At 70.0% G+C, this 55,919-nt stretch carries 54 protein-coding genes (1 of these 54 running past the window's edge); 23 read left to right on the top strand and 31 right to left on the bottom strand.

What is annotated here, in order from left to right; all coding sequences use genetic code 11:
* Positions 1-810, top strand: the 3' portion of a protein-coding gene (locus VEA98_RS05845) for a hypothetical protein (protein WP_324811672.1). The gene continues 78 nt to the left of window position 1, outside the view; the window shows 810 of its 888 coding nt (coding positions 79-888); its start codon lies off the left edge, out of view; its stop codon occupies positions 808-810.
* A 50-nt stretch (positions 811-860) separates the two neighbouring features.
* Here VEA98_RS05845 and VEA98_RS05840 read toward each other — a convergent pair whose 3' ends face one another.
* The 6 genes from VEA98_RS05840 to VEA98_RS05815 are packed head-to-tail and all read right to left on the bottom strand — an operon-like array spanning position 861 to position 7,231.
* Positions 861-1,670 (bottom strand): hypothetical protein, encoded by an 810-nt coding sequence (locus VEA98_RS05840; RefSeq protein WP_324811670.1) that lies wholly within the window; start codon positions 1,668-1,670, stop codon positions 861-863.
* The gene (locus VEA98_RS05835; protein ID WP_324811668.1) at positions 1,667-2,989 is read right to left on the bottom strand and encodes a tyrosinase family protein; all 1,323 of its coding nucleotides are present in this window, start codon (positions 2,987-2,989) and stop codon (positions 1,667-1,669) included. Before VEA98_RS05835 ends, VEA98_RS05840 begins: the two co-directional genes overlap by 4 nt.
* A gap of 55 nt (positions 2,990-3,044) precedes the next feature.
* Positions 3,045-3,554, bottom strand: a complete 510-nt coding sequence (locus VEA98_RS05830; RefSeq protein ID WP_324811666.1) for a hypothetical protein — start codon at positions 3,552-3,554, stop codon at positions 3,045-3,047.
* Positions 3,555-3,569: 15 nt separating this feature from the next.
* The gene (locus VEA98_RS05825) at positions 3,570-5,018 is read right to left on the bottom strand and encodes an MBOAT family protein (RefSeq protein WP_324811664.1); all 1,449 of its coding nucleotides are present in this window, start codon (positions 5,016-5,018) and stop codon (positions 3,570-3,572) included.
* A complete protein-coding gene (locus VEA98_RS05820; protein ID WP_324811662.1) occupies positions 5,019-6,344 on the bottom strand; it encodes a GDSL-type esterase/lipase family protein in 1,326 nt (441 codons plus the stop codon).
* On the bottom strand, positions 6,341-7,231 hold the full coding sequence (locus tag VEA98_RS05815; protein ID WP_324811698.1) for a DUF459 domain-containing protein: 891 nt from the start codon (positions 7,229-7,231) through the stop codon (positions 6,341-6,343). The genes VEA98_RS05820 and VEA98_RS05815 overlap by 4 nt, the downstream gene beginning before the upstream one ends.
* 712 nt (positions 7,232-7,943) lie before the next feature.
* Here VEA98_RS05815 and VEA98_RS05810 point away from each other — a divergent pair.
* Genes VEA98_RS05810 through VEA98_RS05800 form a run of 3 tightly spaced genes read left to right on the top strand, consistent with a single transcriptional unit; the run spans position 7,944 to position 10,183 of the window.
* Complete coding sequence (locus VEA98_RS05810) at positions 7,944-8,648, top strand: CoA transferase subunit A (protein ID WP_324811660.1); 705 nt, start codon at positions 7,944-7,946, stop codon at positions 8,646-8,648.
* Positions 8,648-9,301, top strand: a complete 654-nt coding sequence (locus VEA98_RS05805) for a 3-oxoacid CoA-transferase subunit B (RefSeq protein WP_324811658.1) — start codon at positions 8,648-8,650, stop codon at positions 9,299-9,301. Before VEA98_RS05810 ends, VEA98_RS05805 begins: the two co-directional genes overlap by 1 nt.
* Positions 9,302-9,349: 48 nt before the next feature.
* A complete protein-coding gene (locus VEA98_RS05800; RefSeq protein ID WP_324811656.1) occupies positions 9,350-10,183 on the top strand; it encodes a toxic anion resistance protein in 834 nt (277 codons plus the stop codon).
* Here VEA98_RS05800 and VEA98_RS05795 read toward each other — a convergent pair whose 3' ends face one another.
* From VEA98_RS05795 to flgK, 8 genes are all read right to left on the bottom strand, one after another.
* The gene (locus VEA98_RS05795; protein ID WP_324811654.1) at positions 10,184-10,798 is read right to left on the bottom strand and encodes an ABC-type transport auxiliary lipoprotein family protein; all 615 of its coding nucleotides are present in this window, start codon (positions 10,796-10,798) and stop codon (positions 10,184-10,186) included.
* A complete protein-coding gene (locus tag VEA98_RS05790; RefSeq protein ID WP_324811652.1) occupies positions 10,795-11,733 on the bottom strand; it encodes an MlaD family protein in 939 nt (312 codons plus the stop codon). Before VEA98_RS05790 ends, VEA98_RS05795 begins: the two co-directional genes overlap by 4 nt.
* Positions 11,734-11,746: 13 nt before the next feature.
* Complete coding sequence (locus VEA98_RS05785) at positions 11,747-12,544, bottom strand: ABC transporter ATP-binding protein (RefSeq protein WP_324811650.1); 798 nt, start codon at positions 12,542-12,544, stop codon at positions 11,747-11,749.
* A complete protein-coding gene (locus VEA98_RS05780; protein WP_324811648.1) occupies positions 12,541-13,656 on the bottom strand; it encodes an ABC transporter permease in 1,116 nt (371 codons plus the stop codon). The genes VEA98_RS05785 and VEA98_RS05780 overlap by 4 nt, the downstream gene beginning before the upstream one ends.
* Before the next feature lie 113 nt (positions 13,657-13,769).
* Positions 13,770-15,203, bottom strand: coding sequence for a UdgX family uracil-DNA binding protein (locus VEA98_RS05775; RefSeq protein ID WP_324811646.1), 1,434 nt, complete (start codon positions 15,201-15,203; stop codon positions 13,770-13,772).
* The gene (locus VEA98_RS05770; protein WP_324811644.1) at positions 15,203-16,444 is read right to left on the bottom strand and encodes a putative DNA modification/repair radical SAM protein; all 1,242 of its coding nucleotides are present in this window, start codon (positions 16,442-16,444) and stop codon (positions 15,203-15,205) included. Before VEA98_RS05770 ends, VEA98_RS05775 begins: the two co-directional genes overlap by 1 nt.
* A gap of 64 nt (positions 16,445-16,508) precedes the next feature.
* Positions 16,509-17,435, bottom strand: a complete 927-nt coding sequence (locus VEA98_RS05765; protein WP_324811642.1) for a flagellin — start codon at positions 17,433-17,435, stop codon at positions 16,509-16,511.
* Positions 17,435-19,549, bottom strand: a complete 2,115-nt coding sequence (gene flgK / locus VEA98_RS05760) for a flagellar hook-associated protein FlgK (RefSeq protein WP_324811640.1) — start codon at positions 19,547-19,549, stop codon at positions 17,435-17,437. The genes VEA98_RS05765 and flgK overlap by 1 nt, the downstream gene beginning before the upstream one ends.
* A gap of 404 nt (positions 19,550-19,953) precedes the next feature.
* On the opposite strand from flgK, the gene VEA98_RS05755 reads away from it, so the two are divergent.
* The 6 genes from VEA98_RS05755 (at position 19,954) to VEA98_RS05730 (ending at position 25,891) form a co-directional block, all read left to right on the top strand.
* Complete coding sequence (locus VEA98_RS05755; protein ID WP_324811638.1) at positions 19,954-21,330, top strand: flagellar hook-length control protein FliK; 1,377 nt, start codon at positions 19,954-19,956, stop codon at positions 21,328-21,330.
* 2 nt (positions 21,331-21,332) lie between these two features.
* Positions 21,333-22,088 carry a flagellar hook assembly protein FlgD gene (locus VEA98_RS05750; protein WP_324811635.1) on the top strand — a complete coding sequence of 252 codons (756 nt, stop codon included), beginning with the start codon at positions 21,333-21,335 and terminating at the stop codon, positions 22,086-22,088.
* Between the two features lie 13 nt (positions 22,089-22,101).
* On the top strand, positions 22,102-23,556 hold the full coding sequence (flgE, locus tag VEA98_RS05745; protein ID WP_324811633.1) for a flagellar hook protein FlgE: 1,455 nt from the start codon (positions 22,102-22,104) through the stop codon (positions 23,554-23,556).
* Between the two features lie 164 nt (positions 23,557-23,720).
* On the top strand, positions 23,721-24,011 hold the full coding sequence (locus VEA98_RS05740) for a DUF1153 domain-containing protein (protein WP_168046867.1): 291 nt from the start codon (positions 23,721-23,723) through the stop codon (positions 24,009-24,011).
* Positions 24,012-24,117: 106 nt separating this feature from the next.
* Entirely contained in the window at positions 24,118-25,317 is a 1,200-nt protein-coding gene (mnmA, locus tag VEA98_RS05735) for a tRNA 2-thiouridine(34) synthase MnmA (protein WP_324811631.1), read from the top strand.
* Entirely contained in the window at positions 25,310-25,891 is a 582-nt protein-coding gene (locus tag VEA98_RS05730) for a hemerythrin domain-containing protein (RefSeq protein WP_324811629.1), read from the top strand. Before mnmA ends, VEA98_RS05730 begins: the two co-directional genes overlap by 8 nt.
* Here VEA98_RS05730 and VEA98_RS05725 read toward each other — a convergent pair.
* Positions 25,888-26,730, bottom strand: coding sequence for a thioesterase family protein (locus tag VEA98_RS05725; protein WP_324811627.1), 843 nt, complete (start codon positions 26,728-26,730; stop codon positions 25,888-25,890). The two genes, VEA98_RS05730 and VEA98_RS05725, sit on opposite strands and share 4 nt — an antisense overlap.
* 179 nt (positions 26,731-26,909) lie before the next feature.
* Between VEA98_RS05725 and VEA98_RS05720 the strand changes: the two genes are divergently transcribed.
* The 4 genes from VEA98_RS05720 to VEA98_RS05705 all read left to right on the top strand — a co-directional run bounded on the left by VEA98_RS05720 (position 26,910) and on the right by VEA98_RS05705 (position 32,044).
* Positions 26,910-27,413, top strand: a complete 504-nt coding sequence (locus VEA98_RS05720; RefSeq protein WP_324811625.1) for a helix-turn-helix domain-containing protein — start codon at positions 26,910-26,912, stop codon at positions 27,411-27,413.
* 69 nt (positions 27,414-27,482) lie between these two features.
* The gene (locus VEA98_RS05715; protein WP_324811623.1) at positions 27,483-28,664 is read left to right on the top strand and encodes an acetyl-CoA C-acyltransferase; all 1,182 of its coding nucleotides are present in this window, start codon (positions 27,483-27,485) and stop codon (positions 28,662-28,664) included.
* A 484-nt stretch (positions 28,665-29,148) separates the two neighbouring features.
* Entirely contained in the window at positions 29,149-31,545 is a 2,397-nt protein-coding gene (locus VEA98_RS05710; RefSeq protein ID WP_414642148.1) for a M1 family aminopeptidase, read from the top strand.
* A gap of 4 nt (positions 31,546-31,549) precedes the next feature.
* Positions 31,550-32,044 (top strand): DUF6702 family protein, encoded by a 495-nt coding sequence (locus VEA98_RS05705; protein WP_324811621.1) that lies wholly within the window; start codon positions 31,550-31,552, stop codon positions 32,042-32,044.
* On the opposite strand, the gene VEA98_RS05700 is transcribed toward VEA98_RS05705, so the two are convergent.
* Entirely contained in the window at positions 32,041-32,277 is a 237-nt protein-coding gene (locus tag VEA98_RS05700) for a helix-turn-helix transcriptional regulator (RefSeq protein WP_324811619.1), read from the bottom strand. The genes VEA98_RS05705 and VEA98_RS05700 overlap by 4 nt on opposite strands.
* Positions 32,277-32,777 carry a DUF2975 domain-containing protein gene (locus tag VEA98_RS05695; RefSeq protein ID WP_324811617.1) on the bottom strand — a complete coding sequence of 167 codons (501 nt, stop codon included), beginning with the start codon at positions 32,775-32,777 and terminating at the stop codon, positions 32,277-32,279. The genes VEA98_RS05700 and VEA98_RS05695 overlap by 1 nt, the downstream gene beginning before the upstream one ends.
* Positions 32,778-32,881: 104 nt before the next feature.
* Here VEA98_RS05695 and VEA98_RS05690 point away from each other — a divergent pair, with 104 nt between their 5' ends.
* The 3 genes from VEA98_RS05690 to VEA98_RS05680 all read left to right on the top strand — a co-directional run bounded on the left by VEA98_RS05690 (position 32,882) and on the right by VEA98_RS05680 (position 34,976).
* Positions 32,882-33,832 (top strand): ABC transporter ATP-binding protein, encoded by a 951-nt coding sequence (locus VEA98_RS05690; protein ID WP_324811615.1) that lies wholly within the window; start codon positions 32,882-32,884, stop codon positions 33,830-33,832.
* Positions 33,832-34,569 carry an ABC transporter permease gene (locus tag VEA98_RS05685; protein ID WP_324811613.1) on the top strand — a complete coding sequence of 246 codons (738 nt, stop codon included), beginning with the start codon at positions 33,832-33,834 and terminating at the stop codon, positions 34,567-34,569. Before VEA98_RS05690 ends, VEA98_RS05685 begins: the two co-directional genes overlap by 1 nt.
* Before the next feature lie 68 nt (positions 34,570-34,637).
* Entirely contained in the window at positions 34,638-34,976 is a 339-nt protein-coding gene (locus VEA98_RS05680) for a VOC family protein (protein ID WP_324811611.1), read from the top strand.
* Between the two features lie 134 nt (positions 34,977-35,110).
* Here VEA98_RS05680 and VEA98_RS05675 read toward each other — a convergent pair whose 3' ends face one another.
* The 6 genes from VEA98_RS05675 to VEA98_RS05650 form a co-directional block, all read right to left on the bottom strand.
* Positions 35,111-35,935 carry a hypothetical protein gene (locus tag VEA98_RS05675; RefSeq protein ID WP_324811609.1) on the bottom strand — a complete coding sequence of 275 codons (825 nt, stop codon included), beginning with the start codon at positions 35,933-35,935 and terminating at the stop codon, positions 35,111-35,113.
* Positions 35,936-36,095: 160 nt separating this feature from the next.
* Complete coding sequence (gene cydB / locus VEA98_RS05670) at positions 36,096-37,121, bottom strand: cytochrome d ubiquinol oxidase subunit II (RefSeq protein ID WP_324811607.1); 1,026 nt, start codon at positions 37,119-37,121, stop codon at positions 36,096-36,098.
* A complete protein-coding gene (locus VEA98_RS05665) occupies positions 37,118-38,512 on the bottom strand; it encodes a cytochrome ubiquinol oxidase subunit I (protein ID WP_324811605.1) in 1,395 nt (464 codons plus the stop codon). Before VEA98_RS05665 ends, cydB begins: the two co-directional genes overlap by 4 nt.
* A gap of 118 nt (positions 38,513-38,630) precedes the next feature.
* On the bottom strand, positions 38,631-40,322 hold the full coding sequence (locus tag VEA98_RS05660; protein ID WP_324811602.1) for an ATP-binding protein: 1,692 nt from the start codon (positions 40,320-40,322) through the stop codon (positions 38,631-38,633).
* A gap of 74 nt (positions 40,323-40,396) precedes the next feature.
* Complete coding sequence (gene thiE / locus VEA98_RS05655) at positions 40,397-41,056, bottom strand: thiamine phosphate synthase (RefSeq protein WP_324811600.1); 660 nt, start codon at positions 41,054-41,056, stop codon at positions 40,397-40,399.
* Positions 41,057-41,087: 31 nt separating this feature from the next.
* Positions 41,088-43,055 (bottom strand): beta-propeller domain-containing protein, encoded by a 1,968-nt coding sequence (locus VEA98_RS05650; RefSeq protein ID WP_324811598.1) that lies wholly within the window; start codon positions 43,053-43,055, stop codon positions 41,088-41,090.
* 178 nt (positions 43,056-43,233) lie between these two features.
* Here VEA98_RS05650 and VEA98_RS05645 point away from each other — a divergent pair, with 178 nt between their 5' ends.
* The 5 genes from VEA98_RS05645 to VEA98_RS05625 all read left to right on the top strand — a co-directional run bounded on the left by VEA98_RS05645 (position 43,234) and on the right by VEA98_RS05625 (position 46,336).
* Complete coding sequence (locus VEA98_RS05645; protein ID WP_324811596.1) at positions 43,234-43,419, top strand: (2Fe-2S)-binding protein; 186 nt, start codon at positions 43,234-43,236, stop codon at positions 43,417-43,419.
* 160 nt (positions 43,420-43,579) lie between these two features.
* Positions 43,580-44,080, top strand: a complete 501-nt coding sequence (gene bfr / locus VEA98_RS05640) for a bacterioferritin (RefSeq protein WP_324811594.1) — start codon at positions 43,580-43,582, stop codon at positions 44,078-44,080.
* 46 nt (positions 44,081-44,126) lie between these two features.
* Positions 44,127-44,657: a TspO protein gene (locus tag VEA98_RS05635; RefSeq protein WP_324811592.1), complete on the top strand. Its 531-nt coding sequence runs from the start codon at positions 44,127-44,129 to the stop codon at positions 44,655-44,657.
* Between the two features lie 140 nt (positions 44,658-44,797).
* On the top strand, positions 44,798-45,364 hold the full coding sequence (gene efp, locus VEA98_RS05630; RefSeq protein ID WP_324811590.1) for an elongation factor P: 567 nt from the start codon (positions 44,798-44,800) through the stop codon (positions 45,362-45,364).
* Between the two features lie 168 nt (positions 45,365-45,532).
* A complete protein-coding gene (locus tag VEA98_RS05625) occupies positions 45,533-46,336 on the top strand; it encodes an inositol monophosphatase family protein (RefSeq protein WP_324811588.1) in 804 nt (267 codons plus the stop codon).
* A 175-nt stretch (positions 46,337-46,511) separates the two neighbouring features.
* On the opposite strand, the gene glyS is transcribed toward VEA98_RS05625, so the two are convergent.
* Genes glyS through VEA98_RS05610 form a run of 3 tightly spaced genes read right to left on the bottom strand, consistent with a single transcriptional unit; the run spans position 46,512 to position 50,013 of the window.
* Complete coding sequence (gene glyS / locus VEA98_RS05620; RefSeq protein ID WP_324811586.1) at positions 46,512-48,716, bottom strand: glycine--tRNA ligase subunit beta; 2,205 nt, start codon at positions 48,714-48,716, stop codon at positions 46,512-46,514.
* A complete protein-coding gene (locus VEA98_RS05615) occupies positions 48,716-49,129 on the bottom strand; it encodes a hypothetical protein (protein WP_324811584.1) in 414 nt (137 codons plus the stop codon). The genes glyS and VEA98_RS05615 overlap by 1 nt, the downstream gene beginning before the upstream one ends.
* A complete protein-coding gene (locus tag VEA98_RS05610) occupies positions 49,126-50,013 on the bottom strand; it encodes a glycine--tRNA ligase subunit alpha (protein WP_324811582.1) in 888 nt (295 codons plus the stop codon). The genes VEA98_RS05615 and VEA98_RS05610 overlap by 4 nt, the downstream gene beginning before the upstream one ends.
* A gap of 269 nt (positions 50,014-50,282) precedes the next feature.
* On the opposite strand from VEA98_RS05610, the gene VEA98_RS05605 reads away from it, so the two are divergent.
* A complete protein-coding gene (locus VEA98_RS05605; RefSeq protein ID WP_324811580.1) occupies positions 50,283-51,020 on the top strand; it encodes a polysaccharide deacetylase family protein in 738 nt (245 codons plus the stop codon).
* On the opposite strand, the gene VEA98_RS05600 is transcribed toward VEA98_RS05605, so the two are convergent.
* From VEA98_RS05600 to VEA98_RS05580, 5 genes are all read right to left on the bottom strand, one after another.
* Positions 51,017-51,940 (bottom strand): hypothetical protein, encoded by a 924-nt coding sequence (locus tag VEA98_RS05600; protein WP_324811578.1) that lies wholly within the window; start codon positions 51,938-51,940, stop codon positions 51,017-51,019. The genes VEA98_RS05605 and VEA98_RS05600 overlap by 4 nt on opposite strands.
* Before the next feature lie 107 nt (positions 51,941-52,047).
* On the bottom strand, positions 52,048-52,611 hold the full coding sequence (locus tag VEA98_RS05595; protein WP_324811576.1) for a fasciclin domain-containing protein: 564 nt from the start codon (positions 52,609-52,611) through the stop codon (positions 52,048-52,050).
* A 215-nt stretch (positions 52,612-52,826) separates the two neighbouring features.
* Positions 52,827-53,693: a 4-(cytidine 5'-diphospho)-2-C-methyl-D-erythritol kinase gene (locus VEA98_RS05590; RefSeq protein ID WP_324811574.1), complete on the bottom strand. Its 867-nt coding sequence runs from the start codon at positions 53,691-53,693 to the stop codon at positions 52,827-52,829.
* 3 nt (positions 53,694-53,696) lie between these two features.
* Positions 53,697-55,508 (bottom strand): tetratricopeptide repeat protein, encoded by a 1,812-nt coding sequence (locus VEA98_RS05585; protein WP_324811572.1) that lies wholly within the window; start codon positions 55,506-55,508, stop codon positions 53,697-53,699.
* Between the two features lie 57 nt (positions 55,509-55,565).
* On the bottom strand, positions 55,566-55,919 hold a 354-nt coding region (locus tag VEA98_RS05580; protein ID WP_324811570.1), incomplete at its 5' end, for a 4Fe-4S dicluster domain-containing protein.

The following is a 55,919-nucleotide window of genomic DNA, read 5'->3' as shown; positions in this document are numbered from 1 at the left end:
AGCGGTCGGCAGCGCCCCGAGGAATACCGCACCTGGGGTGGCGGCGACGGCGGCCGCGTCGCCGAGGCCTTCCGCCACCAGGGTCACGACCAGAGCTACGGCCAGAACCGCGAACAGTCCGGCGCCTCCGGCTGGGGCTATGGCCAGAACCAGCAGAGCCAGTACGGACAGGGCATGTCGACGCCGTACAGCGGCGACCGCGGCTCAAGCGGCCCGTATGGCCCCGGCGGCCACCCGTCGGGATCGCAGGCCTGGGGCGGCCCTCAGTACGGCGGCCAGAGCTACGGCTCGCAGGGGTACGGCGGCCAGGGCTCGATGGGCTATGGCGGCATGGGCGCCCAGGCGTTCGACCAGCGCGGCCATGGCCAGTCGGGCGGCTCGGGCCCGCAGATGAGTCAGGGCTACGGCGGCGCCCAGGGCTACGGCTCCCCCAACACCGGCGGTCAGTTCGGCGGCCAGGCCTTCGGTCAGGGCGGCACGGGCCAGGGCTACGCTGACCACGGCTACGCCCCCGGCTCGCAGATCTGGGAAGGCTCCGGCCGCGGCATGGGCGGCCAGACGCACGAGCACCACGACTTCGAACCGGACTATCTGCACTGGCGCCAGCAACAGCTGTCGGCCTTCGACAAGGACTACAGCGACTGGCGCAACGAACGCCGTCAGAAATTCTCGTCGGACTTCGACACCTGGCGACAAAGCCGCCCGCGAAGCGAGGCCTCGGGTGAGACCCGCACCCCGGCCGAAAATCCCATCGTCGGCGACGTCTCCGACGGCGGCACAGGCAACGCCGCCGACGCGAAGAAGCGCTAGACGCGCCTCTCCTGCGTGACGAAGGGCCCGGCGGCGACGCCGGGCCCTTTTCACATCCGCTCGCGCGCGCCGGTCATCGCATAGCAGCTCGCCCGGGAGGGCCGCCGCCCGTCCCGGTCTCCATACGCCGCCCGGATCGAACAGATATCGGCCGGGCTCAGCCGCCCCTGCCAGCGCTCCGGGTTGCAATAGTTCATGATCGAGGCCGCGTCGTAATAGGTCTCGTCCGCGTCTTCCGGCTCCGGCGTGCTCATTCGCGCCACGCAGTCCGGCGCCCGCGGGCTGACGTGGTCGTGGCTGAAGCCCAGCGCGTGCCCCAGCTCATGCAGGGCGTCGGCGTAGAAACACCCCTCGCGCCCGACGCTGCCGCGCCGCCCGCAGATGCGGTTGGTCACCAGATACTCCGCGTTCAGCGTAATCGTCCCGCCGCGCACCAGATTGACCCCCAGATGGCTGGCCGAGGCGAACAGCTCCGGGTCGTGCACGATGCGGATCGGGATGCGCCGGTTCGGCCCGGAGACGGGGCTGCCGGCGCAGTCGGCGCGGATGTCGAAGTCCACCCTGGCCACCGCCTCCCAGGCTGCGGCCGCCTCCATCACCTTGTCGCGCGCCCAGCCGTCGGCCTCCGCCGGAGCCTGGAAGCACATCGGCGCCACCCCGTCCGGCCACATGTCGGCCTCGGCCGGCGGCGGGGCCATCGGCGGAGGCGGCGGAGGCGGCGGCGGAGGCGGCGGCGGCGGAGGAGGCGGCGGCGGCGCATAGGCCGGCTCCTGATCCGCCTGGAACAGCGCACACCCCGCCAGCGGCGCCACCGCAAACGCCGCCAGCACCAGCAGCAGAACGATCCTGAAACGGGTCATGTCCAGCGCGTCTCCGTCAGCGTCAGCGTCAGTTCCATCCACGCGGCCCGCGCATCCGGCCGGCCCAGCTCCGGCGCCAGGTCCTCGGCGAAGACGGTCACCGCCGCCGGTCCGTCGCCGGCCGCCAGCAGGTTCAGCACCTCCTCGCCGAACCGGAACGGCAGCACATACGGCCCGCCGTGGCCCCTGTGACCCTCCCCCGGATCGGGCAGGTGCACGAAGGTCGGCGACGAGCCCAGCGACCGCTCCCGCCCGCCCGCCGTCATCCGCACCTCCAGCGACCGGTCCTCCAGCCCCGCCTCGCTGGCGTAGGCCACGGCCCCCTCGCCCGCGATCACCAGCGTGTCGTCGGCGTCGCGCATCCGGGCCACCGCCTCGTCGGGCAGCGTCAGGCTCATCCGCCCGCCGCCGGCCGCCTCGGCCCGCATCGTCCAGCTCCGGCCGCCCGTGGGTATGCGCCGCGTCGCCCCCGGCGGTCCCGGCTGCGGCACGCTGAACACCGGGAACGGATACAGCCGGTCATAATCATACCCCAGCGGCCGCGTCTCCAGCGTCCCGCCCACCGGCAGCGCCCCGACCTCGCGTCCGTCAGGGTCGACGAAGCCGCTCACCGTCATCGCCGTCCATTCCGGCGGGTAAAGGTCCTTGCCCCGGGCGCCGTGCCAAGTCGCCCACACCCGGTCGACATTGCTGTGGTGCAGCCAGAACATCGGATCCTGGGCCGAGGTTCGCGGATGCTTCATGGCTCCGCCGATCAGCTGGTGGATGTGGTTGTGGCCATAGCCCTCGACCATCCCCATGCCCCGGGGCTGCCGCCCGCAGAAGGTCGCGAAGTCGTCCGCCGCCAGCCGGGCCGTATAGGGCGACTCCGCCCAGCGCGCCGCGGCGAAGTCCAGCGTCTCCACCCCCCGCTCCCGGTCGCGCTCGTACAGCGGCGAGTCCCGGTCGGTCACCCAGTCCGGCAGGTAGCGATGCTCCTGCCAGTCCCAGTAGGGCATGGCGAACCGCTCGTGCCCGGTCAGCCGCGCCACGATCTGCTCCAGATGGAGCAGCTGCTGCCGGTGCCACGGCAGGAACAGGCTGTTGTTGTGCTGCGCCTGGCGGTGATGGATGCGGGTCTGGTTCGCCCAGGACAGACGGTCGTTGCGCCGCTTCATCAGCCGCACCGCCTCGCCGAAGGCTGCCACGTCGTCGCTGGTCGCCGTCAGCGCGTCGACGCCCTGGCGCAGGCGCACCGGCGTCTGCGCCCGCAGAACCCCCGGCCCCACCGTCGCCGCGGCGACGCCTCCGGCCAGCGCCGCCCGCCGGTTCATCCTCATCGAAACGCCCCCGCTCCCCTCAACCGACGCGCGCGTCAGCCCTCCCGCCGAGCTTTCACGACTCCGCCGCCGCTGTCGAGCCATCGGCCGGGTCCTGGCCGATGAACCGGGCTCCGCGCGCCGCATCCCAGGCCTCGCGCACGCCCTGCCGCGGCTGGTCGACGCCGAACACCGCCAGTTGGGCGACCCACACCTCCGACAGCTGGCGCACCGTCTCCGGAATCCAGCCCGGCGGCTGCTGCCGCGCCCAGTTCAGCGGCGACACCGCGTTGAAGACCAGCAGGAAGGCCGCCGCCACCATCACCGCCCGGCTGGCCCAGCGCCGGTCGCGCGCCGCCACCCCCTCGTCGTCCAGCGGCGGCGCCGGCGGAAAGGCGAAGCGGCCCAGCGCCACCAGCGCGTTCTCGCGCGTCGGCAGGTCGTGCGCGTCCGCCGTCTCGATCCAGTCGCTCGGCGGGTCGGGCGGCGCGGTCACGCTCTCGGCCAGCGGCGGGAACGGCGAGTCGGGCTGGTGGGCCGGGAACGGCTCCAGCGGGATCGGCGGGTCTTCGGACTCGTCGGTCATGTCTCGTCCAACGTCCTAGAACTGGAAATAGATGAAGGGGGCCACGCCCTCGGGCCGCACCGCCTCGACCAGCAGGATGGCCGCGCCGATCAGCAGGCCCAGCGTCAGCGACGGCGCCGGCTTCAGCCGTTCCGCCATGCCCTCGATCGCCCGCGGCGGCAGCCAGTGCATCCCCAGCCCGCCCACGATCAGGGTCAGCAGCAGCGGCGTCAGCACGGCCACCGGCCCGATCCGCGCCAGCCCCTGCAGCATCTGCATCGCCAGCTCGAAGCTCTCGGCCCGGAACAGGATCCAGCCCAGGCAGACGATGTGGAAGGTGACCAGCACCCCGACGATGGTCAGCAGCACGGACCGCCGCTGCTCCGCCCCCTCCGGCCGCCGGAACACCGCCCGCCCCAGCCGCTCGATGACCTGCACCCCGCCGTGCAGCGCGCCCCACGCCAGGAAGGTCAGCGCCGCCCCGTGCCACAGCCCGCCCAGCACCATGGTGATGAAGACGTTGATGCAGCTGGCGAACAGACCCTTCCGCCCGCCCCCCAGCGGCACATACAGATAGTCCCTCAGCCAGCTCGACAGGCTGATATGCCAGCGCCGCCAGAAGCTCTGCAGCGAACTGGCCCGGTACGGCTGGTCGAAATTCCGCGGGAACGAATAGCCCAGCAGCGCCGCCAGCCCGATGGCCATGTCCGAATAGGCCGAGAAGTCGCAGTAGATCTGGACCGCATAGCCATAGACCGCCGCCGCGATGTCCACCGCCCCGAACGCCGTCGGATCGAAGAACACCGGATCGACCAGATTGGTCGACAGCTCCGACGCGATCACCGTCTTCTTGAACAGGCCCCAGACGATCAGCAGCAGGCCGTGCGTGGCCATCTCCCGCGTCAGCCGCGGCGTCCGGTCGAACTGCGGCAGCAGGTCCGACGCCCGCACGATGGGCCCCGCCACCAGGTGCGGGAAGAAACTCATCAGCAGCATGACGTCGAGCAGACTTCTCGCCGCCGGCGTCTTCCCGCGATGCACGTCGACCACGTACGAAATGCCCTGGAAGGTGAAGAAGGAAATCCCCACCGGCAGCACGATCTGCAGGAGCGGCAGGTCCCGCTCCCAGCCGAACCGCGCCAGCAGCTCTCCGGCCTCCTGCACGAAGAAGCCGTAGTATTTGAAGAAGCCGAGGATCAGCAGGTTGACCGCGACGCCCAGCGCCACCCACCAGCCGTTGCCCCCCTTGACCCCCGGGCCGTCCCCCCGCCGCGCTCGCGACCGGGCGATCAGCGCCGCCGCGCCCCAGTTGAGGATCGCGGAGCCGATCAACAGGCCGACGAAACGCCAGTCCCACTGCGCATAGAAGAACCAGCTGGCCAGCAGCAGGAACAGCTTGCGCCGCCCGTTCTCCCGATCCAGCGACCAGGCGGTGAAATAGACGACCAGGAAGAAGACGCCGAACGCCAGCGTGGGGAACAGCATCTACTGCGCGCTCCCCTCGGCGGCGGCGCTCTCCCTCGCCCGCCCCGCCTTCCAGCCGTCGTAGGCGGCCAGCAGGTCGCCGGCCAGCACGCCGCCGATCCAGTCGGCCCCGGCGCTGGTGAAATGCACCCGGTCGCCGCGCATGTAGGGCTCGGCCATCAACGCCAGCCGGTCCGCCGAGCAGTCGCCGCCCATCCGTCCATGCCAGTCCCAGAACGCCACACCCATGTCGGCGGCGACCCGCCGTTGCACGTCCCGGACCATCGCCAGCGTCGGCGGCGGAGCCCGCAGGCCGTCGGCGCTGCAGCCGTCGGTGACCCCGTTGCGCAGGGCGTCCGGCGCGCCGAGGATCAGGATCGAGGCCTCCCACGGCGCGAACTCGCGCATCCGCTCCACCTGGACCCGCAGCAGGCGCTCATAGGCCGCCGGATCGAGAGCCGGATCGAACCCCTCGTTGGTGCCGTAGGCGAGCACGACCAGCGACGGCGCGAGGAAGCCGATGACCATGTCCATCATCAACTCGTCCCGCGACGCCAGGTCCGCCAGCGTCGCCCCGGTCATTCCGAGGCTGGACACCACCACCCCGGGGCCGAGGCGCTCGGTCCAGACGGTGTCCAGCGTCACCCCCCGCCCGACCCCGCGCAGCGTCACCACCGAGGTGGGCCCGAACAGGTCCATCCGGTTGCAGGACGGCCCGTTGTCGTCCGATCCGTTCAGGTCGACGGGCCAGGGCGCCTCATCGCCGACATCGATGGACAGCCCCTCGCCCGGCCCCCGCGGCCAGCCGCAGACCCCCACCCGGCCCGCCTCAGCCCCCGGCTCCAGCCGCAGCGTCAGCTCCGCCCCCGGGACCGCCCTCGCCCGCACCGCGCCGGGCCCGAAGGCCGCCGTCTCCTCGCCCGCGACGGCGCGCAAGGGAGCCCGCTCCACCGTCCAGCCGCGCGTCTCCATCTGGACCTGGAATGGGGCGTAGCCGTCGTGCGGCGCACCCGCCGGCAACAGGCCCCGTCCGCCGGACCCGAACCGCTGTTGCAGGTCCGCCCTCAGCTTGCCGGTGATGCGGTCGCCCGCCGTATGGCTGTCGCCGAACTGGATGATGCGGACCGGCTCGGTCCGCGCTCCGGCCTCCATCGCCGCCAGGGCCTCGAACAGTCCGTTCAGGGCGTCCGCCTGGCACAGGCCGCCCGGGCAGACGCCGGTTCCCGGCCCGGGCGCAGGCGAGGGCTCATAGGCCGTCTGGGCCGCGACGGGCGTGGCGGCCAGCGATGCCGCCAGCATGACCCACGCCAGGCCGGGATTGATCGACGCCCCCCTCACTCCGCTCATCCCCGCGAAGGCGGGGACCCGGGTCCTTGGGCGGTGCGCCCGCCGGGCGGCGCGGCGGAAGCGGGAACCAGGCCCGCATCCCGCTTCAGCCGCTCGGCCAGCGGCGCGCTCATCCGCAGATAGCCGGCCATCGACATGTGGATGCCGTCGTTGGCCCGCATCAGCACCTTCCGGCCGCTGGCGTTGGGCAGATAGGCCTCGTAGCGGCCCTCCGCGTTGGAGGTCAGGTCGGTGGTCTCCAGGTAGGGCACGCCCAGCGCCCGCATCCGCGCCTCGACCACGCCGTTGATCAGCGCCATCCGCCCGTCGAACCGGCTGCTCTTCATGCGCGGCAGCCCGACCCAGTAGACCGCCACGTCGCGGCTGCGCAGCATCGCCACCAGATTGTCGATCCGGGTTGCGTAGGCGGCCTTCCACCCGTCGGTGCCGAAGTCGTGGATGACGCCGTCCAGGCTGATGCCCTGCGCGTCATTGGTGCCGAACAGGACCACCGCCACGTCGATCGGGGTCTCGTTGATCTGCCGCTCGGTCTTGGCCTGGATGTCGACGTAGTCGTAGCGCGACAGCCCGGTCGACACCTCCGAGAACTTCGTCACCGTGATCTTCGGCTCGTCCCGCAGGTCGCGGTACAGCCCGGCATAGAGCCCGTCGGCCATGGAATCCCCGAACACCCCGATGCGCAGCGGTCCCTGCGCCAGCCGCGCCGACAGCGGCGTCACGGCAGGAAGCGCCGGAGCGGCCGAGACAGGCAGGACTGGCGCCGGCGCCGGCGCGGCCGGCGCGGAGGCGTTGGCCCGGTCGCCCAGCATCACTGTGGGATTGCGCAGCCACTGCCGGCCGTCCGGCGTCAGCAGCAGACCGGCCAGCACGCCGACCACGAAGGTCACCGTCAATGTGTTGACCCCAGCCCGCAACTCGTCCCCCGAACGTGACTCCGCCAAGGCTCGCCTTTTACCCCATCACGCCGCCCTGACCATCTCGCGCCCGCCTGACGCGAAGAAAAAGGTTAACGGCGCCACCGTCGGGCGGGGCGTCGTCCGTCGTCTCCTCCCTGATCGCGCAGCGAATGGGGAGGGGGATCATTCCGGCGACTCAGCCGGAATGGTGGAGGGGTCAGAACGCACACCGGTCCCGGCCTGGACGGCGCCCCTCCACCGCTTCGCGGTCCCCCTCCCCATCGCTGCGCGACAGGGAGGAGACAGGAAGGCCGTGACGCTGTGCTGACAATCCGGGGACTCATGGTCGGGTTCGGCGGATAATGTCTCGCCGCATCAACGGCATCCCCGTTTCTCAAACCCGTCTTCCCGCCTGGGGGATGACAGCGCGCATAATGGCCCTGCGGCGTCGCATGACGCGCGCCGGTCATTGACAACCACAGCCTCCGCCGCGCCGTCTGGAGGCGCCGCGACCGGAACGCACTCTACGGACGCTTTGCACTCTACGGACGCTACGGACGCTTCGGACCCGTTTTCTGGTTTTTACCCGGGTGAACCCCCCCCGCTCCCCGGACCCGCCGGGGCTTGCCCCGCCCGCGCCGCCGCCGTAGAGACCGAACAAGGCCGTCGATATTCATCAGACGGTGAAAATCATGAGGAAGCGATGCGGAAGATCTTCCCCGACGCCAAATCCGCGCTTGAGGGCCTGACCTTCGACGGCATGAGCGTCATGTCCGGCGGCTTCGGCCTGTGCGGCATCCCCGAGCACCTGATCGCGGCGCTGCGCGACAGCGGCGTCAAGGGCCTGACCGTCATCTCCAACAACGCCGGCGTCGACGATTTCGGCCTCGGCCAGCTGCTCGGCACCCGCCAGATCGCCAAGATGATCTCGTCCTACGTCGGCGAGAACAAGGAGTTCGAGCGCCAGTACCTCGCCGGCGAGCTCCAGCTCGAATTCAATCCGCAGGGCACTCTGGCCGAACGCATCCGCGCGGGCGGCGCCGGCATCCCCGCCTTCTTCACCGCCACCGGCGTCGGCACCCTGGTGGCCGAGGGCAAGGAGGTCCGCGAGTTCGACGGCCGCCAGTACGTCATGGAGACCGGCCTCGTCGCCGACCTGTCCATCGTCAAGGCGTGGAAGGCCGACGAGCGCGGCAACCTCGTCTTCCGCAAGACCGCCCGCAACTTCAATCCGATGATGGCCACGGCCGGCAAGGCCTGCGTCGTCGAGGTCGAGGAGATCGTGCCTGTCGGCTCGCTCGACCCCGACCACATCCACACCCCGGGCATCTACGTCGACCGCATCGTCCGGACCGTGCCCGAAAAGCGCATCGAACAACGCACCGTCCGCCAGAGGGAGTCCGCGTAATGGCCCGCACCCGCGAACAACTCGCTGAACGCGCCGCGAAAGAGCTTCAGGACGGCTTCTACGTCAATCTGGGCATCGGCATCCCGACCCTCGTCGCCAACTACATCCCGGAGGGAATGACCGTGACCCTCCAATCCGAAAACGGCCTGCTCGGCATGGGCCCCTTCCCGTATGCGGGCGAGGAGGACGCCGACCTGATCAACGCCGGCAAGCAGACCATCACCGAGATCCCCGAGAGCGCCTACTTCTCCTCGGCCGACAGCTTCGCCATGATCCGCGGCGGCCACATCAACCTGTCCATTCTCGGCGCCATGGAAGTGGCCGAGAACGGCGACATCGCCAACTGGATGATCCCGGGCAAGCTGGTGAAGGGCATGGGCGGCGCCATGGACCTGGTGGCCGGCGTCAAGCGCGTCGTCGTGGTCATGGATCACGCCAACAAGCACGGCCAGTCCAAGGTGCTGAAAGCCTGCACCCTGCCCCTGACCGGGACCGGCGTGGTCAGCCGCATCATCACCGACCTGTGCGTCTTCGACGTCAAGCCGGACGGCGCCGGCCTCGAACTCATCGAACTCGCCGACGGCGTCACCCTCGAAGAGGTCGCGGCGAAGACCGAGGCGACCTACACCGTTGCCGAAGGCGTCAAGGCGTAGTCAAACTTCCCCGAACGGCGCTCCATGGCGCCCCGGGGAGGACGAGCGATGGCCGACGGAGCCTACCGCTGGCAGGGCCACGCGCCCACGCCCGACGCCGCCCGCGTCGACGCGATCCACGCCGGCTACGATGAGGCCGAAGCCCACGCCTTCGCCGAACCCGCCCGCGCCGCCGCCGTCGCCCGGCTCGACCAGGTCCTCGCCGCCCTCCGCGAAGCCGACACCGCCGGAGCCGGCGACCCGCTCAACCGCGCCCGCACCGGGCTCGCCTCGCTGAACCCCGCCGTCCTCGAGCCCCGCCGCGGCCTGGCGGCCCTGTTCGACAGCCGCAAGCGCCGCCTCCGGGATTTCCGGGACGCCTTCCGCCGCGCCGCCGCATCACTGTCCGACGTCGCAGGCGAACTGACCGGGCACGTCGAGGCCTCCGCCCGCCGCTCCGCCGATCTCGACGCCGTCTGGTCCGATCTCCGCGACGCCATGGTCGAGCTGGACGCCCACCGGCTGGCCGCCGCCCGCCGCCTGTCGGACCACCAGCCCGCGGCAGACGCCCCGCCGCATCCGTTAGAAGCCCGCCAGGCCGCGCTGGACGCCTGCCGCGCCGCCGCGCTCGGCGCCTTGCCGCTGATCCGCAACGCCCAGAACGCCGACGCCCGCGCCGCCGAAGCGCTCAGGGCCTGCAGCGACGGAGCCGCCGCGTGGAGCCGGGACTGGAGCGAAGCCCTCGGCCGGCCGAAGAAGGTCCGCCCCGACCGCGAGCGCCTGCTCCGCCTGCGTGACGACCTGCTGGCCCGCATCGACCGCGCCTCGGCCGAGCTGACGGCCTCGCGCGCCCGCCGCGCCGGGGTCGGGGAGCGTCTGTCGGAGCTGCGGGCCCCGCTCTGATCAGCCCGCGTTGGCGTCCGTCCAGGCCACGATCCGGGTGTTCAGGTCACGCGTCGCCGCGTCGAAGGCCTCGACGATGGCCGAGACCCGGTTGGCCGCCGCCGGCTGCTGCACCGTAAAGGTCTGCTCCGCCGCCACCGTCCGGTCGGGCAGGGCCAGCAGCCGCGCCCGCGCCGTGACGACCACGGTCGGGACCGCGCCCGGCGCTTCGTAGCGGGCCTCGAAGGCGCGGATGTCGATGTCCAGTGAGCGCTCGCCGCGGATCAGCTCGCGGGGCCCGATCAGCCGCACCCGCGTCGCCTGCGCCGCGAAGGCGTTCTCCAGGCTCTCCATGTACAGGTCGCTGGCCGGCGATATCCACCGCGCGTCCTTGATATAGGCCGTCTCCGTCCCGGTCACGCCGAGCAGCCTGTCGCCTTCGACGGCTTCCGGGAACTGCACCCGGCGCAGGTTGACCTCGCGCAGTCCTCCCTGCCCCTCGGCGACTGCGCTGTCCGCGGCAGGTCCGCCGAAACGGTAGGTCTGCACCGGCGGCGGCGACGACAGCAGGGCGCATCCGGCCACGGCCACGGTCGCCGCCGCCGCGATGGCGAGTCTGATCGAAGAACGGATCACGGCTGGACCTCCATTTCCTTGGTCGGCGGACGGCCGATGAAGTCACGCGGACTGGCCCGCACCTCGTCGATCAGCCCTTCCAGAGAGCGGGTCGCGTCGTCCAGGCCCTGGATCGCCTGCTGCATCTGCGGCAGGCCGGTGGTGACGAACTCGTTGACAGGCCCCTCGGCGCCGGTGGCGATCCGGTTGATCGAGGCCACGGCGGTGCGGGCCTCCTCGGCGGCGGCATTGATGTTGGCCACCGCCTCGCGCCCGTCGCCTTCGATGATGCCGCGCGTGCTGACCGCCAGCGCCTCGTATTCCGCCACCGCCGAATTGGCCCGGGTGAGCGCCTGCTCAAGCTGCTGCAGCATTCCCTTGCGGGCTTCCAGCTCGGTGCTCAGCGACTCGATGTTCTTCAGGCTGGTCGAGAACGACCGCACATTGTCGTCCGACAGCACCCGGTTGATGCGGTTCAGCGCATCCACCGTCTGCGCCAGCACCGTGCCCGATCCCGACAGCAGTTCCGCGATCGGCGACGGCTGGCTCTGGATCACGGGAACGACGTTGTCGGGATACTGCGTCTTCAGGATCGCGCTGTTCGGATTGCCGGCGGTGATCTGGATGTAGTTCAGCCCGGTGATGCCCTGCGGCTCCAGCTGGGCGCGTGACGTGACCCGCACCGGCGTGGTGCCGTCGATGCGGATGCGCGCGATGACCTGGTCGCCCTTCTTCGGGTCGAGGTTCAGGTCGGTGACCTCGCCGACGCGGATGCCGTTGAAATGCACCTCGCCGCCCTCCGACAACCCGCGCACCGGTCCGTAGAAGACGATGTCGTAGACGTCGTAGTCGCTGTTGAACTGCAACCGGGCCAGCCAGATGGCGAACACCGCCAGCGCCGCCATCAGGGCGATGGTGGCGATGCCGACGGCGGCGTAGTGGGCGTCTCTTTCCATCTCTCCGCTCTCCTCAGGCGGCCTTCTTGCCGGCGCGACCGCGCGGGCCGAGGAAGTATTCCCGGATCCACGGGTGGTCCGACTGCTCCAGTTCCTGAACTGTCGCCTTGGCCACGATCCGCTTGTCCGCCACCACCGCCACCTTGTCGGTGATGGCGTAGAGGCTGTCGAGGTCGTGGGTGATCATGAACACGGTCAGCCCGAGGTCATTGGACAGCTGCCGGATCAGGTGGTCGAAGGCCGCGGCGCCGATCGGGTCCAGCCCGGCCGTCGGCTCGTCCAGGAACAGCAGCTCCGGATCCAGCGCCAGCGCCCGCGCCAGCCCGACCCGTTTGCGCATGCCGCCGGACAGCTCCGCCGGCTTCTGGTGATGCGCTTCGGGCTTCAGCCCGACCATGGCGATCTTCATTTCCGCCAGCTCGCGGATGACGTCCTTGGGCAGTCTGGTGTGCTCGACCAGCGGCGAGGCGACGTTGTCGATGACACTGAGCGACGAAAACAGGGCGCCCTGCTGGAACAGGATGCCGGTCCTGCGCTCGATATCGGCCGCCTGTTCCTTGCTGAGGTCGGCCATGTCGTGCCCGAACACGCGCACCGAACCGCCTTCGGGCTCCTTCAGGCCGATGATGGAGTTGAGCAGCACGGTCTTGCCCGAGCCGGATCCGCCGACCACGCCGAGCACCTCCCCCCGCTCGACGTCGAGATCGAGGTTCTCGTGGATGACGCGCTCGTCAAACTGACTCAACAGCCCGCGCACCTCGATCAGGTTTTCCGGCTTGGCGGCCACCTGTTTTCCGTTCGACGCGGTCACCAGTTCAGCTCCAGGAAGATCATGGCGAAGACGGCGTCGAGGAAGATGATTGCGAAGATGGCCTGGACGACGGCGGCGGTCACGCGTCGCCCCAGGCTCTCGACATCTCCCGCCACCGCCATCCCCTGTCGGCAGCCGATAGCCGCAACGACGACGGCGAACACCGGCGCCTTGATCAGCCCAACGCCCAGATGGGTCGCCATCTTGGGGTCCTCGACCATCCTCTGGATGAAGAAGGACGGGCCGTAGGACAGCTCGCTCCACGTCACCAACAGCCCGCCGAACAGGCCCGCGATCATGCCGACGAAGGTCAGCAGGGGCAGCATCGCCAGCATGGCCGCCAGCCTGGGGATCACCAGCGCCTGGAAGGGATTCACGCCCATCACCTGCATGGCGTCGACTTCCTGGTTCATCCGCATCGATCCGATCTCGGCCGCGAACGACGACGAAGACCGGCCGGCCAGAAGCACGGAGGTGATAACCACCGCGAACTCGCGCAGCACCGAGACGGCCACCAGCTGGACCGTGAACACCGCCGCCCCGAACTGGGTCAGCATGTTCGCGCCCAGGAAGGCGATCACGGCGCCGATGAAGAAGTTGGTCACGACGATGATCGGTATCGCGTCCAGTCCGGCGCGTTCGCCCTGGCTGAACCAGGCCGCCCAGCGGATCCGCCCGGGATGCCGAAGCGCCGTGCCGACCGCGACGATCAGACGACCGAGGAAGGCGAGGGACAGGGTCGCCTCGGCGACGATGTCCTGGATGCCGCGACCGACCTTGGCGAAGCCGCGCACCCAGGCGGGCGATCGGCGCGGAGGACCGGCGCTTTCGCGCTCCAGCCGTTCGACGAGGGCGTAGGTGCGGCCCGCTTCGGGTCGCTGGACCCAGGCGGTCTCCGGCAAGACGCAGTTGCTCGCCTGGACGATGGCGAGGGCGCCGGCGGTGTCGAACCGTCCGAGTTCGCTCAGGTCGACATCGTCGATGCAGCGCTGGTGCAGCGCATCATCCAGACGTCGCGAGATCCGGCCGAGACTGGCGGCGGTCCAGTCGCCGATCAACCGCAGCGTCAGGCGACCCCCGCCGTCGTCAATCTGAAAGTCCGCTGCGGCCATGCCCCTACCTAGATTGCGCCGTTCGATTTGCCTACGGTGGGACCACGGCAAAGCTGGGGCAGAGCGGAACAACGCCGCCCGGCCGTATTCGTTCAGACACGGTGAATTCGCCGCTAGAGCAGCGCCCTGGCGCGTTCGAGATCGGCCACGAAGCGGTCGCGCTCGGCCGCTTTCGCCGCGGCGTCCGGAATGCGCAGCAGATAGGACGGGTGGACCGTCAGCACCGCCTTGGCGCCGTCCGCAAGATCCAGGCCGTGGCCTCGCTCCTTCGTCACCGCGACCTTGCGGCCCAGCACGCCGAGCGCCGCCGTACCGCCGAGGGTGACGATGACCTTGGGTTTGACCAGCCGCCGCTCCGCGTCCAGCCACCAGCGGCAGGCGCTGACTTCGCTGACCGCCGGCGTCTTGTGGATACGGCGCTTGCCGCGCGGCTCGTGCTTGAAATGCTTGACGGCGTTGGTGACGAAGACGTCCTCGCGGTCGATGCGCGCCTCCTCGAGAGCCGCGTCCAACACCCGCCCTGCGGGCCCGACGAACGGATGGCCGGCGAGATCCTCCTGATCGCCGGGCTGCTCGCCCACGATCATCAGCTTCGCCCGCCTCGGCCCCTCGCCGCAGACCCCTTGTGTCGCATCGCGCCAGAGCGGGCACCGGCGACAGGCCTGCACGGCCTGGTCGAGTTCGCCGAGAGTCGAGGGAACGAACCCTTCCTCGAAAGACTGGTCCCGGTTCATCCGCGACAGCGTCCTGGCGAGACGGGCGTTGGGTTCGGGGGCGGGCGCGGCGACCATGGCCTCTGTCCGAACCGCCGACTTCGCCACCAGTTCCGGGATCAGGGCTGCCTCGGGCAGGTTCTTCCAGTAGCGCCGGGGCATCTCCCCCTGCATCGTCCGGGTCTTCAACCGCGCCGGATTGAACGTCGAGGCGTAGTAGGTCTTCCAGACCTCCTCGATCTCGTCCTCCGTCGGGGCCATCTCGCGCGTCGCCGGGGGGCCAAAGGTCAGCGCCTCCCCTTTCCAGAACGCCGACCCATCCGGTGTCAGGATCGACCAGCGCATGCTGGTGAACCGGCGGGCGAAGAACGGCGCCGTCTTCTCCACCACGCGGTGCGCGGGCTCGAACCATGCGACCCAGTGCTCCCCCGTATCGTCTTCGACCTGTCGGAAGCGGACAAAGGCCTTCATCTTGTGGCTGGCCCGACTGACGTTCTTCGCCCGTTCGAAAGCGTCGGCGACTTCAGGATCCGTGACGATCTTCATCAGCTCCGACTCGCTCCCCAGACGCCAGAGCAGCCGGTAGAGCAGGTCGAACCGGTCCCCCGACCTGTGCAGAAGGACGTCCTGAGCCAGATCAACAAAGGCCTTCGGCACGCTGAACGGCGCTGCGTCCGTTGAGGACGGCGGCAGGCTCTCGTCGAACAGGCCGTCGCCCCCCGATCCGACGCGAAACGCCGCCCGCTCCGGAGGGACGCCCGCCAGCCGGAGGGCCCGGGCCGCCTTGCGCCAACCCTCGAAATCGGTCTCGCCGCCGAGAACAGCCACGTGCATCAGAACAGGCTCATCTGCACCGGAGCCGGATCGGGCGCGATACGAGCGCGCAGGTCGACGGCGTCGGTCAGGCCGCCGGGCGTCCAGTCCAGCGCCGTGATGAAGGGGCGAACCTTGTCGATCCCGCGGCACAGCCGGGCGACATCCTCCAGCCGCAGCGTGCGCCAGCGCCGCACGGACACGATCCGATCGACCGACTTCACGCCCAGCCCGGGCGTCCGCAGCAGCATCTCTCGCGGCGCGGTGTTCACATCGACCGGGAACAACTCGCGCCGATTCAGCGCCCAGGCCAGCTTGGGATCGATCGCGAGGTCGAGCATGCCGTCGGTCGCCGCCTCGCCGATCTCCGGCGCGGAGAAGCCGTAGAACCGCATCAGCCAGTCGGCCTGATACAGCCGATGTTCGCGCATCAGCGGAGGCCGGGCCAGCGGCAGGGCGCTGGAGGAATCCGGAATCGGGCTGAACGCCGAATAGTAGACCCGGCGCAGGCCGTAGCCGCCGTACAGCGAAGCGCTCCGGGCCATGATTTCGGTGTCGGGCGCATCGTCCGCGCCGACGATCAGCTGGGTCGACTGGCCGGCGGGCGCGAACCTTGGCGGCTTGATCCTGTCGCGCTTCTCCGGCCTCGCCGCCTCAGCGGCCAACCGTACCTGACCCATCGCCCTCTTGATCACGCCGGCGTCCTTCTGCGGCGCCAGACGTTTCAGCGCCTCATCGCGGGGCAGTTCGATGTTGGCTGACAGCCGATCCGCATACAGACCGGCCTCTTCGACCAGCTTCGGGTCGGCTTCCGGGATCAGCTTCAGATGGATGTAGCCGCGGAAGGCGTGCTCGGTGCGCAGCGTCTTCGCCACCCGCACCAGTTGCTCCATGGTGTAGTCGCCCGAGCGGATGATGCCGGACGACAGGAACAGACCCTCAATATAGTTCCGCCTGTAGAAGTTCAGCGTCAGCTCGACGACCTCTTCAACCGAGAAGCGGGCCCGCGGCACGTTCGAACTCGCCCGGTTGATGCAATAGGCGCAGTCGTAGATGCAGAAATTCGTCAGCAGGACCTTCAGCAGCGAGACGCAGCGGCCATCCGGCGTATAGGCGTGGCAGATGCCCATCCCCTCGGTCGAGCCGAGCCCCTTGCCGTCCAGCGAGTCCCGTTTCGACGTGCCCGACGACGCGCAACTGGCGTCGTATTTGGCCGCGTCTGCGAGGATGGACAGCTTTCGCCGGAGATCGATCTGGGCCATTTGTTCGCACTATGTTCCGGTCGGAACAGGGCGTCCAGCGTGGCCGTAAAGGCGATTCGTCGCGTCAGCTCAGATAGTTGAGCAGCGACACCTGTCTCAATTGCGAGATCACCTGCGCCGAGGCCTGGATGGCCACCTGCGACAACTGCAGATCGGTGATCGCCACCGCCATGTCGGCGTCGGTCCGGTTCGAGACCAGTTCATCGAGCGAGCCGAGCTGGGCCTGATGTCCGGTGGTGATGCTCTCGACCTGGTTGGCCATCGATCCGGTCTTGGCCATCTTGTCGATCACGCCCGTCGCCGCCTGTTCCAGCCGGCTGAGCTGGGTCGTCAGGAAGGTCTTCTGGGCCTCGGTCACCTTGCCGGTCAGCGGCCCATTGGCGCCGTCATGATAGATCTGGATGTCGCGAAGGATCTCCATGACCTCGCTGCCCAGTTCATCGGCAAGGAAGCCGGTCTCCAGGGTGGTGCCCTCGGCCACCCGGCTGGCCGTCTTGAGGGTGTCGTTCTGGAATACCGAGGCCACGTCGGGCGCGGCGGCCAGTTCGTCGAGGTTGGCCACCGTCACCGGCGACGTCGAAGTCGAGGCGCCGGAGAACAGATAGCCGCCGTGGTGGCGCATGGTCAGGCCGCCGCGGATCGCCTGGAAATGGCCTTCCAGCTCCAGCATCAGCGAGCCTGCGGAATCCGTAGCCAGGACGCTGCCGACCGCCTCCCTCAGGCCGGCGATGCCGTCGCTGATCTGGGTCATGGCCAGGTCCTGGGTCGTCAGGCGTGCAGTGACCGCCTTCGAGGTGTCGATAAAGCCCTGGATGCGGCTCTGGGCGCCTTTCAGCGCGGTCAACGTCTCGGCCTGGCGGCCGAACCCGGTCAGGTCCGTGGCGTTCTTCTGCGTCGAGACCCGCTCCTGCGCGTCCGCAGCCCGGGTCTGGGCCTTCATCAGGTCCAGCAGGGCCGATTGATAGTTTCCGAAGGTCGCGACGCGGGTCATCAGATCATCCCCAGAAGCGTGTCGTACATGTCCTTGGCGGCCTGGATCAGCCGGGCCGAGGCGTTGAAGGCCTGCTGGTAGGTGGTCATCAGGACCAGCTCCTCATCCAGGTTGACGCCCTCGTAGGCGGTCTGGCGCGCCGAGGCCTCGGTGGCCAGGGCCGCGGCGGTGTCGTTGCGGTTCTTGGCCGCCGCCGCCTTGCCGCCGATCTCGCCGGACAGCTCTGACGCGTAGCGCGATACCGAGATGGAGCCGCCCGAGGAGTCTCCAGCGGCGGCGAAATTGGCCGCCCGCTCGCCGGCGTCGGCCAGCAGCAGGGCGCCCCGCCCGTCGCCGGGGCTCAGCGCCGAGGCGCCGACCGCCGCGGACAGGTTCAACTGGGCCAGGGCCAGTTTGGCGGGGCTTTGGCGGATATCGGAGCGCAGCGAGAAACCGTCCGCGCGCGACGCCCTGACCCCGCCGCCGATGCCGAACAATTCGGTGACCGACACGCCCGACGGAACCTGGATCGTGGTGTCTTCGAGCACGCTCATCGTCGGCGGCGGATTGCCGTAGCCGGTGAAACCGAGCGACCCGTCCGCCGCCAGGGCGAACGAGCCGAACCGGCCAACGCCGGTCGCAGGGTCGTTGAGCGCGTTGATCAGATCGCCGACCGTACCGCCGGCGGGCACCGCGACCTGGATGTCCCGCAGCTTCGATCCGCTCTCGCCCGTGAAGCGGAAGCTCAGCGCCTCGCCGGCGGTGAACCCGTGGGGAGAGGCCGCCGTCATGCCTGTTTCGTAGAAGGCGGGACGATCGGTCGCGATCAGGTCGTTGAGCCCGAAATAGTGCGAGAAGCCGCGCCCGGCCTTGGTCGAAGGGCTGGTCGGATCGTCAGCGATGGCCACGCCGTTCCCGCCGCTCGCGGCTATGCTCAACTTGCCGTCGACGAAGCTCGCCGTCGCCGCCCCGCCAAGCTGGCCGTTGAGGACCGTCAGGAAGGTCGCCGGCGTCGCTGCGACCCCGTTGACCGTCATCGTCGCGCCGCTGAAGACGATGTCCGCGCGGCTCTGCACGATGCCGGCCGCGTTGGTGATCGCCACGCTCGCCTGGCCGGTGAAACCGGCGATCGCGCTCTCGAACGACTGTCCCACATTGCGGCCGGTCAGACTGCTTGGGGCCGGCACCGCGCTGTTGGCGTTGTGGGCGCGATTCAACTCGTCGGCGACATGGGCCACCAGTTCCGCCAGCCGCTCGGCCGTCGCCGGCGCCTCGACATCGCGCAACTCGACCAGCCCCTTGATTTCTCCGGAGACGACAGTGTCCAGCAGCGAGCGCTTCTGGCCGCCCGGCTCGGTCACCCAGATTTCGTTGAATGCGGTCTCGCTCGTGACCGTGCCGGCGCGGGTGTAGCTGAGCGTCGCCGCCCCCTCGCCCGCCAGAAGCGTGCCGGCGCCGGTGCGGATCGAAACGCCGCCGACGGGGCGCGCCGTCACCCGGATATCCATCAGTTCGGCAAGCTGGCCGATCAGCGCCGACTGCGCGGTCTCCGCACCGGAGGCGTCGCCGTTGACCACGGTGGCGCGGGCGATCTCGAGGTTCAGTCCCTCGATCTGCTGCAGCAGGGTGTTGGCCTTCTCGACCGCGCTCTGGATACGGCCATCGGCGTCCTCGCGGACGGCCTGAATCTGCTCGCCGATCCGTCCCGCCTCATCGAAGAGCGCCTGGGTCCGGAACAGCGCGTCCTGGCGGCGGGGCGAAGAGGTCGGGTCCTCGGCGCTGGCCGAGAAGGCGGAGAACACTCCGTCGACCTGTGAAAAGAAGCCGCTGTCGCCGCCCGGATCGCCGAACAGCGACTGGATGCGGTCGTACAGCTCATGACGCACGCCCTGGCGCGCGGCTTCGGCGCCCGCGTTCAGGCTGGCCGCCTGGAGGAAACGGTCAGTGGCCAGGCGGATGCGGGCCACCTCGACACCCGCGCCCATGCCCTGGCTGGTCAGCGTGACCTGGTCGGCGATCTTGCGGACGTAGCCAGGCGTGTTGACGTTGGAGACGTTGTCCGAGACGACCCGCAGCTGGGTCTGGGCCGTGGCCAGCCCGCTCGTCGCCGTGTTCATGATGGCGTTCAGCGACATGCGAAGCCCTCCAACGCGGCGGCGCCCGGCAAGGCCTGCCACCCGATGCGCGCTTTTTGCCCGGCGTCTCTTGCGAGCGCCTCGGCCAAGTTACTGAAATTCCGCGAGATCGCGTTTCGCGCCTGTGTCATGACCGACGATGGGCGCAAACCGTGGGCCAACACCCAGGCCGGCCGACGGCGCCGTCCCGGGATTACGGGGAGCCGGGCAAGAATCGTCGCCGCACGGCAAGTTTCGACCGGTCAGCGAGGCCTGACGATCGGGGGGCAGGAACGATATATCCGGCGTTTTCCGTTGGTTAGGTCGTCACGCTGAACTGGCCCGCGACTTGCGCCGTGGGGTCCGAATGTCCGGCGCAGCAGGCGCCCCCGTCACCATCGCTCCGGCGACAGACCCTCGGGACCATGTCCGCTCAAGCCGTGCTCTCCATAATGGCGCCCGCCCGTCCGGCGGCGACTCCGCGCGGGTCTTCCGACGCCGGCGCGCCCGGCTTCGAGAGTCTGCTGGCGACTGCCGTTTCCGATAGCGACGCGCTCCCGGGGGCCGAGACCGGCAAGGCGACCGCCTCCGCGGAGCCCGGGACCAGGGACAGCGATGGACCGGCGGACAGCGGGGCCGAAACCGCCGCGCTCGAGGTTCCGCTCACGTCCCCGCCGGTGGCCCCGCCGCCCGTGAAAACCGGCGCGGAGATCGGAAAGTCGACCGTCACTGATCCCCCGGTCCTCCCCGGCGTCGCGCCGTCCAAGGAGGTCGAGCCGTTGGTCCTGCCCGGCGCCGACAGCGATACGGAACTGCAGATCCTGACCCGCCCCGCGAACGCACGAGGCGGTCCGTCCCAGACGGGGCCACAGGCCGGGACGACAAAAGGCGCCGAGCCGCAGGTCCTGCCCGGCGCAGAGGCGCCGAAGGGGCTCGAGCCGCAGGTCTTGCCTGGCGAGGCGTCCAACGAGGTCGCTCCTCCGGTCACGGGCGACGCGGACACCACGGCGGCGCGCCCGGTCGACGTCCCGGCCGCGTCGGCGAAAGCGAACGCCCCGACGCCCCCCACCGTGATACCGCCGCTTCGCCCGTTGGCCGAGCGAACCTCGAAGCCCCTCGATGAAGCGGCGAAGTCCGCCGAGGCGCCCTCCCCCTCCGCCGAGGCCAAGGGTCTCGGTCCGACCGTCGCCGCGGCTCCAACTCGGGCGGATCAGCCGGCGAGGGCGGCCGCCCCCGCCGCGGCTAACGTCCCTTCCGATCAGCCGGTCGTCGCGCCGGCCGAGGCGGGTCCGGCGGGCGACCCGGCGTCCATGTCGGCCGAGAACGCCGCCCCGGTCCGGGAACACGCCTTGTCGACCCTGTCCCGCGCCACGGTCGACGCCACGGCCCAGATCGCCGCCCAGATCCTCCGCAAGCTGGACGGCCGCTCGACCCGATTCGAGATCGCGCTGCGCCCGGACGAACTGGGCCGGGTGGACGTCAAGCTGGACATCGACTCCGAGGGCCGCCTGGCCGCCCGGCTGGCCTTCGACAATCCCGCCGCCGCAACCGACTTGCGTGGCCGGGCCGACGAACTGCGGCGCCAGCTCGAGGCCGCCGGCTTCCAGCTCGCCGACGACGCTTTCGAATTCACGGAGCGGGACAGCGGCTCCAGCGCCTTCGACCGCGGTCAGGACGCCCGCAACGGCCAAAGCCGCGCCTTCGCGGCCGCAGCGCGCCTGAACAATGAAATCGATGTGGCCCAGCCGCCGAAGTGGCTGGCGCTCTCCCTCTCGCCCTCGGGCGTGGACATGAAAGTCTGACGATGGTCGACGCCGTCACCACCACAAACACCGCGACGAACCGGATCAACGCCGGCTCATCGATGCTGGCTTCGAATTTCGAGACCTTCCTGACGCTGCTGACCTCGCAGCTGAAGAACCAGGACCCTCTCTCCCCGGTCGATTCCAACCAGTTCACGGCCCAGCTGACGCAAATGGCCGGGGTCGAGCAGCAGCTTCTGACCAATGAACTTCTCAAGAGTCTGGTCTCGGCCCAGGGCGGCGATGGCCTGGCCGGCGCGGCCAACTACATCGGCAAGGAGGCGACCGCGGCCTGGTCGGCGACCAAGTTCACCGATGGCGAGGCCGAGTGGAACTACGAGATCGCCTCCAACGCAGCCTCGGTGAAGCTCGAGGTGCTGGACGGTTCGGGCAATGTCGTCTGGTCGGGCGATGCGCCGGACAAGACCACAGGCGTGCATGAGTTCTCGTGGGACGGCGACGCCACCACCGGCAACGACGGCCAGGATGGGCAGGTCTATTCCCTGCGGATCACCGCCAAGGACGCCGCCGGCGGCGCCATCGACGCCCAGGTGCTGACCAAGGGACGCATCACCGGCGTCGAGATGTACGAAGGCGAGGCCTACCTGACCGTGGGCAACTCGATCCTGCCGCTATCCAGCGTGATCGCGCTCGAGGAAGCGCGCACCGCCGCCACACCCCCTCCCGCCGACGAAGAGGACGAGAGCCTGCTGGCCTCGATCGCCTCGTCGCTCAATCCCATGAAACTGTTCTCGTAAGGAGCCCCGCGCCATGAGCATCAACAGCGCACTACTGGCCGGCGTGTCCGGCCTGACCGCCAACTCGGCCGCCCTTGCGGCCATCTCCCAGAACATCGCGAACGTGAACACGGTCGGGTACAAGCGCTCGGCCGCCGAGTTCCAGACCGTGATCAACAGCCAGGTCTCCGGCGCCGGCTACTCGGCCGGCGGCGTGCTGGCGAGCGCCCGGCACTACACCGGACAGGCCGGACAGCTGCAGCGGACCACGTCCAACACCGACCTGGGCATCGCCGGCCAGGGCTTTTTCGTCGTCACCGAAAAGGCCGAGAACGTCCAGGTCACCGACGCCCGCCTGTTCACCCGGGCCGGCGCCTTCCGTGTCGACAACCTGGGCTATCTGAAGAACACCGCCGGCCTCTACCTCCAGGGCTGGCCGGTGGACTCCGACGGCAACATCGCCGCCGATCCCTCCGATCTGAACCGCCTGCGCACCATCAACGTCGGCTCGGTCGGCGGCACGGCGGAACCGACCACCCGCGTGCAGTTGAACGCCAACATCAAGTCGAGCCAGGCGGTGTCCGCCGAGGCCACCGACGCCGCCGCGACGCCGGCGGGCGCCAACGCCTATGACCCGGTCACCAACTCGATGGCCATGTGGGACCCCGAGACGGGCGACGGCGTGAAGCCGGATTTCGAACTGACCATCCCGGTCTCTGACTCCAAGGGCGGGCAGCGCACGATCGCCCTGTCGTTCCTGAAGAGCACCGTGCCGAACCAGTGGTACGCTGAAATTCGGGCCATTCCCGCCTCGGACGTGACGACCGGCGCCAACCTGACCAACGGGCAGCTGAAGACCGGCCTCGTCGCCTTCACCCAGGACGGGCGCCTCGACGTCGCAGCGATGGAAGCGATGGGCGCGAACGCCCTGTTCCCCGATCCTTCGGCCGCCACCCTGACCTTTGGCTCCTCCGACAGCGCGGCTCCCGCGGCCGACGAGTTCAACTGGGCCGCGGGTCTGGGCATCGACGATCAGGTCCTCGCCTTCGACCTGACCGCCTCGGCCGGCGGCCTGACCCAGTACGACAGCGCCTCGGTGGTCCAGGCCGTGCTGACCAACGGCACCGCCTTCGGCAACCTGTCCGAGGTCAAGATCGACGACACCGGCTTCGTCACCGCCATCTTCGACAACGGCGTGACCCGGCGCATCGCCCAGATCGCCCTGGCGACCTTCCCCAGCCCCGACGCCCTGCTCGAGTCGACCGGCAACGCCTTCCGGGTCAGCCAGGGCTCCGGCACCTACAACCTCAAGGCGGCCGGCACAGGCGGCGCAGGAACCATCGGGTCTTCACAGCTCGAGGCCTCGACCGTGGACCTCTCCGCCGAGTTCACCGGACTGATCACGACGCAGCGGGCCTATTCCGCCTCGTCGAAGATCATCACCACCGCAGACGAAATGCTCGCTGAGCTGATCAGCATCAAACGCTGATCTCTGAGTAAGGGGCCGTAAACCTCAATGAAGTCTTTGTTGATTATTGAGCGAATGGAGGGGAGCCATTTTAGGTTTTCCTTCACCACGACGCTTAAACGGCCCTTAGCCGCCGACCGCTACGGTTCGAACCTTAGTGATGGTGGTCAATGAGGCATAAGCCCATGTTGCAAGAGCGACGCCTTAACAATCAAGGCGAACAGTACGTGGTCGGCCCGACGGGCACGCCCCTGACCCTGCACGATCTCCCGCCGGCCAATACGGACCGCTGGGTGATCCGCCGCAAGGCCGAGGTCGTGGCGGCGGTGCGCGGCGGACTGATCAGCCTGGACGACGCGCTGGCGCGGTACCGGCTGACGGCCGAGGAATTCCTCGCCTGGCAGAAGGCGATCGACAAGTGGGGCATGCAGGGCCTGCGCACGACGCGCATCCAGCACTACGGCCGCGGCAGCTAGAGACACTCCCCGACGGTACGACGGCCGCTTCCGGAAACGGGAGCGGCCGTTGTCGTTTTCGGGCGTGGCCTCGAAATCGAACGGCTTTGGCACTAGATAGCGCGCCATGACGCTCGCAGAGGACATTTGCCCGGTTCCGACCATCGCCCGCGCCGACATGGACGCGGCGGTCGAGGCCGCGCGCGCGGCGGTCGGCCTGCCGGTCGGCTCGCGCGTCGTGGCGGCGATGTCCGGAGGGGTGGACTCCACCGTGGTGGCCGCCCTGCTGCACAAGGCGGGCTATGACGTCGTCGGGGTGACGCTGCAACTCTACGACCATGGCGCGGCGCTGAAGAAGAAGGGCGCCTGCTGCGCCGGTCAGGACATCCACGACGCCCGCCTGGCGGCGGAGATGCTGGGCATCCCGCACTATGTCCTGGACTACGAAAGCCGCTTCCGCGACGCCGTGATCGACCAGTTCGCCGACAGCTATCTGGCGGGCCAGACGCCGGTGCCGTGCATCCGCTGCAACCAGACGGTCAAGTTCCGCGACCTGCTGGACGTCGCGCGCGATCTGGGCGCGGAGGCCATGGCCACGGGGCATTATGTGCGGCGATCGGTGGTTGGAGACCGGCCGCAGATGCGCAAGGCGGTCGATCACTCACGCGACCAGTCCTACTTCCTGTTCGCCACCACGGCGGAGCAGCTCGACTACCTGCGTTTCCCGCTGGCCGATCTGGAGAAGCCGCAGGTGCGCGGCGTGGCGGCCGAGCTGGGCCTGCGCATCGCGGCCAAGCCGGACAGCCAGGACATCTGCTTCGTGCCCAACGGCGACTACCGGACGCTGATCGACAAGCTGCGTCCGCAGGGCCGCGAGGCGGGCGAGATCGTGCACATGGACGGGCGGGTGCTGGGCGCCCATTCGGGCATCACCGACTACACCATCGGCCAGCGCCGGGGACTGAACGTCGCCGTGGGCGAGCCGCTGTTCGTGACCAGGCTGGATCCAGCGAAACGGCACGTCATCGTCGGCCCGCGCGAGGCCCTGCTGACCGCCGCCCTGACGCTGGACGAAACCAACTGGCTGGGCGACGAGACCTCGATCGAGGCGGCGGCCGAGGCGGGCGCCCCCGTGCTGGCGCGGGTGCGCTCGACCCGACCGCCCTCGCCCGCCCATCTCTCGATGATCGGCGGCGCGGTATCGGTGACCTTCGATACCGGCGAGGAAGGCGTGGCTCCGGGTCAGGCCTGTGCGCTGTACGATCCCGCCGATCCGGACCGGCTGCTGGGCGGCGGCTTCATCAAGACGACCACGGCCGTTGTCTGACGCGACGGACGATCCGCTGGCGCTGGCTTCGCGCGCCGGGCTTCCGCTTGAGTTCCGCTACCTGCACGAGGCTTTCCCGCGCGAGCGGTGGAGCCTTGGCGGGCTGCACCCGACCGCGCGGCGCTGGCTGCACATGCACGGCGGCTTCCGGGCTCATCAGGCGGAGATGGGAGCCATGGTGGAGACCTGGCGCAGCGGGCGGATCGACGTGCCGACCCTGCACGGGAGGCTGATCCCGGCCCTTCAGCAGTTCTTGCAGCATCTCGACGGGCATCACCGGATCGAGAGCGGCCACTATTTTCCGGCCCTGCAGCGGCTGGAGCCGCGGATCGCGGCGGGGATCGAGCTGCTGGACCGCGACCACGACGCCATCCATCACCACATCGAGGCGATGGTGGAGACGGGGCGGGCCCTGCATCAGGCGGTGGCCGGCGGGGCCGCAGACGCGGCGGACCGGGTCGAGCGGCTGGCCGAGGTGCTGGACCGGGCCGGTCCGCAGCTGGCGCGGCACCTCGACGACGAGGAGGAGATCGTCATTCCGCTGATCGCGCTGCGGGGCGATCCGCTGGGCTAGGCGCCGCGCGTCGGCATCAGCTTGCGGCGCTGTCGGACGAGGGCGATGGGGCGACCGTCGGGGGCGTGGGCGACGCCGTCCTCGACCGCCCAGCCGCCGCCGACGTCGCGGCTGGTGAAGTGGAAATACGCCCAGCCTTCGGGCGAGGTCTCCGGGGTGATCTCGATCAGGAGGTCGGCGCGGAGGTCGATGCTGGCGGAGATGATCGGGGGCGCGGGGAAGGCCGTGAAATAGGTCGGGTAGAGGCCGTCGAGCAGGAACAGCAGCCGGGCCTCGTCGAGAGGCGCGGCGTCGGCGGTGCGCATCCAGCAGCCGAGCTCGGGGGTGCGGCCGGCGTTCTCGCCGAACAGCCTGGGGCCGGCGGTGAAGCGGTAGTCGATGTGACGGGTGAACCACGGACCGAAGGCGGGGTCCAGCGGCGTGGGGGCGAGCTCGTGGACGGGCGTCGGCGCGGCGGTCAGGGGCGTCAGCACCGGTCCGGCCACATCCCGGCCATAGGTCCCGAGGGCCTGGATGGCGGGGCGGTCGGGCTGGCCGCCGGAGACCGAGGCGTAGACGACGTTGCGGCCCCCGCGGTTCAGGACCGGGCGGAAGGCGGCGTCCTCGAAGCGGGCGGCGGCGAGGTACTGGATGGTCAGGGTCTGCAGCGGGGTCTCGATGCCGAGCCCTTGGCGCATGGCGCGGGCGGCGAGCGCCGCCATCAGGCCGCCGAAGGGGGCGCCGCGTTCCTGCGGGGCGGACTGGGGGGCGTTGGAGAAGCCGCCGTCGAGACGGGCGGTCAGGCTCCCGTCGCCGTCGTCGGTCAGGGACAGGGCCTCGGCGAGGGTCTGCTGGGTCATGGATCAGGCGTATCGCGAGCAAAGGATGGGCGGAAGGCCGAAACCTCCCGCCCCAGGCGAGGGATCGGGCAACGCCGCGAAGGGGGTGGCGGCGCGTCCGTAGCCAAACAAGACTGACCTAGTCCGTTCAGATTGGCAACCCTCTTGCCAAAAGCCTGACGCGGGGTCACCTTTGCACCATGGGACGCACCGCAGACTATTCTCGCCAGAGCTGTTCGATCGCCGCGACGCTGGAGGTGATCGGCGACCCGTGGACGCTGCTGGTCATCCGCGACGCCTTCAACGGGGTCAGCCGATTCGAGCAGTGGCAAGAGCGGCTGGGGGTGGCCCGCAACGTGCTGGCCGCCCGGCTCAAGTCGCTGGTGCAGCACGGGGTGCTGGAGCCCCGGCTCTATTCCGAGCGCCCGCCGCGCAACGAGTATGTGCTGACCGCCAAGGGCAAGGACCTGTACGGCGTGCTGGTCACCCTGCACGGCTGGGGGGCCAAACACGTCTATTGCGGCGCCGATGCGGGCGTCTCCATGACCCACAAGACCTGCGGCCACGAACTGACGCCGCGCATCGCCTGCGGCTGCTGCGGCGAGCTGGTCAAGCCGCGCGACATCCAGCTGAACCTCGCCGAGAACCGGCCCACCGTCGGCGAGATGATGCCGCGCGAACGGGCCGACGAAGAAGCCGCCTGAGCTTGCGCTCCGCCGCCAAACAGCCGATCTAGCCGTCCGATTTTTCAAAGCGTTTCCCAAGGCCCTGTCATGTCCGATCCGATCGTCATCTGCTCCTTCGCCCGCACGCCGATGGGGGGGTTCCAGGGCGCGCTGTCCGGCGTGAAGGCGACGGAACTGGGCGCCACGGCGGTCAAGGCGGCGGTCGACCGGGCCGGGGTCGATCCGGCGAAGATCGAGCAGATCTACATGGGCTGCGTGCTGCCGGCCGGGCTGGGCCAGGCCCCGGCGCGGCAGGCCGCGATCGGCGCCGGCCTCGGCCGCCACGTCGAGGCGACCACGGTCAACAAGATGTGCGGCTCGGGCCTGCAGGCGGTGATGATGGCCTCGGACGCCCTGACCGCGGGCAGCGCCGACGTGATCGTGGCCGGCGGCATGGAGAGCATGACCGGCGCGCCGTATCTGATGAACAAGCACCGCGGCGGGGCCCGCATCGGCCATGACGTCATCGTCGACTCGATGATGATGGACGGGCTGGAGGACGCCTATTCGCCCGGCAAGCCGATGGGCTCGTTCGCCGAGGATACGGCCGGGACCTACCAGTTCACGCGCGAGGCGCAGGACGCCTATGCGGTCGAGAGCCTGACCCGGGCGCGGCACGCCATCGCCAGCGGCGCCTTCAAGGCCGAGATCACGCCGGTCGAAGTGACCACCCGCAAGGGGACGCAGACGGTCAGCGAGGACGAACAGCCCGGCAAGGCCATGCCGGAGAAGATCCCGGGCCTGAAGCCGGCCTTCGCCAAGGAAGGCACCATCACGGCGGCCTCCTCGGCCTCGATCTCGGACGGCGCGGCGGCGGTGGTCATGACCCGCGAGAGCGTCGCCAAGGCGCTGGGCCTGCCCATCGTGGCGCGGATCGTCAGCCATTCGGCCCACGCCCACGAGCCGGGCCTGTTCACCACCGCCCCCGTGCCGGCGATGCAGAAGGCGCTGAAGAAGGCCGGCTGGTCGGTCGAGGACGTCGACCTGTGGGAGATCAACGAGGCCTTCGCCGTGGTGCCGATGATCGCCATGCAGGAGCTGGGGATCGAGCACGGCAAGCTGAACGTGAACGGCGGGGCGACGGCGCTGGGCCACCCGATCGGCGCCTCGGGCGCCCGGGTGCTGGCGACCCTGCTGGCGGCGCTGCAGGCGCGCGGCGGCAAGAAGGGCGTGGCCAGCCTGTGCATCGGCGGCGGCGAGGCCGTGGCCATGGCGGTGGAACTGGCCTGAGGCCTGCCCGGACTGAAAATACAGTCCGTAGCGTCCGTAGAGTGCATAGCGTCCGTAGAGTGCATAGCGGTCGTAGAGTCGTCCGCAGGGACCGTAGAGTGCGCTCAGTGCGCAACGGCTGATGCGCGCGCCCGGCCGGCCGGCAGGAGCGAGCCGCCCGTGGCGGCGCGGAAGCGTTCGATTGTCAAAGACCGGTCGCCGCGTCGTCGTGAAGCGACGCACCATTATGCGCCCGCTGGAAGCTGTGCTCGGAATACCGGGATGGCGAAGCGTCACGCGCCTGATTTCGCGCGAGGTTTTTCGCCCAACCCGACTATGAATCGCGGGATTGTCAGCACAGCGTCAGGGCGCGATCCGGCCGCGGCGGCGGCGGCCGGCGGCGGCCGCCGCGGCTGGATTACGCAGTCGTAATCTTCCCCGCCTTGCACCCCCATGCCCGGCCGGTAAGGTCCAGCGGCGTTTTGTCGGCAGGGGCGGAAAATCCATGCGTATCGGACTGTTGCTGGCCTCGGTCGCCGGCGTTTCCCTGATGGGCCAGTCGGCGCTGGCGCAGCAGAGCATCGGTCCCATCGACCAGTCCAAGGGCGGTTTCGAGGACAAGTTCCGCCAGTTCGAGGGCGAGGACTGGCCGACTCCGACGGACTATCGCAACGCCTCGGGCGCGCCGGGCCACCGCTACTGGCAGCAGCAGGTCGACTACGACATCGACGTCTCGCTGGACGAGCCGCGACGGACGCTGACCGGGCGCGAGGCGGTGACCTACACCAACCACTCGCCGGACGCCCTGGGCTATCTGTGGCTGCTGCTGGACCAGCAGAACTATCGCCGGGACTCGTTGGCGGAGCGCAGCCGGACCTACAGCAACTCGGAAACGGTCAGCGTCAACGAGATCAGCCGCATCCGCCGCTTCCAGGACTGGGAGGGCGGCTTCAACGACCTGCGCGTCACCGGCCCCGACGGCCAGGCCGTGCCGTTCACCGTCGTCGATTCGATGATGCGGATCGAACTGCCGCGGCCGCTGGCGACCGGCGAGAGCTTCACCTTCACCATCGACTTCACCCTGCCCCTGCCCGAGACCAACGTCGTCGGCGGACGCAGCGGCTACGAGTGTTTCACCAAGGCGCACGAGGACGGCAACTGCCTGTTCCTGTCGGCCCAGTGGTTCCCGCGGCTGGCCGTCTATTCCGACTATGAAGGCTGGCACAATTCGCAGTTCCTCGGCTCGGGCGAGTTCACCCTGGAGTTCGGCGACTACGACGTCTCCATCACCGTGCCGGCCGATCACGTCGTGGCCGCGACGGGCGAACTGCAGAACCCCGACATCCTGAGCCCCGAGCAGCGCGCGCGGCTGGAGCGGGCCCGGACGGCGGACGAGCCGGTCTATATCGTCACGCCGCAGGAAGCGGCGGCGGCCGAGGCGCGGCCGGCGCGCGCGGGCACGCGGACGTGGAATTTCAGCGCCGACAACGTGCGCGACTTCGGCTGGGCCTCGAGCCGGAAATTCATCTGGGACGCCATGGGCGTCGAGCAGCAGAGCGCCGAACACCCCGTGGTCATGGCCATGTCCTTCTATCCGAAGGAGGCCCGGCCGCTGTGGGACGCCTATTCGACCAGGTCGATCGCCCACACCCTGGACGTCTACAACCAGTTCGCCTTCACCTACCCCTACCCCACCGCGCAGTCGGTCAACGGGCCGGTCGGCGGGATGGAATACCCGATGATCACCTTCAACGGGCCGCGGCCCGTGCGGGCGGACGACGGCACGCTGACCTATACGGAGCGGGCCAAGAACGGGCTGATCGGCGTGGTCATCCACGAGGTCGGCCACACCTATTTCCCGATGATCGTCAACTCGGACGAGCGCCAGTGGACGTGGATGGACGAGGGTCTGAACAGCTTCCTGCAGTTCGAGGCCGAGAAGCTGTGGGACGCCGACTTCCCCGCCCGGGGCGAGCCGCGCGACATCGTCGAATACATGGTCAGCCAGGACCAGGTGCCGGTGATGACCCACTCCGACAGCCTGCTGCAGTTCGGCAACAACGCCTACGCCAAGCCGGCCACGGCGCTGGTGATCCTGCGCGAGACGGTGCTGGGGCGCGAGCTGTTCGACCGGGCCTTCCGCGAATACGCCCAGCGCTGGGCCTTCAAGCGGCCGACGCCCTACGACTTCTTCCGCACCATGGAGGAGAGCTCGGGCGTCGATCTGGACTGGTTCTGGCGCGGCTGGTTCTACTCGACCGACCACGTCGACATCGCCCTGGCGGGCGTGACGGCGGCGCGGCTGGAGAGCGCCGACCCGGAGGTGCGCGCCCGCGCCGCCCGCGAGCGCTTCGAGGCCGAGCCGGGCTCGCTGACGGCGGCGCGCAACGAAGGCATCGAGACGGTCGTCGAGCGCGATCCGGCGACGCGGGACTTCTACAATGAAACCGACCGCTTCACGGTCACCGCCCAGCAGCGCCGCGACGCCGAGAGCGCCGCCCGCAAGGCCGACGAGGACCGCCGCGCGGCCCAGGGCTTCGACGACAACATCTACCGCTTCACCTTCCGCAACGTCGGCGGCCTGGTCATGCCGGTGATCCTGAAGCTGACCTACAGCGACGGTTCGGACGAGACGATCCGCATTCCGGCCGAGGTGTGGCGGCGCAACAGCCGTGAGGTGGTCTGGCAGCATGTGTCGTCGAAGACGCTGACCGGGGCCGAGATCGATCCGCTGTGGGAAACGGCCGACGCCGACCGCAGCAACAATTTCTATCCGCAGCGCATCGACGCGCAGTCGCTGCGGCTGTCGCCGGCCCCGCCGCCGGGCGAGAACCGGATGCGGGACTCCGACGTCGAGGTCAGCCCCGACTCCACCGCCGCGCGCGTGCGCCGCAGGGATTGACGCCATGCTGAAACGCTCCCTTCTGACCGCCGCGCTGGTCGCGGGCCTGGCGACGCCGGCGCTAGCCCATCGCGGCCACGCGGGGCTGACGGTGATCGAGATCGACCAAGGTTCCGGCGCGGTCAGCGTGACGCACCGGTTCGCCGCGCACGACGTCGAGCCGGCCCTGCCCAGCATCGCCCCGGAGGCCCAGCCCAGCCTCGACGATCCCCGCGCCGTGGCCGACCTGGAGGCGCATCTGGCGGCGCGGTTCCGGATGTCGGTTGACGGGGCGGCGGTTGCGGTCAGCCGCACCGACACCGTGCTGGCCGGCGACAACATCCGCGTCGTGTTCGGCGGCGAGACGGCGGACCGCGACGTCCAGGCGGTGACCGTCGACCTCGACTTCTTCCCCGGCGTGCACGACGACCAGGAACAGCAGGTCAATGTGCGGGTCGGCGGGGTGACGCGGACCGTGGTGTTCCGCCCGGGCTCGGCGGCGCAGACGGTGAGCTTCTAGTCCTCCTCCGCCGCCAGCAGGTCGGCGGGGTCGAAGTCGTAGTCGAGGAGGTCCTTCGGCTTGCAGTCGAGGGCGGCGCAGAGCTTGGCGAGGGTGCGGAAGCGGATGCCCTTGACCTTGCCGGAGCGGAACAGGGACAGCTGGGTCTCGCTGAGGCCGACCTCGGCGGCGAGGTCGCGGGCCTTGAGGGCCTTCTTGACGATCAGCTGGTCGAGGGTGACGCGGATCGGCATCAGATCATCTCGTCCAACTCGGCCTGGACCTTGCCCGCCTGCTCCATGACCCCGCCGAGCAGGAACAGGGCCCCGCCGATCATGCCGAGGGTCATGCCCGAAACGTCGAAATAGGCCCAGCTGGCCTCACGCCCCCCGATCAGACGCATAAGATTGGTGACGCCGAACACACTGAGCAGACCGCCGAAGCCAAGCGCCAGACCGACCCGCCGCAGGGCGTGAACGAGGGTGGGCTGGATCAGCCGCCCCTTCGACAGTTGCCCCATGGCCGAGCCGATCGACCAGACGGCGAACAGGTAAAAGACGGACGGCAGGAGCCTCACGATCTCGGCCGACCAGAGAGCGGGCCACGGGAAGAACTCGCCGCGCATCATCAGGACCGTCGGCGCCAGCAGATACATGAGCGCCAGCAAGCCCCCGACGCTGACCACCATGAACATCGCAAGCCAGCGGAACTGGCGGCAGCGCAGGCGGAAGCGTTCGGTCGCGGTCTGGGTCACGGGCCAATCTCCGGGTCGGAAAGCTGTCTGATCTTTAATCTTGACTTAAAGAGCGGAGGTTTGCAACTTTATCTCCGACTTAAACGACACGAGACTGCAGCACGATGACCGCCGCCATCGAGACCCGTGACCTGACGCGTCGGTTCAAGCGCCAGTTGGCCGTCGACGCCGTGTCGATGACGGTGCCGGACAAGGCGGTCTACGGCTTCCTGGGCCGCAACGGCGCGGGCAAGACGACGACGCTGAAGATGCTGCTGGGCCTGATCCGGCCAAGCGGCGGGTCGGCGCTCGTCGGCGGCGTCGATGTGGCGCGCGACCGGATCGGAGCGGCGCGCAAGGTGGGCGCCCTGCTGGAGGCGCACGGCTTCTACGGCAATCTGTCGGCGCGCGAGAACCTGGACCTGACGCGGGCCCTGCTGGGCCTGCCGAAGGGCGAGATCGACCGGGTGCTGGAGGTGGTCGAGATGACCGATCACGCGCGGCGCCGGGTGTCGGACTATTCGCTGGGCATGCGGCAGCGGCTGGGGCTGGCCCGGGCCATGCTGGGCGCGCCGCCGGTGCTGATCCTCGACGAGCCGACCAACGGGCTGGACCCCGACGGCATCGCCGACATGCGGCGGTTCCTGAAGGCCCTGCCGGAGCGGACCGGGGCGACGGTGCTGCTGTCCAGTCACCTGCTGGGGGAGATCGAACAGACGGCGACGCACGTGGGCATCCTGAGCCACGGCAAACTGGTGCTGGAGGGCGAGCTGAGCCGGCTGAAGGCCGACCTCGCGCCGGAGATCGCGCTACAGACGGACGACGCCGTGCGGGCCACGGCGCTGGCGCGGGCGCGCGGGTTCGACGTCGCGGCGACGGACGACGGGCTGACAGCGAGGCTGAAGCCGGGCGAGGACGCCCGAACGGCTTCGGCCTCGCTGAACCGGGCGCTGGTCGAGGCGGACATCGCCGTGTTCGCCATCGGGGCGCGGTCGCGCTCGCTGGAGGGCATCTATCGCGAGGTGTCGCCGCCCGCGCCTGTCGCCAATGTCAAAGCCCGGCCGGAGTTCGCCTGATGACCGCTCCCTTTTTCGCGCCGCTGATGGTCGAGGCGCGCAAGCTGAACCGTTCGCTGGCGGCCTTGCTGGCCGTCGCCGCGCCGTCGCTGATCGCCCTCTTCACCTTCTTCAACATGCTGCGCGGCGAGGAACCGGCGCCGTGGGACATGTGGATGATCAGCGCCTGCGGCATCTGGGCCTTCTTCATGCTGCCGATGAGCGTGACGGCGCTGACGGCGCTGGTGGCGCATATGGAGCACGGGCCGCGGTCGTGGGATCACCTGCGCGCCCTGCCCCTGCCCCGCTGGCGGCTGTATGCGGCCAAGGCCGTCTGTGTGCTGGCCGTGGCAGCCATGATGAGCGCGGCGGTGCTGGCCATGACCTGGGGCGCAGTGGCGCTGGCGGCGGCGATCAAGCCGCAGCTGCAGCCGGTCGGCGTGTTCGACCTGGCGAAATACGCCGGGCTCATGGGCAGGATGTTCGCGGCGGCGGTGCTGATGATCGCCATCCAGCTGTGGGTCGCGCTGCGCTGGGCCAGCTTCGTGCCGGCGCTGGCGGTGGGGATCGGCGGGACCTTCTTCTCGGTGGTCGCGACGTCGGCGAAACAGGGGGTGTTCTTCCCGTGGCAGATGCCGGTGAACATGCTGGCGACGGACGCCTGGCGGGCGCAGACGGCGCTGGTCCTGGGCCTGGGGCTGGGGCTGGCGGCGATGGTCGCGGCCCTGATCCATCTGAGCCGCCGCGAGGTGCTCTGAGGGCTGTTGCGCGGGCCCAGGACGCATGGCAAGCCGACCTGGTCGGCAGGCTGACAGGAGCGATCCCCGTGCGTGAAGACGGCAAGCTGGACTATCTCGAACTCCCGGGCGGCGACCTGGCCGCGAGCAAGGCCTTCTACGGCGCGGCCTTCGGCTGGAAATTCGTCGACTACGGGCCGGAGTATGCGGCGTTCGACGAGGGGCTGGACGGCGGGTTCGACGGGCAGGCCGACGCGACGCGGACGCCGCTGCCGGTGCTGTTCGCGCACGATCTGGAGGCCATGGCGGCGAAGGTCGAGGCGGCGGGCGGCGTGATCGTCAAGCCGATCTTCGCCTTCCCGGGCGGCCGGCGCTTCCACTTCCGCGATCCGGCCGGGAATGAGCTGGCGGTGTGGTCGGAGACCTGACGGGGCGCAGAAGACCTAGCTGAAGACGGCCCTGCCGAGGTCCAGGCCGATCCAGACGCCGACGGCCGCGGCCAGCAGCCAGACCGCGACGACGGCGCTGAAGGCGAGCAGTTGTTCGGGACGCAATCGCATGATCAACGCACGTCCACGGACTGGGCGATGCGTTCGGCCAGGGCGCGGTCGGCGCCCTCGAGGCTCATGGTCCAGACGTGGATTTCGCGCGGCGTGGCGCCCTCGCGCAGGAACAGGTGCTCGCGGGCGTGGCGGACGCCGTCCTCGGTGGAGACGACGGTGGCGCGGCCGCCGGCTTCCAGCACCTCGCCGCTGTAGATCGGAAACTGGGAGGCGGGGCCGGCGTAGACCATGGCGAACGAACGGTCGCCGCGGCGGATGGTGTAGATCCTGAAGTCCGGGCCGGGGCGGCCGGTGACGATCTCGAAGCCGGCGGGAAGCTCGACCGCGAACGGCAGGGCGGCGCGGGCGGCGGCGTCCAGAACCGTGACGGCGGGGACCGACGGCGGCGGGGGCGGCTCGGCGGCGGGCTCGGCCGACCGGAGCGATTCGGAGGGGATCCGGGCCGGGGGCGCCGTCACCGCCGGAGCGGGGATGGCGCTGCCCGGCGGGGTGATCGGGGCCGTGCGCGGCGGGGGCGAAGGCTCGGTCGGAATCGGCGTCAGCCGCGCCGACGGCGGCGGCGAGACCGGCTGGGAGGGCGGCAGCCGCGGTTCGGGGGTCGGGCGGGCCGGCGGGGTGGCGGCCGGAGCGGGCGCGGGCTCCTCGCTCGCGGGGGCGGCGGCGGCCGGCGCGGGCTCCGGGGCGAGATAGGTCGCCGGGCGGGGCGGACCGCTGTTCAGGCTGCTGGTGATGTCGGAGCCGGGCGGCGGCGTCTGGGGCGCGGTCTGGCCCTGGGGCGACGCGGCGAGCAGCAGGGCGGCGGCGGCGGAGGCTGCGATGATCATGGAGCGGACTGTCGCGCCTCAGCCGGCGAACGGCAAGGCCCTGAGCGCGTAGGCGACGGCGGCGGTGACGGCCGAGGCGGCGACGGCGAGACCCGCGAACCAGGCCAGCCGCTTCCACAGCGGGCCGGCGGCCTCGTCGGGGCCAGGCGGGGGTTCGATTCTAATGATAGCCGGCCCCCGGCGTGACCTTGCCGCGGAAGACCCAGTAGACCCAGGCGGTGTAGCCGAGGATCAGCGGCAGGATGAAGGCGGTGCCGAACAGCATCAGCCCGAGGGCGTTGTCGGGCGCGGCGGCGGTCCGGAAGTCCACGGCATAGGGGGCGACATAGGGGAAGAAGCCGGTGGCCAGCCCGGCGTAGCCCGACAGGAACACCAGCACCGCGCCCGCGAACGGCCAGACGTGCGAGCGGCGCGCGGCCCCGAAACCGACGATGACCAGTCCCAGCAGGCCGAGCAGCGGGATCAGGCTGAGCGGCAGGAAGCGGCCGAGCTCGAACCCGGCCCCCGTCCAGCCCCAGCGCGCCGCGACCAGCGGATGCACCACCAGCGTCGACAGGCTGACGGCGAGCAGGAACAGGGCCGTCAGAACGCCGGCGAACAGGGCCCAGCGGCGGGCGTCGCCGTGCAGGGCGTCGGTGGTCTTCCACATCAGCCAGGTGGCGCCGAGCAGGCCGTAGCCGCAGACAAGACCGAAGGCGACCAGCAGGGTGTAGGGGGTGAACCAGTCGAAAGTCCCTCCGGCGAAGCGGTTCCCGGCGACCTCCACGCCCTGGATGAAGCCGCCGAGGATCAGGCCCTGGGCGAAGGCGGCGAGAATTGAGCCGACGGCGAACATGGCGGTCCAGAAGGGCCGCCCGCGCCGCTGGCCGCGGAAGCGGAACTCGAAGGCCACGCCGCGCAGGATCAGCCCGGCCAGCATCATCACCACCGGCAGGTAGAAGGCCGGCATCAGGATCGAATAGGCCAGCGGAAAGGCCGCCAGCAGCCCTCCCCCGCCGAGGACCAGCCAGGTCTCGTTGCCGTCCCAGACGGGGGCGACGGTGTTCATCATCACATCCCGGTCCTCCTGCGAATGGGAGAAGGGGAACAGGATGCCGACGCCGAGATCGAAGCCGTCGAGCAGGACGTAGAGCAGCACGCTGACCGCGATCAGCCCGGCCCAGATGAGGGGAAGATCGAGGGTCATTTCGGATCTCCCGGCGTTTCGTCCGGCGCCGCGGCAAGCGGCGTCCCGGGCGCGCGGCGGCCTTCCGGCTTCGGTTCCACATCGCCGGGCGCCGGGCCCTCGTCGAGCAGGCGCAGGATGTAGACGGCCCCGGCCACGAACACGACGGCGTAGACGGTGATGTAGATCAGCAGGGAGGTGACGACCGAGCTCGCCGTCACCGGCGAGACGGCGTCGGCGGTGCGCAGCACGCCCTGGACGACCCACGGCTGGCGGCCCACCTCGGTGACGATCCAGCCGGCGATGACGGCGATGAAGCCGGCCGGGCCCATGGCCACGGCGAAGCGCAGGAACAGGCGGTTGTCGGTCAGCCGCTTGCGCCAGACCTGCCACGCGCCCCAGAAGCCGAGGCCGATCATCAGCAGGCCCAGACCGACCATGACCCGGAAGGCCCAGAAGACGAGGAAGACCGGCGGCTGGTCCTGCGGCGCGACGGCGTCGAGGCCGGTGATCACTTCATCCGGGGGGGCGACGATGATTCCGGCGCCGGGGACGGCCAGTTCGAAATGGTTGGACCGGGTGGCGCGGTCGGGAATGGCGAACAGCACCAGCGGGTGGTTGGCCTTCGTCTCCCAGTAGGACTCGATGGCGGCCAGCTTCTGAGGTTGATGTTCCTTGGCCACCTCGCCCGACCAGTGGCCCGCCAGGAGTTGCAGCGGGGCGACCACCGCCAGCAGACCGACCGCCATGGTCAGGCCGATGCGGCTTTCCGGCTGATCCCGGTTACGCAGCAGCTGCCAGGCCGAGGCGGCGCCGACCACCAGAGCGGTCGTCAGGAAGGCGGCCATCAGCATGTGCACGAGCCGCGAGGGGAAGCTGGGGTTGAAGATCACCTCGAAGAAGCTGGTGGCCACGAAGCGGCCGTCGGGGAGGATTTCGAAGCCCTGCGGCGTCTGCATCCAGCTGTTGGCGGAGAGGATCCAGAAGGCGGAGATGGTGGTGCCGACGGCGACCAGAACGGTGGCGAGGAAATGCAGCCGCGGGCCGACCTTCTTCCAGCCGAACAGCATGACGCCGAGGAAGGACGCCTCGAGGAAGAAGGCGGTCAGGACCTCATAGGCGAGCATCGGCCCGATGACGCCGCCGGTCAGGCGGATGAACTCGGACCAGTTGGTGCCGAACTGGTAGCTGAGCACGATGCCGGAGACGACGCCCATGCCGAAACTGATGGCGAAGACCTTCACCCAGAACAGGTAGAGGGTCTTGAAGGCCTCGCGCTTCGTGGCCAGCCACAGCCCCTCAAGCACGGCGAGGAAAGCCGCCAGCCCGATGGTGAAGGCCGGGAACAGGATGTGGAAGGCGATGGTGAAGGCGAACTGCAGTCGCGACAGCAGCAGCGCGTCGAATTCCACGGCAGACCCCTGTGAATAGCCCTGTGGCGGTCAGGGCTACGGCGGCGGCGCCCTACGGTCCAAGGCGCCTTCCGTCGCGCGACGGAACGCCGCAAACCCGGAAAGGGTCCGTCGGCGGTCAGGCGGCGGGGAGTTCGACCCAGAAGGCCGCGCCTTCGCCGGGCGTGGAGACGACCCCGATCGTGCCGCCCTGCAGCTCGACCAGCCGCTTGGCCAGGGCCAGGCCGATGCCGTGCCCCTCGACCGTCGAACGTTCGAGCCCGAGGCGGTTGAACGGCTCGAACAGCTGGGCCTGCTTCTCGGGCGACAGGCCGGGGCCGCGGTCGATGACCTCGATGCGCACGCCGTCGTAGACCTTGCTGGCGCGGAAGACGACGAGACCGCCCTCGCCGCCGTATTTGACGGCGTTGGAGGCCAGGTTGGCGATGACCTGGGTCAGGCGCTGGGAGTCCGCCAGGGCCACCAGCCCGTCGCCTTCGCTGACCACATGCAGGCGGACGTTCTTCGCCTCGGGACGCAGGGCGGTGGCGCGGCGCACGTCCTCGAGCACGCCGGGGACGTCGGTGGGGCGCAGCTCGACCTTGACCGCGCCCGACTCGGCGCGGGCCACGTCGAGCAGGTCATGGGCGAGCGCCTCGACCTGGCGCGCGGTCTTGACCAGCATCTCGGCCATTTCGGCCTGGGTCGGGGTGATCTCGCCCAGCTGGCCGGCCTTCCACAGTTCGCCGATGCCGATGACGCCGCCGACCGGGCTCTTGATCTCGTGGGCGACGTTGGCGAGCAGGCGGGACTTGGCCTCGGAGGCCCGTTCGGCCCGCAGCTGGCCGGCCTTGGCGCGGTCGGAGAGGCGGTCCCGCTCCTCCAGCAGGGAGGCGACCAGCAGGATAGGGAGGCAGCCCAGCAGCACCATCAGCTGGGCCAGCAGGGCCTGGTCGGCCAGATTCGGCCCGGCCGAGATGAACGGCCCGTGGCCCAGCATGGCCCCGCCGACGGAGGTGATCGCCACCAGCACAAGGGCCGTCGAGACGCCGAGGACGCGGAAGCGCGCCGCCACCAGGATCAGCACCGGGATGACCACGAAACCGACCTGGACCCGGGCCTGGAAGAAGACGATGACGCAGGTCGCCATGAGCAGGGCCAGCAGCACGGCCGCCTCGGCCGCCTTGACCGGGTTGCGCAGCATGACCAGGTGGCGCCGGGTCAGCGACAGGCCAAAGGCGCCGAGCACCGCGATGCCGAGGGCATGCCCGAACCACCAGGTCTGGAAACTGTAGAGCGGGTCCGCCCCCTCGATCAGATACAGCGCCCCGGCGGCCGCGGCGGCGGCGGGGATGGGGGCGATGACGGCGGCGCTGAGCAGGAAGCGGCAGGCGCCGTCCACGCTCGCCAGATTGAGCGTCGGCGCGAACCGCCGGGCCAGCAGCACGGCGGCCACGATCTCCATCATGTTGATGACGGTGAACAGCGCGCTGAGAAGGTAGGAATTGCCCGCCAGCAGCTCCCCGGCGACGATGCCGGTGGCCAGCAGGCCGGCGAAGCAGACATCGTAGGACGGCCCGCGGGCGTTCCTGAGCCAGACCGCGACAGCGACGCCGCCGGCGCCCCACAGGGCGGCGACGAGGCCGGCGGTGCGGGCGAAATGGATGCAGACGACCACCAGAACCAGCACGGCCATGGCGGTGAAGATCGGGGCCAGCGGCTCGCGGAAGAAGGCCACGGCGCTGTTGACGGCGACCGGCGTCTCGGGACGCGGTTTCGCGGCCGGCTCGGGAGCCGCAGCCGTTTCGGACGGATCGAGCGCGCGGCTCATGAGCATTGGGGTTCCGGGGAAGCGGCCTCGTCTTCCGGTTTGCTTAGCTCACGCTTCCTAATATCCCCTGAAGGTCAGGCGCTTGCGGCGAGAACCTGATTGAAGGCCCGGACCGCCGCGGCGGGCCCCTCCGGATGGCTCCAGACCGCCGCGCTGACCGCCACGAAATCCGCTCCGGCCCGGGCCAGGTCGCCGGCGTTTTCGGGCGTGATGCCGCCGATGGCGACGCAGGGGACCTCGACCGTCTCCTGCCAGATGGTCAGGATTTCGGGGTCGGGGCGGTGCGCGGTCTGCTTGGTCGCGGTCGGGAAGAAGGCGCCGAAGGCGACGTAGTCGGCCCCGGCCTCGGCCGCGTCCATGGCCAGTTCGCGGCTGTCGTGGGAGGTCACGCCGATCATGGCGTCCGGGCCCAGCAGGCGGCGCGCCTCGGCCAGGGACGCATCCGACTGGCCGATGTGGACGCCGTCGCAGCCGGAGCGGGCGGCGAGGTCGGGCCGGTCGTTGAGGAGCACGGCGACGCCGCGGGCGCGGGCGACCGGGGCCAGCGCCTCCACCGCCGCGAGGAGGACGGCGTCGTCGGCGGGCTTGAGCCGGATCTGCAGCGCCGCCACGTCGCCGGCGGCGAGCGCCTCATCGAGCGTGCGCGCGAAGGCGGCGAGGTCGGCGATCTCCGGCGGCGTGATCAGGTACAGGCGGCACGGCGGGCGCGGCGGGGCGACGGGTTCTCTGGCCATGCGCGGCAAGTGCGGCGGCGCGAGGCCGGCGTCAATCCTCCGCGCGCGCCGCCGGGGCGAAGTTGAGCCGGCCGATCTCGCGGACGCCGCCGCCTTCCACCCGGCCCTCGACCAGTTCGTAGCCGAGCAGGGCGAAGACCCGCCCCCGCAGGAAGATCGGCCGGGCGTTGCCGTACCAGTCGGCGCAGGAGGCGACGCAGGCGTCGTCGATCGCGCCATCCGCCCGCGAAGCGAGTCGGCCCAGTTCGGACAGGCGGCGGTCGGCCCGACGCAGGAACAGCATGTCGGCGGCGCTGCTGAACAGATAGTCGTGTCGGCCCTCGATCGTCCGGTTGACGGGCAGGCCCAGCAGGCCGGAGGCGCCGTCGCGGCTGCCCGGGTCGGGGCTGTAGAAGAAGCCGTGGCTGCGGCTTTCCGACTCGCCGGCGGCCTGGGCGACGTAGCGGTCGGCCAGGCGCGGCCGGCCGGACAGGTCGACGGTCGTGAAGGCCACTTCGTCGTCGCCGGACACGACCAGGGCGTCCCGGCCGATGGCCTCCAGACGGGTCACGGGCTCGGCGAAGGCGAAGGTCTCGATCCGCCCGCCCCCGACCGGCACGACCATGACGGCGCCGGTGGTGGTGTCATCCTTCGGGTTCCAGCCGTTGCGGCTGAGCAGCAGATGCCGGCCGACGAAGCGGTTGTGGCCCTCGTCGTCTCCCGGCAGGTCGGCCAGGAAACGGTAGTCGCGCGCCGCGGCCTCGCGGGAGCCGTCGCCGAAGCGGCTGAACGGCAGGCGCAGCAGGGCCGGGGCGCCCTCGGTGAACTCGGGCCGCCACATCTCGTCGCCGCCGCCTTCGGACCAGACCACGACCTCGATCAGGTCGTGCCCGGCGTCCTCGCGGAAGGAAAACTGGTCCATGGGCGCGCCGCGGGTGAGCACGGCCTGGGGCCGGGAGCCGTCGAGAGGGATGCGGTAGAGCGAGGATTCCGGGGCGTCGCCCCGCTCGGTCCGCCGCCATGAGCGCCAGGTGTCGGAGGTCCACAGATAGACCGCCTGGGACGAGACGTAGAAGGTCCGCCCTTCCGGCCCGAGCACCACGGTGGCCTCGCAGGTCAGTTCCGGCGCGGTCAGGTCGCAGCGGCTGACGGTGTGAAGCGCATCGATCTCGCCGTCCTCGGAGCGGCGCATCTGGGGCGCGATGAACACCTGGCGCGGGCCGGCGATGCGCTGGAACGGCGCGTCGGGGTCCCCCGTCCAGCGGCGCACGCCGGGCAGCATGTCGAGCGGATCCTCATGCCAGCCGATGTCGAGCGGCGAATAGAGGATCAGTTCGTCGCCGATCAGGCGCGAGGCGTAGTTGCGCGACGAGTAATAGTCGTTCGAGCGCATGTGATAGGCGTCGCGGAAGCTCAGACGCCCGTCGGGCGAGAGGCGGAAGCGGCTGACCTCGGTCCCGCCGCGGCTGTAGCTGTAGCCGATGACCACGACCTGATCGCCGGACACCAGCATCTCGTCGTACCAGTCGCCGCCGGCGTCGACGCCGGGCGGGTAGGCGTTGATCGCGTCGACCGGCCTCAGGCCGCCGTCGGCGGTCGAGACGGTGAACAGCCGGCCGCGGCGCAGGATGACGAGGTGGTCGCCACGCACCTTGACGATGCCGCCCTCGTCGACGCCGGCGACCTGGGTGTTGGTGATGGAAGGGTCGGCCGCTCGGCTGGCCGTGAGCACGATCTCCTGGACATCCGCGTCATAGTCGGCGGCGGCCGCTTCGGTCGCGGGGGACGCGTCGGGCGTCGCGATGATCATCGGGGGCGGAGCCGTCACCGGAACGGCCACGGGCGGGGCCAGATAGACCGGCGCGCCGCCCGCACGCTCCTGAAGGAAGCGGCGAAGCTCCGCCTCGGTCCGGAACGGGTCGAGGCCATCTGCGGTCTGGGCCAGCGCCGGGGCGCCGCCCGCGCCGCACACCATGACCAGGGCCACCAAGGCCGTCCGTCCCAAACGCCAGCCACACATGTCACCGCTCCGCCTGTTCCGGCCAAGCTGAGCAGAGGACGGCGCTGCCGACAACCGTCGAAACCTGACGGCCCCTGAAGCCGCCTCCGTAAAGACCCGGAGGTGCGAACGACTTGCATTCGCCGCATTTGCGCTGCTAAAAGAGAACCGTTCGCAATCTCTTCTGTGGGTCCGTCCCGTGTACGTCTGCAACTGCAACGGCCTTCGCCAGCGTGACGTCGCCCGAGCCATCGAGGCGGGCGCGATGCGTCCGAAGGACGTCTTCGACCGTCACCAGTGCCGGCCCCAGTGCTGCCGTTGCGTCTGCGAAATGCGCGAGATGATTGAAGAGACGCGCGAATCCTACGCTCTCGCCGCCGAATAGGCCGGCCGGTCTCCCGGAAGGGAGATTCATTCGCATTTTCAATGTTGTGAGAAGTGTTCGCAGGTGAACACAACGGCTGTTTCCGTGTTAATTACGGCGGACAGGCGCGGGTGATTCAGACCGTCAGACGATGGGCGCCCCGCGGACGAAAGATACGACGATGAAGGGCGATCCCGCGATCATCCGCACGCTCAATGCGGTGCTGACCAACGAGCTGACGTCGGTCAACCAGTATTTCCTGCACGCCCGGATGTTCGAGAGCTGGGGGCTGAAGCACCTCGGCCAGATCATCTACGACGAGTCGATCGGCGAGATGAAACACGCCGACAAGCTGATCAAGCGGGTGCTGTTCCTCGACGGCCTGCCCAACCTGCAGGACCTGCACAAGCTGAAGATCGGCGAGAGCGCGGTGGAATGCCTCGGCTCCGACCTGGCGCTGGAGCTGGCCGGCCGCGATGCGCAGATCGCCGGCATCGCCCAGTGCGAGGCGGCCAAGGACTATGTCAGCCGCCAGATCCTGTCGGAGATCCTCGCCGACACCGAGGAGCACATCGACTTCCTCGAGGCCCAGCACAAGCTGATCGAGCAGCTGGGCGAGCAGAACTATCTGCAGTCGGCGATGACCGAGATCGCGCCGGACCGGAGCGCGACGGGGAACTAGGCCCCTCCCCCGCCCATTCCGCTCCCGACGCAGAGGGAGCCCGGCAATGAGCATCGACAACGCCCTGGACGACGCGCGCGAGGCGGCGACCGACTTCCTCAACGCCGAGGGCCGGCATCCGGGACATGTGGCGCTGGGCATCGCCCTGACGGTGGGCTTCGCCCTGGCGGCGACGGTGTTCGCGACCCGGGCGCTGTCGCCCGTGCGCGATCACCCGGACGACGATCACGCGCCGGTCACGGAGCGGCCCAGGGGTCCCCTGAGTCTGATCCTGCCGGCGGTGTTCTCGGTCACCACCCTGTCGGCGGTGCGGGTCTGGAACGCGCCCCACACGCGGGCGCGGACCGTGGCCATGTCGCTGTGGGCGGGAGCCCAGGCCCTGAATGCGGTGTGGATCGCGCTGCGTCCGGCGGGACGGGCGATGCAGATCGCGGCGGCGATGTCTTCGGCGGGGTTGGCCGCGGCCTTCGCCCACGAGGCGCGCAAGATCGACGTGCGGGCCGGCAAGCTGGCGTCTCCGATGGGCCGCAAGGTGCACATGGCCAATACGGTGGAGGAGCAGGCGACGGTGCACTGAGAAGTGACAGTGCCAGTGAGCAAGGGGTGAGCAAGGAAAGTGCGGGCGGTCCTGCATCGGCCCGCCTTGCCCGGAGACGCGGCTTCCTGTAGCGAGCCCCGTCGCGCACGGGGCTGCGCTCCCATCCTTCCGAGACACCGATGAAGATCAACGGCAACACCATCAAGCCCGGCATGGTCCTGCAGGTTAACGGCGGCCTGTGGGTCGTCACCAAGGCCAGCCACGTTAAGCCGGGCAAGGGCGGCGCCTTCGCCAACGTCGAGGCCAAGAACCTCGAGACCGGCAACAAGCTGAACGAACGCTTCCGATCGGAAGACAAGGTCGAGCGCGTCACCCTGGAGCAGCGAGACTACAGCTACCTGTACGACGGCGGCGACACCCTCGTGTTCATGAACGACGAGAACTACGAGCAGATCGAACTGCAGAAGGAATGGGTCGGCGAAGAGCGCATCCCCTACCTGCAGGAAGGCATGAAGGTGGTCATCGAGAGCCACGAGGACCGTCCGATCGGCCTCGAGCTGCCGGAGCAGGTGACGCTGGAAGTCGTCGAGACCGAGCCGACGGTGAAGGGCCAGACCGCCTCGTCGTCCTACAAGCCGGCCATCGCCAACAACGGCGTCCGCATCATGATCCCGCCCTACATGGGCGTCGGCGAGAAGATCGTCGTCGACACCACCACCGGCGAATACGTCCGCCGCGCGGACTAGCGAGTGACAGTGTCAGTGAGCGAGGGGTGAGCCGGATCGCGCGCCTTTCTCGCTCACCTCTTGCTCACTAGCACTGTCACCCGGCGTCCCCGGACGCCGCCTTTTTGAACTTCTCCGTCTGTCCGGGCGCTTCCGCCTTTCAAGGACTTTCGGACCAGGAGATTCCCCATGGCCCTCGCCTCCGCCCTGCTGCAAGTGATGATGGACGCGGTCCGCAAGACCGCCCGGCCGATGCTGCGCGACTTCGGCGAGGTGGCGCAGCTGCAGGTGTCGCGCAAGGGTCCGGGCGACTTCGTCACGGCGGCCGACATCAAGGCCGAGGACACCCTGTACGAACTGCTGATGAAGGCGCGGCCGGGCTACGGCTTCCTCGGCGAGGAGCGCGGCCTGATCGAGGGCACCGACAAGTCGCACATGTGGATCGTCGACCCGATCGACGGCACCACCAACTTCATGCACGCCATGCCGCATTTCGCCATCACGGTGGGGCTGCAGCGCACCGCGCCGGACGGCCATTCCGAGATCGTCGCGGGGGTGACCTACAACCCCGTCATGAACGAGCTGTTCTGGGCCGAGAAGGGCAAGGGCTGCTACCTGAACGACCAGCGCATCCGCGTCGCCGGACGCCGCGACCTGTCGGAGAGCCTGATCGCCACGGGCCTGCCGTTCATCGGCAAGACGGGGCATGCCCAGGCCATCAAGGACATCCACGCCATCGGCCAGCGGGTGGCGGGCATCCGCCGGCTGGGCTCGGCCGCGCTGGACTTCGCCTGGGTCGCGGCGGGGCGGTACGACGCCTATTACGAACGCAACCTGCAGCCGTGGGACGTGGCGGCGGGCATCCTGTTCGTCACCGAGGCGGGCGGCATCGTGACGACCATCGACGAGGACGGAAACCCGATGACGGGCGGGCAGATCCTGGCCGCGAACACGGAGCTGCATCCGCAGCTGCGGAAGGTGCTCAGGGGTTAAGGCCCTTCTCCCCTTGCGGGAGAAGGTGGCCGAGCGCAGCGAGGTCGGATGAGGGGTCGCACAGGCGATCACCGCATCCGACGCCGGCCACGCCAACCGGCCGCCGTCCCGTCGACCCCTCATCCGTCGGCCTTCGGCCGCCACCTTCTCCCGCAAGGGGAGAAGGACGCTGAATTCAGCCGCTGATCAGTCCGAAATCCGCCACCCGGCCCATCACCGCGCGGACCTGACCCAGCAGCTTGAGGCGGTTGTCGCGTTCCGCGGCCACGTCGGAGTTGACCAGCACCTTGTCGAAGAAGGCGTCGACCGGGGCGCGCAGGGCGGCGAGGGCGCGCATGGCGGCGGCGAAGTCCTCGGTCTGCAGGGCGGCGTCGACGGCGGTCGCGGCGGCGGCGGCGGCGGCGATGAGGGCGGTCTCCTCGGCCGGGGCGCCGGGCAGGGCGACGGGCTCTCCGGAGGGCAGCGGGCCCTTCTTCTCCTCGGCTCGCAGGATGTTCGAGGCGCGCTTGGAACCGGCCAGCAGATTGGCCCCGTCGTCGGTGGCGAGGAAGGCGTCGAGCGCCTCGACCCGCCGCACGATGCGGACGAGGTCGTCGTCGCCAAGCGCGAAGACGGCGTCGGCGAGATCATGGCGCTTGCCCTGGTCGCGGAGGAGGACCTTCAGGCGGTCGGCGAAGAAGGCGAGGAGTGCGCGATACGCTGCGACTCCCTCGGCCATGCCCTTGTCGTGATCATAGTCGGGAGAGGCCTCCTGTGCCCGCAAGACGGAGTCCTCCAGCTCCTGCTTGAAGGCGGCGTATGCGTCTGCCCCGACCACCGACTGAGCAGCGGAATGGAGGGCGTCCAGATCTTGAGATTCTCCCGCAGTGTCGTGGGCCACTCGGAGTTGGAAGAACTCCCACGAGAGACTGTTAAGCGGGAGTCGCACCCCATTCTCCAGCACCAGCCGGATCACCCCCAGCGCGGCTCGTCGGAGGGCGAACGGGTCCTTGGAGCCGGTCGGCTTTTCGTCGATGGCGAAGAAGCCGACGAGGGTGTCGAGCTTGTCGGCGAGGGCGACGGCGACCGTCAGGGGCGCGGTCGGGACGGTGTCGGCGGGGCCCTGCGGCTTGTAGTGGTCGCGGACGGCGTCGGCGATGGCGTCGGGCTGGCCGAAGGCGCGGGCGTAGTAGCCGCCCATCACGCCCTGCAGTTCCGGGAACTCACCGACCATGCCCGAGGCGAGGTCGGCCTTGGCGAGGCGGGCGGCCTGTTCGGCCTGATCCGGATCGGCGCCGACCAGCGGGGCGATCTCGCGGGCGAGGGCGGCGATGCGGTCGACGCGTTCGGCCAGGGTCCCCAGTTTGGCGTGGAAGGTGACGCCCTTCAGCTTGTCGTTCCAGACGTCGAAGCCGGTCTTGAGGTCCTCGTCCCAGAAGAAGCGGGCGTCGTCGAGGCGGGCGGAGAGGACGCGGCTGTTGCCGGCGGCGAGGGCCTTGCCGCCGTCCGAGGCCTCGACGTTGGCGACCACGACGAAGTGCGGCGCGAGGCCGTGCGTGGCCGGATCGCGGACGGCGAAATATTTCTGGTGCACCTTCATCGACAGGCGGACCACCTCGGGCGGCAGGTCGAGGAACTGCGGGTCCATGTCGCCGAGGATCGGGGTCGGCCATTCGGCCAGGCCGGCGACCTCGTCGAGCAGGCCGTCGTCGTCGACGAGGGCGAGGCCGCGGTCGTGGCAGACCTTCCGCGCCGCTTCGAGAATGCGCAGCTTGCGGTCGGCGACGTCGAGCAGGACGTGCTCGCGCTCCAGCTTCGCGCGGTAGTCGGCGAAGTCCTTCACCGCGAAGGGCTTGCCGGAGCCGAGGAAGCGGTGGCCCTCGGTGACGTCGCCGCTGTGCACGCCGTCGATGTCGAACGGGACCACGGCCCCATCGAACAGGGCGACGATGCGCTTCAGCGGGCGGACCCAGCGCAGGGTCCCGGAGCCCCAGCGCATTGACTTGGGCCACGGGAAGTTGCGGACGATCTGGTCGACCATGCCGGGGATCAGGGCGGCGGTGGGCTGGCCCTGGCTGCTGATGACCGCGAACAGCACGCCGTTGCGCTCGACCAGCTGGTCGCGGGTCAGGCCGGTCTTGCGCAGGAAGCCGTCCAGCGCCTGTTCGGGCGCGTTGGCGCGGGGGCCCTTGAGCTCCTCCTCGCGGTCCGGGGTAGCGGCGGGCAGGCCTTCGACGACGAGCGTCAGACGGCGCGGACCGGCGAAGGTCGTCAGGGCCTCATACGTCAGGCCGGCGGCCTTGAGGCGGTCGGCCGCCATGCGCTCGAGGTCGCGGGCCGCACCGGCCTGCATGCGGGCGGGAATTTCTTCCGAGAACAGTTCGAGGAGAAGCTGGGGCATCAGACGGTCCGGCGCTCGATGGCGAGCATCAGGTTGGGCGGCGAGTCGTCGCGGGCGGAGAAGGTGACGAACAGGGTCAGGGGCGCCGGGGACAGCGCCGCCGACTGGAAGGCGAGGAACAATTCCCGCTCGAAATAGAGGGCGGCGGTGACGCCGTGCTCGTTCTCCCCGACGTAGCCGCTGGTCCCGTCCGGCGAGTGGTCGATCATGCCGAAGCGGACAAGGACCGACGTCGGCTCGGCCCGCCCGTCCATCCGGATCTCGACCGGATCGATCGTCGTCCACTCCGGCGCGACCGCGCCCATGACCATCGGCATCCGCAGCTGGTCATTGGCGAAGACGAGGCAGCCGCCCAGTCTCGGCCCGCCCTCGGACCGGCGGTCCTTCAGCGAGACGACGCGATCGTCGCTCACGCCCGGGCCCTTTCCTGCTCGACCCATTCCGTCGCGCAGGCCTTACAGAGGTCGCGGATGCGGCCGATGTAGCTCTGGCGTTCGGCGACGGCGATGGCGCCGCGGGCGTCCATCAGGTTGAACAGGTGCGACGCTTTGAGGACCTGGTCGTAGGCGGGCAGGACCAGGGCCTGGCCCTGCGGGCCCTTCATGGCGAGCAGTCTGGCCGCCTCGGACTCCATGTCCTCGAAGCGGCGCTTGAGGCCATCGACGTCGTAGCCGTGGAAGTTCGCCTCGGACTGCTGGCGCTCGTTCTCGAGGAAGACCTCGCGGTAGGTCAGGCCCTCCTTGGTGAACTTCAGATCGTAGACGTTGTCGACGCCCTGGACGTACATGGCCAGCCGCTCGAGCCCGTAGGTCAGTTCGCCCGAGACGACGTCGACCTCGATGCCGCCGACCCCCTGGAAATAGGTGAACTGGGTCACCTCCATGCCGTCGCACCAGACCTCCCAGCCAAGCCCCCAGGCGCCGACGGTGGGGTTTTCCCAATCGTCCTCGACGAAGCGGATGTCGTGCAGTTTCGGATCGATTCCGATCGCCGCCAGCGATCCCAGATACAGGGCCTGGAGGTTCTCCGGGTTCGGCTTCAGGATCACTTGGTATTGGTAATAGTGTTGTAATCTATTGGGATTTTCGCCGTAGCGGCCATCTCCGGGGCGGCGGCTGGGCTGGACGTAGGCGGCCTTCCACGGACGCGGACCGAGCGCGCGCAGGACGGTGGCCGGGTGCAGGGTGCCGGCGCCGACCTCGATGTCATAGGGCTGGAGGATCGCGCAGCCCTGATCGCCCCAGTATTTGTGAAGCGTCAGGATCAGGTCCTGGAAGGCGAGCGGTTCGGTGGTCACGGTCGGCTTTTTCGTCCCGGGGAGAAGGCGGCGGACCCTAGACGCGAGCCCTGTTTGCGGCAAGGAGCCGGGACGTCGGGTTCATCACAACGGGCACGACGAGACCACGACGGACACAACGGGTTCCGCGCCAGGCACCGGCCCCGTCGTGTTCGTTGTGAGGACGTTGTGCTCGTCGTGAAGAACCGGGGCTCGCGAACCATGGACTCCGGCTTCGCCGGGGAAGACGGGGGACGGAATCTTAAGCGTCGGCCCGTAGCCTTCGCCGCATGAAGCAGATCGACCAGATGCGTCGGCGGGCCGCGCGGTATCTCGACGTGGAGACGGTCGAGATCGCGCCGGCGAAGGGCGTGTTTTCGCTGAGCTTCGACGATTTCCCGGCCAGCGCCTGGACGGAGGCGGGGGCGGTGCTGGCGGCGCACGGGGTCAAGGCGACCTACTATGTCTGCGGCGGCCTGTGCGGCGGCGTGAACATGGACCGGGACCAGTTCCGCGTGGAGCAACTGCAGGCGCTGCACGCCGCGGGGCACGAGGTCGGCTGCCACACCTTCGGCCACACCAGCGCGCTGCGGATGGACCGGGAGGCGCTGCGGCTGAGCCTGGACGCCAACGCCGCCTGGGTGGCGGAGCGGCTGGACGGCCATCGCATGACGACCTTCGCCTGGCCGTTCGGGGACGCGACGGTCGGGGCCAAGGGGATGGTGCGCGGGCGGTTCGATCTGGCCCGGGGCGTGCGCGACGGCGTCAACGCCGGACGCGAGGACCGGGCGCTGATCAGGAGCATCGGGCTGGAGAGCCGGCGGCTGCCGGGCTACGACCTCGAGGCGCTGATGGCCGAGGCGGCGGCGCGGCGCGGCTGGCTGACCGCCTATGGCCACGACGTGTCGGACCGGCCGACGGACTATGGCTGCACGCCGGACGATCTGGACCGGGTGCTGCGGCTGGCCAGGGCGGCCGGACTGGAGGTGCTGCCCGTGGGCGCGGCATGGGATGTGGTGCGGGCCTAGGCGGCTTCGCTCATCTGCGCCGTCCTGCGCCCATCCGCCCATCGGATCAGCGCCGCCCGCGGCCAGGCGACGATCCATGACCGGGCGAGGTACTCGCCCTTCTCGATCAGGGCGGCGCGGGTCGGTGAGCTGCTCGCGGCGCGCTGGGTGTGGATGTCGCCGGGGCCCTGGTGGACCATGAAGGCGCCGTGCTTCCGGGGGTTGAGGCGGAGGTAGGCGAGGCGCGGGCTGATCTGCTCCAGCGGCGGGTCGTAGAACCAGCTGGAGCCCAGCATGCCGGCCATGTCCGGGCGGCGCCTGAGGATCTCGGCGGCGGTGGCCCAGGCGCGGTCCCAGCCCGCCTCGTTGAAATCGGACAGTTCGCGGCTCTCGGTATGCACCTCCAGCCACGGCTTCCAGGCCTGGGCGGCGGCGTAGGCGGGGATGACCGACCAGCCCCAGCCCTCGCGGGCATGACGCAGGACCTGGCCGGGACCCATGGGCGAGCTGAGGTCGATCATCTGGGTACGGGCGCCGGGGACGCTGAGCACCAGCGAAATGCGGACGTCCTTGGCCCAGAAGTCCCGGTCGTAGGGATCGGCGGCGGCGGTCAGGAAGTCGGCGAGGCGGCCGATCCATTCCGGATAGAGCTCCAGCACCGCCGGCGGCAGATCGGCGGCGGGAACGCGGGCCGGCATCTCCAGCGCCCAGAGGGCGACGAGAGCGCGGCGGCGGTCGTCGGTCAGGGACGGGCCGAAGGCGACCTGAAGCGCCTCTTCGGCGCGGTGGCCGGGCTGGTCGAAATCCCAGTGCGGCGCAGAGGCGGCGGCCGCGTCGGCGGCGGCGTCCTTGAGGGCGTGGAGGCGGGCCCGGTCGTCGGGCGTGACCCGGGCCAGCACGGCCTCGAAGGCGGCGATGTGAGCGGGGGTCAGGACTTCCATCCCGCCACGATACACAACAGCGGTTGGCCGACCGTTAAGGGCCGCGCGCAGGAAAAAGGCGGCGGACCGGAGCCCGCCGCCTCTGTCGATTCACGGCCGTGGGGCGATCAGGCGCCCGCGGCGGCCGGAGCCGCCTCGCCCGGGGCCAGCACCTTGTCGATGACGAAGACGCCGCCGTTGGTGGCGTCGATCTCGGCCTGGGTGACGGTGGCCGTGTCGACGGCGATGGCGTCGCCGGTGCCGTCGATGGTGATCTCGACGCCGCCCGCGGTGGCGATCGGACCGCGCGCGCCCTTGATCTGGTCGGTCGTCAGCTCGGTCACGAGGACATGATAGAGCATCAGGTTGCGCAGTTCCTGGGCGTTGGCCGGGTCGAGCAGACGGGTGCGCTCGGCCTCCGGCAGGGCCGCAAAGGCCGCATCGGTCGGCGCGAAGATGGTGATGGCCGGGCGGGTGGCCAGGGTCTCGGTCAGCTGGGCCTGGTCGAAGGCGCGCAGCAGGGTGGTGAAATCGCCGCTGGCCTTGAGCACGTCGATGACGGTGCCGGCGGCGGCGGGCGCCGGGGCGGGCTCAGCCTGGGCCGGAGCGGCAGGAGCGGTCTGGGCCATGGCGGCCGGGGCGGCCAGCAGAGCCGCGGCGGCGGCCGCGGAGAACAGCGTGGTGCGAAGCATCAGTATCCCTCTTCTTCGTCAAGTGACCGCAAGGCGAATGGAAGCGCGGTCGTGATGATGAAATCCGCTCCGACGCATCCGGAGCGAAGTTCTGAGTTCCATATTGGCGTCAGTTGCGGCGAAACATCCGGGATCGTGAGGTAATCTCAAGGCGATTCCGGGATGGACTGCACAATACCGACGATATGCGGCCATAGAGCTTGGCGCGGGCGCAACTAACCCAGATTCGCGGGGGTGATCCACCAGCCAGGACGATTTTCCGACAGGAGACGGCCTGCGGCGGCGGCCCGGGCCAGGGTGTCGAACAGGGCGAAGACGGTGGCCCCCGAGCCCGACATGCGCGTCAGGCGCACGCCGGGCAGCGCCGAGACCGCGGCCAAGGCGTCGCCGATGGCGGGCGCCCGGGCGACGGCGGGCGCCTCGAGGTCGTTGCGCTGCGCCGCCAGCCACGCGATGACCGTGGTCGCGTCCCAACGGGATGGCGGCAAGGGCCGGTCGGCGGCGACCGGGGCGCCGGCGTCATAGGCGCGGTAGACCTCGCCCGTCGGGGAGGCGACGCCCGGATTGACCAGCAAGGCCGCAAGCGGCGGCAGCCGGGGCTCCGGCGTCAGGCGGTCGCCCCGCCCTTCCGCCCACGCCGGGCGCGCGTGCAGGCACATGGGGCCGTCCGCCCCGATCCCGGCGGCGAGGTCAGCCAGCGCCTCGTCGGACAGATCGAGCCCGAGGGCGTCCCGCGCCAGCTTCAGAGCGGCGCCGGCGTCGGAGGACCCGCCGCCGAGACCGGCGGCGATCGGCAGACGCTTGTCGAGGGTCACCGCCAGCCTCGGTTCGCCGACGCCCGCCGCCTCGCCGAGGGCGTGCAGCGCGCGCAGGACCAGGTTGTCTCCCGGCCCCTCAAGCCCCGCGGCGAACGGTCCCTCGAGGCGCAGCGACAGGCGGTCGGCGGGGACCACGCTGATCCGATCCCCGACGTCCGCGAAGGCCACGAGGCTGGCCAGCGGGTGGTAGCCGGCGTCGTCCACCTGGCCGACATGCAGGAACAGGTTGACCTTGGCAGGGGCGAGGGCCTCGAGCGTCGTCATGCCTCAGGGCTGGCTACCGGTGACGGGCGCGCCCGGAAGGCCGGCCGCCAGCTTGTGCTCGACCTCGGCGCGGCGCTCCGGCTCCGGCTCCAGCGTCAGCACCCGGTTCCACTGCCAGCCCGCCTCGCGACGGCGGCCGACCTGCCAGTAGGCGTCGCCGAGGTGGTCGTTGATTTCGGCATTGGCGGGCAATTTGGCGACCGCCTGTTCGAGCGTCTCGACGGCGCTCTCGTACTCGCCGCTCCGGTACTGGGCCCATCCCAGCGAGTCCTGGATGTTGCCGTTGCGGGGATCGGCCGCGAAGGCCCGGGCGATCATCTCCGCCCCCTGTTCGACCCGGCGGCCGCTGTCGACCCACAGATAGCCGAGGTGGTTGAGTAGGTCCGGGTTCTGGGGCGCCATCTGCAGCGCGGTCCACAGCTCGGCCTCGGCCTCCTCGATCCGCCCCAGCCGTTCCAGCGTCACCCCCCGGTCGAAGCGGACCTCGAGCGATTGCCGGGCCGTGTTAACGGTCGGGCGGTTGAGGACGGCGAGCGCCTCTTCGAAGCGCCCGAGATCGAAATAGTGGTTGGCGAGCAGGCGCGACACGACGACCTGCTCCGGAGCGGCCGCATCGGCGCGGAGAAAGGCTTCGAGCGCCTCCTCGCCGCGGCCCTCCTCGGCAAGGCTGACGCCGAGGCCGAGCTGGGCGCTGGCGTAGACGATCGGATTGTCGGTTCCGACGCGGACGAAGGCGGCGCGGGCGGCGGCGTCCTGATGCGCCGCCTTCAGGCTTTCGGCCAGGCGGATGACAACCGTGTCGTCGGGCCGGAGGGCGGTCGCGAACTGCAGATAGATGACCGACAGCTCGTGGAAATCGACCTGGCTGGTTTCCATGGCGGCGAAGGCGAGCGCGTCCGCGGCGATCTCGCCCGGGGTCGGCGCGGCCGGCGGCCTCCCGCCCTCGCGCACGCGCCGGCCGGCGATCAGGGCGCGCGGGTCGGGCGCGTCGCCCTCCAGGGCCGCCGCATAGACAGCGAGCGCCTCGTCGCGCCGGCCCCGGCGCTCGAGGAAGGCCCCGTAATGGACACGGAACACCCGCGCCCCATCCGGGATGGCCAACAGGGCGCGGTACTCGGCCTCGGTCTCCTCGAACCGGCGGCGGCTCTCCAGCAACTGGGCCCGCTGGTCCCGCAACACCAACCCGGCGGTCGACGTCGTGGGCGCCGAGACCGGCTGAAGCGCGGTGGTCCAGTCGCCCCCGGCGGCGGCGACGGACGGCAGGAGATAGGCCGTGACCGGGCCATACGGGTCCGGGAAGTCCCCGGCCCGCAGCAGGGCGAGGGCCCCGGCGCCGTCGCCGTCGCGCAGACTCCGGACCACCGCCGCAAGGCGTCCCGCGCCGGCGAACAGGGGCGTGCCCACGACGGCGGGCGTTAGACGCACGACGCCGTCGATATCCCCCGAGAACAGGCTGGCGACGAAGGCGTCGCCGCCCAGCTGGGGCTGTTCGGGGGTCAGCGACTGGCTCAGCGCGAGGAGCTCGGCGCCGGCGGCCTGATCGCCCCTGAGGCTGGCCACGCGTCCGGACAGGTAGAGCCCATAGGCGGACTGGCCGTCGGCCGTGAACGGGGCCGGGGCCCATATGGCCGGGATCGGCGGGGCGGCCGACTCGACCGCCAAGGCCTCGGCCTCCGGATCAGGATCGATGATCAGCACGGGGGCGCTCTGCCCGGCGGGTTCGGCGGCGGGCGGCGCCTCCTGCGCGGCGGCGGGCGCGGCGAAGGCCAGCAGGGCGCAGCCGGAGAGGAGCAGGCGAAGTGAGGTCAGGCGCATGGGCCGGAGCCTCACCGGGTTTTGCGGCCCCGGCAAGGCCCTTCGCCCGCGGGGGCGTCACATATTCGGATAGTTGGGGCCGCCGCCGCCCTCGGGCGTCGTCCAGACGATGTTCTGCGACGGATCCTTGATGTCGCAGGTTTTGCAGTGGACGCAGTTCTGCGCGTTGATGACGAATTTCGGCGCGCCGCCCTCCTCGATCCACTCATAGACACCGGCCGGGCAATAGCGCGCCGATGGGCCGGCATAGACGTCGTGCTCCGACGATTTTTGCAGCGCCATGTCCTTCACGACGAGATGCGGTGGCTGGTCCTCCTCGTGATTGGTATTGGAGAGAAAGACGGATGACAGCCGGTCGAACGTCAGCTTGCCGTCGGGCTTCGGGTAAACGATGCGCGTGCATTCGGAGGC

It is taken from the genome of Brevundimonas sp., assembly GCF_035627055.1.
Lineage (GTDB): Bacteria > Pseudomonadota > Alphaproteobacteria > Caulobacterales > Caulobacteraceae > Brevundimonas.
Note: the sequence above shows the minus strand (reverse complement) of the source record. Positions and strands in the feature narration are given on the sequence as shown.

Bases quoted from the DNA above. Each gene is read 5' to 3' on its own strand.
- VEA98_RS05840 (WP_324811670.1), bottom strand. From the start codon at position 1,670: ATGACCCGTTTCAGGATCGTTCTGCTGCTGGTGCTGGCGGCGTTTGCG.
- VEA98_RS05835 (WP_324811668.1), bottom strand. From the start codon at position 2,989: ATGAGGATGAACCGGCGGGCGGCGCTGGCCGGAGGCGTCGCCGCGGCG.
- VEA98_RS05830 (WP_324811666.1), bottom strand. From the start codon at position 3,554: ATGACCGACGAGTCCGAAGACCCGCCGATCCCGCTGGAGCCGTTCCCG.
- VEA98_RS05825 (WP_324811664.1), bottom strand. From the start codon at position 5,018: ATGCTGTTCCCCACGCTGGCGTTCGGCGTCTTCTTCCTGGTCGTCTAT.
- VEA98_RS05820 (WP_324811662.1), bottom strand. From the start codon at position 6,344: ATGAGCGGAGTGAGGGGGGCGTCGATCAATCCCGGCCTGGCGTGGGTC.
- VEA98_RS05810 (WP_324811660.1), top strand. From the start codon at position 7,944: ATGCGGAAGATCTTCCCCGACGCCAAATCCGCGCTTGAGGGCCTGACC.
- VEA98_RS05805 (WP_324811658.1), top strand. From the start codon at position 8,648: ATGGCCCGCACCCGCGAACAACTCGCTGAACGCGCCGCGAAAGAGCTT.
- VEA98_RS05800 (WP_324811656.1), top strand. From the start codon at position 9,350: ATGGCCGACGGAGCCTACCGCTGGCAGGGCCACGCGCCCACGCCCGAC.
- VEA98_RS05790 (WP_324811652.1), bottom strand. From the start codon at position 11,733: ATGGAAAGAGACGCCCACTACGCCGCCGTCGGCATCGCCACCATCGCC.
- VEA98_RS05780 (WP_324811648.1), bottom strand. From the start codon at position 13,656: ATGGCCGCAGCGGACTTTCAGATTGACGACGGCGGGGGTCGCCTGACG.
- VEA98_RS05775 (WP_324811646.1), bottom strand. From the start codon at position 15,203: ATGCACGTGGCTGTTCTCGGCGGCGAGACCGATTTCGAGGGTTGGCGC.
- VEA98_RS05770 (WP_324811644.1), bottom strand. From the start codon at position 16,444: ATGGCCCAGATCGATCTCCGGCGAAAGCTGTCCATCCTCGCAGACGCG.
- VEA98_RS05765 (WP_324811642.1), bottom strand. From the start codon at position 17,435: ATGACCCGCGTCGCGACCTTCGGAAACTATCAATCGGCCCTGCTGGAC.
- flgK (WP_324811640.1), bottom strand. From the start codon at position 19,549: ATGTCGCTGAACGCCATCATGAACACGGCGACGAGCGGGCTGGCCACG.
- VEA98_RS05755 (WP_324811638.1), top strand. From the start codon at position 19,954: ATGTCCGCTCAAGCCGTGCTCTCCATAATGGCGCCCGCCCGTCCGGCG.
- VEA98_RS05750 (WP_324811635.1), top strand. From the start codon at position 21,333: ATGGTCGACGCCGTCACCACCACAAACACCGCGACGAACCGGATCAAC.
- flgE (WP_324811633.1), top strand. From the start codon at position 22,102: ATGAGCATCAACAGCGCACTACTGGCCGGCGTGTCCGGCCTGACCGCC.
- VEA98_RS05740 (WP_168046867.1), top strand. From the start codon at position 23,721: ATGTTGCAAGAGCGACGCCTTAACAATCAAGGCGAACAGTACGTGGTC.
- mnmA (WP_324811631.1), top strand. From the start codon at position 24,118: ATGACGCTCGCAGAGGACATTTGCCCGGTTCCGACCATCGCCCGCGCC.
- VEA98_RS05725 (WP_324811627.1), bottom strand. From the start codon at position 26,730: ATGACCCAGCAGACCCTCGCCGAGGCCCTGTCCCTGACCGACGACGGC.
- VEA98_RS05720 (WP_324811625.1), top strand. From the start codon at position 26,910: ATGGGACGCACCGCAGACTATTCTCGCCAGAGCTGTTCGATCGCCGCG.
- VEA98_RS05715 (WP_324811623.1), top strand. From the start codon at position 27,483: ATGTCCGATCCGATCGTCATCTGCTCCTTCGCCCGCACGCCGATGGGG.
- VEA98_RS05710 (WP_414642148.1), top strand. From the start codon at position 29,149: ATGCGTATCGGACTGTTGCTGGCCTCGGTCGCCGGCGTTTCCCTGATG.
- VEA98_RS05705 (WP_324811621.1), top strand. From the start codon at position 31,550: ATGCTGAAACGCTCCCTTCTGACCGCCGCGCTGGTCGCGGGCCTGGCG.
- VEA98_RS05700 (WP_324811619.1), bottom strand. From the start codon at position 32,277: ATGCCGATCCGCGTCACCCTCGACCAGCTGATCGTCAAGAAGGCCCTC.
- VEA98_RS05690 (WP_324811615.1), top strand. From the start codon at position 32,882: ATGACCGCCGCCATCGAGACCCGTGACCTGACGCGTCGGTTCAAGCGC.
- VEA98_RS05685 (WP_324811613.1), top strand. From the start codon at position 33,832: ATGACCGCTCCCTTTTTCGCGCCGCTGATGGTCGAGGCGCGCAAGCTG.
- VEA98_RS05675 (WP_324811609.1), bottom strand. From the start codon at position 35,935: ATGATCATCGCAGCCTCCGCCGCCGCCGCCCTGCTGCTCGCCGCGTCG.
- cydB (WP_324811607.1), bottom strand. From the start codon at position 37,121: ATGACCCTCGATCTTCCCCTCATCTGGGCCGGGCTGATCGCGGTCAGC.
- VEA98_RS05660 (WP_324811602.1), bottom strand. From the start codon at position 40,322: ATGAGCCGCGCGCTCGATCCGTCCGAAACGGCTGCGGCTCCCGAGCCG.
- thiE (WP_324811600.1), bottom strand. From the start codon at position 41,056: ATGGCCAGAGAACCCGTCGCCCCGCCGCGCCCGCCGTGCCGCCTGTAC.
- VEA98_RS05650 (WP_324811598.1), bottom strand. From the start codon at position 43,055: ATGTGTGGCTGGCGTTTGGGACGGACGGCCTTGGTGGCCCTGGTCATG.
- bfr (WP_324811594.1), top strand. From the start codon at position 43,580: ATGAAGGGCGATCCCGCGATCATCCGCACGCTCAATGCGGTGCTGACC.
- VEA98_RS05635 (WP_324811592.1), top strand. From the start codon at position 44,127: ATGAGCATCGACAACGCCCTGGACGACGCGCGCGAGGCGGCGACCGAC.
- efp (WP_324811590.1), top strand. From the start codon at position 44,798: ATGAAGATCAACGGCAACACCATCAAGCCCGGCATGGTCCTGCAGGTT.
- VEA98_RS05625 (WP_324811588.1), top strand. From the start codon at position 45,533: ATGGCCCTCGCCTCCGCCCTGCTGCAAGTGATGATGGACGCGGTCCGC.
- glyS (WP_324811586.1), bottom strand. From the start codon at position 48,716: ATGCCCCAGCTTCTCCTCGAACTGTTCTCGGAAGAAATTCCCGCCCGC.
- VEA98_RS05605 (WP_324811580.1), top strand. From the start codon at position 50,283: ATGAAGCAGATCGACCAGATGCGTCGGCGGGCCGCGCGGTATCTCGAC.
- VEA98_RS05600 (WP_324811578.1), bottom strand. From the start codon at position 51,940: ATGGAAGTCCTGACCCCCGCTCACATCGCCGCCTTCGAGGCCGTGCTG.
- VEA98_RS05595 (WP_324811576.1), bottom strand. From the start codon at position 52,611: ATGCTTCGCACCACGCTGTTCTCCGCGGCCGCCGCCGCGGCTCTGCTG.
- VEA98_RS05590 (WP_324811574.1), bottom strand. From the start codon at position 53,693: ATGACGACGCTCGAGGCCCTCGCCCCTGCCAAGGTCAACCTGTTCCTG.
- VEA98_RS05585 (WP_324811572.1), bottom strand. From the start codon at position 55,508: ATGCGCCTGACCTCACTTCGCCTGCTCCTCTCCGGCTGCGCCCTGCTG.